General features: G+C 57.4%; 57 protein-coding genes and 1 riboswitch (2 of these 58 only partly in view). Of the genes, 29 read left to right on the top strand and 28 right to left on the bottom strand.

Annotated elements, in window-relative coordinates; genetic code table 11:
- Positions 1 to 794 carry the 3' portion of a heparinase II/III family protein gene (locus G6L28_RS12695; protein ID WP_425292673.1) on the top strand. 910 nt of this gene lie to the left of the window's left edge, so the window shows 794 of its 1,704 coding nt (coding positions 911-1,704); its start codon lies beyond the left edge, outside the window; the stop codon is at positions 792 to 794.
- A gap of 201 nt (positions 795 to 995) precedes the next feature.
- Positions 996 to 2,612 (top strand): bifunctional phosphoribosylaminoimidazolecarboxamide formyltransferase/IMP cyclohydrolase, encoded by a 1,617-nt coding sequence (gene purH, locus G6L28_RS12690; RefSeq protein ID WP_174064179.1) that lies wholly within the window; start codon positions 996 to 998, stop codon positions 2,610 to 2,612.
- 70 nt (positions 2,613 to 2,682) lie between these two features.
- On the opposite strand, the gene G6L28_RS12685 is transcribed toward purH, so the two are convergent.
- From G6L28_RS12685 to G6L28_RS12675, 3 genes are all read right to left on the bottom strand, one after another.
- Positions 2,683 to 3,888, bottom strand: coding sequence for an MFS transporter (locus tag G6L28_RS12685; protein ID WP_174064177.1), 1,206 nt, complete (start codon positions 3,886 to 3,888; stop codon positions 2,683 to 2,685).
- Positions 3,889 to 3,999: 111 nt separating this feature from the next.
- Positions 4,000 to 5,532 (bottom strand): UxaA family hydrolase, encoded by a 1,533-nt coding sequence (locus tag G6L28_RS12680; protein ID WP_174064176.1) that lies wholly within the window; start codon positions 5,530 to 5,532, stop codon positions 4,000 to 4,002.
- Positions 5,533 to 5,572: 40 nt separating this feature from the next.
- Positions 5,573 to 6,265 (bottom strand): FadR/GntR family transcriptional regulator, encoded by a 693-nt coding sequence (locus tag G6L28_RS12675; protein WP_174064174.1) that lies wholly within the window; start codon positions 6,263 to 6,265, stop codon positions 5,573 to 5,575.
- Positions 6,266 to 6,521: 256 nt separating this feature from the next.
- Between G6L28_RS12675 and G6L28_RS12670 the strand changes: the two genes are divergently transcribed.
- The 7 genes from G6L28_RS12670 to G6L28_RS12640 all read left to right on the top strand — a co-directional run bounded on the left by G6L28_RS12670 (position 6,522) and on the right by G6L28_RS12640 (position 14,437).
- Positions 6,522 to 8,087, top strand: a complete 1,566-nt coding sequence (locus tag G6L28_RS12670; RefSeq protein WP_234902552.1) for a sugar ABC transporter ATP-binding protein — start codon at positions 6,522 to 6,524, stop codon at positions 8,085 to 8,087.
- 8 nt (positions 8,088 to 8,095) lie between these two features.
- Positions 8,096 to 9,118, top strand: a complete 1,023-nt coding sequence (locus tag G6L28_RS12665; protein ID WP_174064173.1) for an ABC transporter permease — start codon at positions 8,096 to 8,098, stop codon at positions 9,116 to 9,118.
- A 97-nt stretch (positions 9,119 to 9,215) separates the two neighbouring features.
- Positions 9,216 to 10,157 carry an ABC transporter substrate-binding protein gene (locus G6L28_RS12660; protein ID WP_027673505.1) on the top strand — a complete coding sequence of 314 codons (942 nt, stop codon included), beginning with the start codon at positions 9,216 to 9,218 and terminating at the stop codon, positions 10,155 to 10,157.
- A 94-nt stretch (positions 10,158 to 10,251) separates the two neighbouring features.
- On the top strand, positions 10,252 to 11,265 hold the full coding sequence (locus G6L28_RS12655; RefSeq protein ID WP_174064172.1) for an aldo/keto reductase: 1,014 nt from the start codon (positions 10,252 to 10,254) through the stop codon (positions 11,263 to 11,265).
- 4 nt (positions 11,266 to 11,269) lie between these two features.
- Entirely contained in the window at positions 11,270 to 12,091 is an 822-nt protein-coding gene (locus G6L28_RS12650; RefSeq protein WP_174064171.1) for an amidohydrolase family protein, read from the top strand.
- Positions 12,092 to 12,094: 3 nt separating this feature from the next.
- A complete protein-coding gene (locus G6L28_RS12645; protein WP_174064170.1) occupies positions 12,095 to 13,105 on the top strand; it encodes a zinc-binding alcohol dehydrogenase family protein in 1,011 nt (336 codons plus the stop codon).
- A gap of 54 nt (positions 13,106 to 13,159) precedes the next feature.
- Positions 13,160 to 14,437, top strand: a complete 1,278-nt coding sequence (locus tag G6L28_RS12640) for an L-fuconate dehydratase (RefSeq protein ID WP_174064167.1) — start codon at positions 13,160 to 13,162, stop codon at positions 14,435 to 14,437.
- A gap of 57 nt (positions 14,438 to 14,494) precedes the next feature.
- Here the strand turns inward: G6L28_RS12640 and cobD are convergent, their stop codons facing one another.
- Complete coding sequence (cobD, locus tag G6L28_RS12635; RefSeq protein ID WP_174064165.1) at positions 14,495 to 15,523, bottom strand: threonine-phosphate decarboxylase CobD; 1,029 nt, start codon at positions 15,521 to 15,523, stop codon at positions 14,495 to 14,497.
- On the opposite strand from cobD, the gene cbiB reads away from it, so the two are divergent.
- Positions 15,522 to 16,487: an adenosylcobinamide-phosphate synthase CbiB gene (gene cbiB, locus G6L28_RS12630; RefSeq protein WP_174064164.1), complete on the top strand. Its 966-nt coding sequence runs from the start codon at positions 15,522 to 15,524 to the stop codon at positions 16,485 to 16,487. The two genes, cobD and cbiB, sit on opposite strands and share 2 nt — an antisense overlap.
- Here cbiB and G6L28_RS12625 read toward each other — a convergent pair.
- Both G6L28_RS12625 and cobO read right to left on the bottom strand, forming a co-directional pair.
- Positions 16,474 to 17,931 (bottom strand): cobyric acid synthase, encoded by a 1,458-nt coding sequence (locus G6L28_RS12625; protein ID WP_174064162.1) that lies wholly within the window; start codon positions 17,929 to 17,931, stop codon positions 16,474 to 16,476. The two genes, cbiB and G6L28_RS12625, sit on opposite strands and share 14 nt — an antisense overlap.
- A 3-nt stretch (positions 17,932 to 17,934) precedes the next feature.
- Positions 17,935 to 18,552: a cob(I)yrinic acid a,c-diamide adenosyltransferase gene (gene cobO, locus G6L28_RS12620; RefSeq protein ID WP_174064160.1), complete on the bottom strand. Its 618-nt coding sequence runs from the start codon at positions 18,550 to 18,552 to the stop codon at positions 17,935 to 17,937.
- 116 nt (positions 18,553 to 18,668) lie between these two features.
- A riboswitch (cobalamin riboswitch) is annotated at positions 18,669 to 18,879 on the top strand.
- A gap of 113 nt (positions 18,880 to 18,992) precedes the next feature.
- Between cobO and G6L28_RS12615 the strand changes: the two genes are divergently transcribed.
- The 7 genes from G6L28_RS12615 to G6L28_RS12585 are packed head-to-tail and all read left to right on the top strand — an operon-like array spanning position 18,993 to position 27,306.
- Entirely contained in the window at positions 18,993 to 19,418 is a 426-nt protein-coding gene (locus G6L28_RS12615; protein ID WP_202033597.1) for a DUF1636 family protein, read from the top strand.
- Positions 19,412 to 20,449 carry a cobalamin biosynthesis protein CobW gene (gene cobW / locus G6L28_RS12610; protein WP_174064246.1) on the top strand — a complete coding sequence of 346 codons (1,038 nt, stop codon included), beginning with the start codon at positions 19,412 to 19,414 and terminating at the stop codon, positions 20,447 to 20,449. Before G6L28_RS12615 ends, cobW begins: the two co-directional genes overlap by 7 nt.
- A gap of 6 nt (positions 20,450 to 20,455) precedes the next feature.
- Positions 20,456 to 23,800 (top strand): cobaltochelatase subunit CobN, encoded by a 3,345-nt coding sequence (gene cobN / locus G6L28_RS12605; protein ID WP_174064159.1) that lies wholly within the window; start codon positions 20,456 to 20,458, stop codon positions 23,798 to 23,800.
- Positions 23,797 to 25,143, top strand: a complete 1,347-nt coding sequence (cobG, locus tag G6L28_RS12600; protein WP_337795763.1) for a precorrin-3B synthase — start codon at positions 23,797 to 23,799, stop codon at positions 25,141 to 25,143. The genes cobN and cobG overlap by 4 nt, the downstream gene beginning before the upstream one ends.
- Complete coding sequence (locus G6L28_RS12595; protein WP_174064157.1) at positions 25,140 to 25,772, top strand: precorrin-8X methylmutase; 633 nt, start codon at positions 25,140 to 25,142, stop codon at positions 25,770 to 25,772. The genes cobG and G6L28_RS12595 overlap by 4 nt, the downstream gene beginning before the upstream one ends.
- On the top strand, positions 25,769 to 26,548 hold the full coding sequence (locus tag G6L28_RS12590; protein WP_174064155.1) for a precorrin-2 C(20)-methyltransferase: 780 nt from the start codon (positions 25,769 to 25,771) through the stop codon (positions 26,546 to 26,548). The genes G6L28_RS12595 and G6L28_RS12590 overlap by 4 nt, the downstream gene beginning before the upstream one ends.
- The gene (locus G6L28_RS12585; RefSeq protein ID WP_174064154.1) at positions 26,545 to 27,306 is read left to right on the top strand and encodes a precorrin-3B C(17)-methyltransferase; all 762 of its coding nucleotides are present in this window, start codon (positions 26,545 to 26,547) and stop codon (positions 27,304 to 27,306) included. Before G6L28_RS12590 ends, G6L28_RS12585 begins: the two co-directional genes overlap by 4 nt.
- On the opposite strand, the gene G6L28_RS12580 is transcribed toward G6L28_RS12585, so the two are convergent.
- Entirely contained in the window at positions 27,273 to 28,040 is a 768-nt protein-coding gene (locus tag G6L28_RS12580) for a cobalt-precorrin-6A reductase (RefSeq protein ID WP_174064153.1), read from the bottom strand. The genes G6L28_RS12585 and G6L28_RS12580 overlap by 34 nt on opposite strands.
- Here G6L28_RS12580 and cbiE point away from each other — a divergent pair.
- The 3 genes from cbiE to cobM are packed head-to-tail and all read left to right on the top strand — an operon-like array spanning position 28,039 to position 30,448.
- Positions 28,039 to 29,304 (top strand): precorrin-6y C5,15-methyltransferase (decarboxylating) subunit CbiE, encoded by a 1,266-nt coding sequence (gene cbiE / locus G6L28_RS12575; RefSeq protein ID WP_174064151.1) that lies wholly within the window; start codon positions 28,039 to 28,041, stop codon positions 29,302 to 29,304. The two genes, G6L28_RS12580 and cbiE, sit on opposite strands and share 2 nt — an antisense overlap.
- The gene (locus tag G6L28_RS12570; RefSeq protein ID WP_337795762.1) at positions 29,301 to 29,678 is read left to right on the top strand and encodes a cobalamin biosynthesis protein; all 378 of its coding nucleotides are present in this window, start codon (positions 29,301 to 29,303) and stop codon (positions 29,676 to 29,678) included. Before cbiE ends, G6L28_RS12570 begins: the two co-directional genes overlap by 4 nt.
- Positions 29,675 to 30,448: a precorrin-4 C(11)-methyltransferase gene (cobM, locus tag G6L28_RS12565; RefSeq protein ID WP_174064147.1), complete on the top strand. Its 774-nt coding sequence runs from the start codon at positions 29,675 to 29,677 to the stop codon at positions 30,446 to 30,448. Before G6L28_RS12570 ends, cobM begins: the two co-directional genes overlap by 4 nt.
- On the opposite strand, the gene G6L28_RS12560 is transcribed toward cobM, so the two are convergent.
- Positions 30,403 to 31,533: a cobalt-precorrin-5B (C(1))-methyltransferase gene (locus G6L28_RS12560; RefSeq protein ID WP_174064146.1), complete on the bottom strand. Its 1,131-nt coding sequence runs from the start codon at positions 31,531 to 31,533 to the stop codon at positions 30,403 to 30,405. The two genes, cobM and G6L28_RS12560, sit on opposite strands and share 46 nt — an antisense overlap.
- A 90-nt stretch (positions 31,534 to 31,623) precedes the next feature.
- On the opposite strand from G6L28_RS12560, the gene G6L28_RS12555 reads away from it, so the two are divergent.
- The 4 genes from G6L28_RS12555 (at position 31,624) to G6L28_RS12540 (ending at position 35,694) form a co-directional block, all read left to right on the top strand.
- Positions 31,624 to 32,937 (top strand): cobyrinate a,c-diamide synthase, encoded by a 1,314-nt coding sequence (locus G6L28_RS12555; protein WP_174064145.1) that lies wholly within the window; start codon positions 31,624 to 31,626, stop codon positions 32,935 to 32,937.
- Positions 32,938 to 33,048: 111 nt separating this feature from the next.
- Entirely contained in the window at positions 33,049 to 33,945 is an 897-nt protein-coding gene (gene yghU / locus G6L28_RS12550; RefSeq protein WP_174064144.1) for a glutathione-dependent disulfide-bond oxidoreductase, read from the top strand.
- An 11-nt stretch (positions 33,946 to 33,956) separates the two neighbouring features.
- The gene (locus tag G6L28_RS12545; protein WP_174064143.1) at positions 33,957 to 34,334 is read left to right on the top strand and encodes a hypothetical protein; all 378 of its coding nucleotides are present in this window, start codon (positions 33,957 to 33,959) and stop codon (positions 34,332 to 34,334) included.
- Positions 34,335 to 34,482: 148 nt separating this feature from the next.
- Complete coding sequence (locus tag G6L28_RS12540; RefSeq protein WP_234902558.1) at positions 34,483 to 35,694, top strand: cytochrome-c peroxidase; 1,212 nt, start codon at positions 34,483 to 34,485, stop codon at positions 35,692 to 35,694.
- A gap of 52 nt (positions 35,695 to 35,746) precedes the next feature.
- On the opposite strand, the gene G6L28_RS12535 is transcribed toward G6L28_RS12540, so the two are convergent.
- From G6L28_RS12535 to rplU, 14 genes are all read right to left on the bottom strand, one after another.
- Entirely contained in the window at positions 35,747 to 36,256 is a 510-nt protein-coding gene (locus tag G6L28_RS12535; protein WP_174064139.1) for an RNA pyrophosphohydrolase, read from the bottom strand.
- 34 nt (positions 36,257 to 36,290) lie between these two features.
- Entirely contained in the window at positions 36,291 to 37,493 is a 1,203-nt protein-coding gene (locus tag G6L28_RS12530) for a divergent polysaccharide deacetylase family protein (protein ID WP_174064137.1), read from the bottom strand.
- Between the two features lie 66 nt (positions 37,494 to 37,559).
- A complete protein-coding gene (locus G6L28_RS12525; RefSeq protein ID WP_174064135.1) occupies positions 37,560 to 38,888 on the bottom strand; it encodes a S41 family peptidase in 1,329 nt (442 codons plus the stop codon).
- Positions 38,878 to 40,287: a murein hydrolase activator EnvC family protein gene (locus G6L28_RS12520; RefSeq protein WP_174064133.1), complete on the bottom strand. Its 1,410-nt coding sequence runs from the start codon at positions 40,285 to 40,287 to the stop codon at positions 38,878 to 38,880. The genes G6L28_RS12525 and G6L28_RS12520 overlap by 11 nt, the downstream gene beginning before the upstream one ends.
- 123 nt (positions 40,288 to 40,410) lie before the next feature.
- Positions 40,411 to 40,893, bottom strand: coding sequence for a 23S rRNA (pseudouridine(1915)-N(3))-methyltransferase RlmH (gene rlmH / locus G6L28_RS12515; protein WP_174064131.1), 483 nt, complete (start codon positions 40,891 to 40,893; stop codon positions 40,411 to 40,413).
- A 101-nt stretch (positions 40,894 to 40,994) separates the two neighbouring features.
- Positions 40,995 to 41,429, bottom strand: a complete 435-nt coding sequence (rsfS, locus tag G6L28_RS12510; protein ID WP_174064129.1) for a ribosome silencing factor — start codon at positions 41,427 to 41,429, stop codon at positions 40,995 to 40,997.
- A 129-nt stretch (positions 41,430 to 41,558) separates the two neighbouring features.
- Positions 41,559 to 42,143, bottom strand: coding sequence for a nicotinate-nucleotide adenylyltransferase (locus tag G6L28_RS12505; protein ID WP_174064244.1), 585 nt, complete (start codon positions 42,141 to 42,143; stop codon positions 41,559 to 41,561).
- 42 nt (positions 42,144 to 42,185) lie between these two features.
- Positions 42,186 to 43,472 (bottom strand): glutamate-5-semialdehyde dehydrogenase, encoded by a 1,287-nt coding sequence (locus G6L28_RS12500; RefSeq protein ID WP_174064128.1) that lies wholly within the window; start codon positions 43,470 to 43,472, stop codon positions 42,186 to 42,188.
- Positions 43,465 to 44,646: a glutamate 5-kinase gene (proB, locus tag G6L28_RS12495; RefSeq protein WP_174064126.1), complete on the bottom strand. Its 1,182-nt coding sequence runs from the start codon at positions 44,644 to 44,646 to the stop codon at positions 43,465 to 43,467. The genes G6L28_RS12500 and proB overlap by 8 nt, the downstream gene beginning before the upstream one ends.
- A complete protein-coding gene (obgE, locus tag G6L28_RS12490) occupies positions 44,643 to 45,710 on the bottom strand; it encodes a GTPase ObgE (protein WP_174064125.1) in 1,068 nt (355 codons plus the stop codon). Before obgE ends, proB begins: the two co-directional genes overlap by 4 nt.
- Positions 45,711 to 45,879: 169 nt before the next feature.
- Complete coding sequence (locus G6L28_RS12485; RefSeq protein ID WP_174064243.1) at positions 45,880 to 46,482, bottom strand: GNAT family N-acetyltransferase; 603 nt, start codon at positions 46,480 to 46,482, stop codon at positions 45,880 to 45,882.
- Positions 46,479 to 47,111: a GNAT family N-acetyltransferase gene (locus tag G6L28_RS12480; RefSeq protein ID WP_174064124.1), complete on the bottom strand. Its 633-nt coding sequence runs from the start codon at positions 47,109 to 47,111 to the stop codon at positions 46,479 to 46,481. The genes G6L28_RS12485 and G6L28_RS12480 overlap by 4 nt, the downstream gene beginning before the upstream one ends.
- 130 nt (positions 47,112 to 47,241) lie before the next feature.
- A complete protein-coding gene (gene rpmA, locus G6L28_RS12475; protein ID WP_174064123.1) occupies positions 47,242 to 47,511 on the bottom strand; it encodes a 50S ribosomal protein L27 in 270 nt (89 codons plus the stop codon).
- 40 nt (positions 47,512 to 47,551) lie between these two features.
- Entirely contained in the window at positions 47,552 to 47,866 is a 315-nt protein-coding gene (gene rplU, locus G6L28_RS12470; RefSeq protein ID WP_174064121.1) for a 50S ribosomal protein L21, read from the bottom strand.
- A 327-nt stretch (positions 47,867 to 48,193) separates the two neighbouring features.
- On the opposite strand from rplU, the gene G6L28_RS12465 reads away from it, so the two are divergent.
- Positions 48,194 to 48,634 carry a metallopeptidase family protein gene (locus G6L28_RS12465; protein WP_174064119.1) on the top strand — a complete coding sequence of 147 codons (441 nt, stop codon included), beginning with the start codon at positions 48,194 to 48,196 and terminating at the stop codon, positions 48,632 to 48,634.
- A 41-nt stretch (positions 48,635 to 48,675) separates the two neighbouring features.
- Here G6L28_RS12465 and G6L28_RS12460 read toward each other — a convergent pair whose 3' ends face one another.
- Positions 48,676 to 48,882, bottom strand: coding sequence for a DUF1737 domain-containing protein (locus tag G6L28_RS12460; RefSeq protein ID WP_027673569.1), 207 nt, complete (start codon positions 48,880 to 48,882; stop codon positions 48,676 to 48,678).
- Positions 48,879 to 49,790 (bottom strand): HpcH/HpaI aldolase/citrate lyase family protein, encoded by a 912-nt coding sequence (locus tag G6L28_RS12455; RefSeq protein WP_174064118.1) that lies wholly within the window; start codon positions 49,788 to 49,790, stop codon positions 48,879 to 48,881. The genes G6L28_RS12460 and G6L28_RS12455 overlap by 4 nt, the downstream gene beginning before the upstream one ends.
- Positions 49,791 to 49,901: 111 nt before the next feature.
- Between G6L28_RS12455 and G6L28_RS12450 the strand changes: the two genes are divergently transcribed.
- From G6L28_RS12450 to leuB, 3 genes are all read left to right on the top strand, one after another.
- Complete coding sequence (locus G6L28_RS12450) at positions 49,902 to 50,138, top strand: hypothetical protein (protein WP_174064242.1); 237 nt, start codon at positions 49,902 to 49,904, stop codon at positions 50,136 to 50,138.
- Positions 50,139 to 50,273: 135 nt separating this feature from the next.
- Entirely contained in the window at positions 50,274 to 50,879 is a 606-nt protein-coding gene (leuD, locus tag G6L28_RS12445) for a 3-isopropylmalate dehydratase small subunit (RefSeq protein WP_174064116.1), read from the top strand.
- Between the two features lie 188 nt (positions 50,880 to 51,067).
- Positions 51,068 to 52,174: a 3-isopropylmalate dehydrogenase gene (gene leuB / locus G6L28_RS12440; RefSeq protein WP_174064114.1), complete on the top strand. Its 1,107-nt coding sequence runs from the start codon at positions 51,068 to 51,070 to the stop codon at positions 52,172 to 52,174.
- A gap of 181 nt (positions 52,175 to 52,355) precedes the next feature.
- Here leuB and bfr read toward each other — a convergent pair whose 3' ends face one another.
- From bfr to phbB, 3 genes are all read right to left on the bottom strand, one after another.
- Positions 52,356 to 52,847 (bottom strand): bacterioferritin, encoded by a 492-nt coding sequence (gene bfr / locus G6L28_RS12435; protein WP_174064112.1) that lies wholly within the window; start codon positions 52,845 to 52,847, stop codon positions 52,356 to 52,358.
- Complete coding sequence (locus G6L28_RS12430; RefSeq protein WP_174064110.1) at positions 52,813 to 53,124, bottom strand: (2Fe-2S)-binding protein; 312 nt, start codon at positions 53,122 to 53,124, stop codon at positions 52,813 to 52,815. The genes bfr and G6L28_RS12430 overlap by 35 nt, the downstream gene beginning before the upstream one ends.
- 261 nt (positions 53,125 to 53,385) lie before the next feature.
- The gene (gene phbB / locus G6L28_RS12425) at positions 53,386 to 54,111 is read right to left on the bottom strand and encodes an acetoacetyl-CoA reductase (RefSeq protein ID WP_174064108.1); all 726 of its coding nucleotides are present in this window, start codon (positions 54,109 to 54,111) and stop codon (positions 53,386 to 53,388) included.
- Positions 54,112 to 54,495: 384 nt separating this feature from the next.
- On the opposite strand from phbB, the gene phaR reads away from it, so the two are divergent.
- Positions 54,496 to 55,071 carry a polyhydroxyalkanoate synthesis repressor PhaR gene (gene phaR, locus G6L28_RS12420; RefSeq protein WP_174064107.1) on the top strand — a complete coding sequence of 192 codons (576 nt, stop codon included), beginning with the start codon at positions 54,496 to 54,498 and terminating at the stop codon, positions 55,069 to 55,071.
- Here the strand turns inward: phaR and G6L28_RS12415 are convergent, their stop codons facing one another.
- Positions 55,072 to 55,602: the 3' end of an MFS transporter gene (locus tag G6L28_RS12415; RefSeq protein WP_174064105.1), read on the bottom strand. It continues 840 nt past the right edge of the window; 531 of the gene's 1,371 nt are visible here — the last part of the coding sequence; the start codon falls outside the window, past its right edge — the gene reads right to left on this strand; its stop codon occupies positions 55,072 to 55,074.

The raw sequence follows: 55,602 nt of genomic DNA, 5'->3' as shown, positions 1-55,602 counted from the left end.
TTGCCAATGAATTGGCCTCTGTCCTGCGTTATGATGAGACGGCCGGAAGGCCATCCAGGGGACTGCCGGATATTGCCTATCATCGGCTTTCGGTGAACGACACCGTCATCATCATCGATACCGGTGCGCCTCAGTCGATAGAGCTGTCGCGGACAGCGCATTGCGGTTGCCTTTCCTTTGAACTCTCGTCGGGACGATATCGTTTCATCGTCAATTCCGGATTTCCTCAATATGCGACTGCCGATTTCAAGGCCGCAAGCCGATCGACCGCTGCGCATTCTACTGTGACGGTCGGTGACAGATCGTCCTCCCGCATTTCCAAGTCTCGGCTTATGGGGCCGATTTGCATCTCCGCTGCGCGTATAACTCAGGTCGAGCGGCATACGGATCAGAAAGGTGCAGATGTAATTTCCGCATGTCACGCTGGTTATCTGGACAGGTTCGGTTATCTGCATCACAGGGAATTGGAATTGAATGCCAGCGGTTCGAAAATCCGGGGGCGAGACTGGCTGACTGCAGGTGGGAAAAATACCACGCTGCGGCAGGTTGATGCAATATCGCGGTTTCATATCCACCCGCTGATCGAACTTTTTCAGGAGAACGAAGAAACAGTTATCCTGCGCGCGCCTGATGCTACCACTTGGGCATTCACCGTTCCCGGTCGTAAGGTTTCCATCGAGGAAGACGTGTTCATGGCCGATGCTTCCGGTATCAGGCCGTCTCGACAGATGGAAATCGCGTTCAGCCTGCCTGAGACATCAGAGATCCGCTGGCTGCTGGAACGAAGACTTTGATGAATTTGCACGTTTCGAAGGGCACAACCCGCTTCTGAAATGCGCCTTTGACGCAACATTGCTACTCAGTAAGGAAGCGATCTTGGTAGGGGAATGATCGGCGCTTCTGTTTATTATTCCGCAAAGCTGTGCTAACGCGGCGGCAACTGCCGGGCTGCTTCAGTTTCCGGCCCTTCCTCCACGTTTCACGGAGTAGTCCCCATGGCTGTCGTTTCCAAGAAAATCCCTGCCCCCGATAAAGTAAAAATCCGTACTGCGCTTCTATCCGTTTCCGACAAAAAGGATATTGTCGAGCTCGCTGGTGCCCTTGTGAAACTTGGCGTGAAACTGTTGTCGACTGGCGGTACCTCAAAGGCGATTTCGGATGCTGGCCTGCCGGTGACCGATGTTTCCGATGTAACCAAATTTCCGGAGATCATGGATGGCCGTGTGAAGACGCTGCATCCAAATGTTCATGGCGGCTTGCTGGCAATCCGGGACGATGCGGATCACGTCGAGGCGATGCGCGCCCATGGTATCGAAGGCATCGACCTCTCGATCATCAATCTCTATCCGTTCGAAGAGGTTCGCGCAAAGGGCGGAGATTACCCGACCACCGTCGAGAATATCGACATCGGCGGTCCTGCGATGATCCGCGCATCTGCCAAAAATCATGCCTATGTGACCGTTGTCACAGATCCGACCGATTACCCGGAACTGCTGGAAGCTTTACAGTCCGACGACGGGCAGACGACCTACGCGCTGCGCCAGAAGTTTGCTGCCAAAGCCTATGCCCGCACTGCCGCTTATGACGCCGTGATTTCCAACTGGTTTGCCGAAGCTCTTTCCATCGAAGCACCGCATTACCGTGCCATTGGTGGCGTTCTGAAGGAGAAGATGCGCTATGGAGAAAACCCGCATCAGAGCGCAGGTTTCTACCTGACCGGCGACAAGCGCCCGGGTGTGTCGACAGCGACCCTTGTTCAAGGCAAGCAGCTTTCCTACAACAACATCAACGATACGGATGCGGCTTACGAACTCGTTGCCGAGTTCCTGCCGGAAAACGCACCTGCCGTTGCCATCATCAAGCACGCTAACCCTTGCGGCGTTGCGACTGGAACGACTTTGCTGGAGGCTTACAAGCGCGCTCTGGCCTGCGATCCGGTTTCGGCATTTGGCGGCGTCATCGCGCTCAACCAGACGCTTGACGCGGAGACAGCCGAGGAAATCATCCAGCTGTTTATCGAAGTCATCATCGCGCCTGACGTGACCGATGAAGCCAAGGCGATCGTTGCGCGCAAGCCGAACTTGCGCCTGCTCTCCGCCGGCGGTCTTCCCGATCCCCGTGCAGCGGGCATTACCGCAAAGACCGTCTCAGGCGGCCTTCTGGTCCAGAGTCGTGACAATGGCATGGTTGAAGACCTCGATCTTAAGGTCGTCACCAAGCGCGCTCCGAGCCCGCAGGAGCTTGAAGACATGAAGTTTGCCTTCAAGATCGCCAAGCATGTGAAATCCAATGCGGTGATCTATGCCAAGGACGGTCAGACGGCGGGCATTGGTGCCGGTCAAATGAGCCGTGTCGATTCTGCCCGCATTGCAGCCCAAAAGGCGGAAGATGCAGCAAAGGCCATGGGTCTTGCTGAGCCGTTGACGAAGGGTTCTGCCGTTGCCTCGGAAGCCTTCTATCCCTTCGCAGATGGTCTTCTTGCTGCCATTGCCGCCGGTGCGACCGCTGTGATCCAGCCGGGCGGCTCCATGCGCGATCAGGAAGTGATCGATGCCGCCAATGAGCATGATGTGACTATGGTATTTACCGGAATGCGCCATTTCAGACACTGAAGTCGTGCTATCACCACACGCATGAGGTGGCCCGGAAGAGTGTTCTTCCGGGCCATTTTATTTCGGTAGTTTAACGAACTGCCTGAACCGGCGACGAATCTGCACGCATCGCCAATTCGGAAAGAAAGAGTGCGGCGATACCAGCTAAGCAGAAGCCGATGGCGAGAGCAAATGCGGTGCCGTCATAGAGGCTCCCTATGCTGACGGCAAAGAGCGTGGCGACGAAGCTTGACCCCGATGCGATGAACGAAGCGCCAAGGCCTGCGACTTCGCCTAGCGAGCGCATGGCCAGGGCATTGAGGTTTCCGAACAGGATGCCGATGGCGAAGAATGCGGTGAAGAGAAATATCATTAGCGCTGGCAGGGGCAGATGATTGTTCAACGTCAAATATGCCAAGAGCATCAGGCAGCCTGTCGAGGCAAGGGTGATGAACCCGGCGCGCGCCATGGTATTCATGCCGAAACGCTGGACCAATCGGGCGCTCGTGAAGGATGCAAGGCCAACTCCGGTTGCCAGCATTGCGAATAGCAGCGGGAAGGCTTCGTCTATTCCATAGGCGTCGAAGAAGAGATCAGCAGCAATGCTGAGGTAGACGAGTTGTGCGCCAAATACGATGCCTGTGGCGATGATGAGGAGCGTAACGTTTGCTTTCAAGAGGATCCGCCAGCTGTTGCGAATAAGGTGACGGGGGCGAAATGGAATGCGCGCAGTGATATCAAGCGTTTCAGGCTGACGCAGGATCATCCATAGACCGAGGCTGGTGGCAATCAACAGATAGGCAACGAATACGCTGCGCCATCCGGCGACAGCGATCAGCCCTTGCGCCAGTGCGGGTGCGATCATGGGAACGAGAATGAAAAGCGTGAACATAAGGGACATGACACGCGCCATCGCGTTGCCCTCAAATTGATCCCTAATCATCGCGCGGGTCGCGATCTTTGGGCCGGAAACGCCGACACCCTGCAGAAAGCGACCAAAGACGATCATTTCCAGCGAGTTTGCCAGCATCGCGATGATCGTCCCGAAAATATAAATGCCGAGGCCCAGCAGGAGTGCTTTCTTTCTGCCCATAGCATCGGAAATCGGCCCAATGATCAGTTCACCGAAGGCCATTCCGAAAATGAAGATGGAAATAATGTGCCGGGTAGACAGCAACGGCGATTGCGTCACCTCCTCGCCGATCTGCCGTAATCCCGGCAAGAGAGCATCGATGCTGAGCGACGTCAGGGAGGTGAGCAATGCGTAGAGAGCAATCCGCTCCCGGAAACTGATCATGGAAATTCGACCTGTGCAGCCTGTCTGAACGCACACCTATCGCAATTTCCATGCATTTGAAACGGGAGGCATTTCCGACCATGGATCAGAATGTTTCACGTGAGACAGAGATTACGTCACCGCGCCGACCTGCCACGGCACGAACTCATTGTCACCGTAATCATATATTTCGCTGACGGTCTTGTCGCCAGACGCAACCGCGATGATATGTTCAAAAATCCGTTTGCCGGATTCTTCGATTGTCTCGGCACCGGTAACGATCTCCCCGCAGTTGATATCCATATCCTCCTTCATGTGTTCGTACATTTCAGAGTTGGTGGCGATCTTGATGCAAGGTGCAGGCTTGAAGCCTGAGACGGAGCCGCGACCAGTGGTGAAACAGATGACATTGCAGCCTCCTGCAACCTGCCCCGTCACGGCAACGGGATCGTAGCCAGGAGTATCCATGAATACGAAGCCGGATTCGGTGACGGTATCCGCGAATTCATAGACAGCCTTTAACGGCATCGAGCCGCCCTTGGCGACTGCGCCCAGAGACTTCTCCAAAATGGTGGTGAGGCCCCCAAGCTTGTTGCCATGCGAGGGGTTATTGTTCAGCTCGTCACCGTTTCGCGCGGTATAATCGCGCCACCAGTCGATGCGTTGCAACAGCTTTTCAGCGACGGCTGGGGTAACGGCGCGCTTCGTCAGAAGATGCTCCGCACCATAGATTTCAGGCGTTTCCGAAAGAACGGACGTTCCGCCGTTACGGACGATGAGGTCCGAGGCATAGCCGAGCGCGGGGTTGGCGGAGATGCCCGAATAACCATCAGAGCCGCCGCATTCCAGCGCGATTTTCAGCTTCGATAGGGGCTGCTCGGTCCGCTCCGCTGCGTTGACGGCGGGCAGCATCTCCTTGATGTTGGCGATGGCCGCTTCGATGGTCTTGCGCGTGCCCCCATGCTGCTGGATCGTCATGGTGCGAAGGCGATCACCCTCTTCTAGTCTGTAATGTTCGAGGATGGGCGCGATCTGGTTCGTTTCGCAGCCAAGGCCGATCAGCAGAATGCCGCCGAAATTGGGATGCCGTGCATAGCCCTGAATGGTGCGGATCAGCAGTCGATAGCCTTCCGACTTGGTGTTCAAAGCGCAACCGCCGCCATGGGTCAGCGCCACGACGCCATCCACATTTTCGAAACCGTCCAGCCCGCCTTCCTTGTTGAAGTAATCGGCAATGTAGCGGGAGACGGTGGCGGAACAGTTTACCGAAGCGATGACACCGATATAGTTGCGCGTACCCACGCCCCCTGCTCCGCGATCAAAGCCCATAAAAGTTCGGCGTTCTGCTTCCGGCAGCATACCTCTTTCTTCGATGTCGGTGCTGAACTGATGCGCATGTTCCGACGGCACCATCGCGAGGTTGTGCAGGTGCACATGGCGGCCGGGCTCTATGTCCTGCGTGGCAATGCCGATGACCTGGCCATATTTCAGCACTTCTTCGCCTGACTTGATCGGCTTCAGCGCAACCTTGTGGCCACGGCCAATCAAGTCGAGCGCTTTGAGGTCTCCCCGCCCTGTCTCGCTACCGGCTTGTATCGAGCGGCGCGCAACGGCGACGTTGTCATTGGCATTCAGCAGAATGGTTGCTTCGGTATTCTTAGTCACAAATGTCCTCCTCCCGACATGCCTGCCGAAATATTTTCAATTATTTGTCTATCCAGCGTCGCCTAGAGCTTTCCAGATGAATGTGCATGGCAGCCTGCGCCAACAGCGGGTCTTTGGTTTCGAGTGCGGCCAGGATGGCTTCATGCTCCTGAAGGGCGAAGACCCATGTGTCCTTGTCCTCGAACTTCACGCGCAATTGCGCCGAGATGGGGCTGTGGCGCTCATCGAAGAGATTGGCCACAAGCCGGGCCAGCACGCTGTTGCCGGATTGTTCGGCGATGATGGTGTGAAACTTCCGGTCCTGATCCAGCGGCTTGCGACCGGCTTCGATATCGCCGCGCATCTCGTCCAGATTGGAGCGGAGCGCGGAAAGGGCCGCGGCATCGATGCGGCTTGCCGCAAGCAGTATAGTCGCGCCTTCTAGCGTCGAGCGCGCCTGCATCAGCTCCGATGGGCTTTCGCCGAGCGATTTGGTGCGCGTTGGTTGCCATGCCTGTTCCGGAAGAACATAGACGCCGGAACCCATGCGGATTTCGACGCTGCCATCGATTTCAAGCGCGATGAGCGCTTCACGCAACGACGGTCGTGAAACACCAAGTTTCTGCGCCAGTTCGCGCTCGGCGGGCAGTCGTGTCCCGGGCTGAAACTCACCGCCTTCTATAAGCTCGCGGATTTGATCGGCGACCTGCTGATAAAGTCTGCGGGGTTCGATGATTTTGGCCTGACCATTCATGGATTATGCACGACAGCCTGTTCGAGTTGCGGATTTGGCCTTACCGTATCGTCAAGCAGACACCTTGGCAAAGCAATATTATAGATCATTGAAAAAACTATATTAATTTCAATTTTTACCAAAGCTTTTTTAGCCCGTTATGGAAGATCCTACATCAAAAATCTTGAATTGGCTTGACCAAGATAGAAATGCGGCCTAACCATTTCGCCATTCGCAGCGCTCTGGGAGGAGACGGAGCGCGTTTTGGGAGGAGCGGATGGTGCAAGGCGCATCGACCAGTTCGAGCCATGATGGCGTCCGCCGGGAGCCGCGCGAGCAATCGCGGGTGCTTCTTAGGCTGGACAATATCAGCAAGGAATTTCCCGGCGTCAAAGCGCTGAGCGATGTGCATTTCGATCTGCGCGCCGGTGAAGTTCACGCCGTCTGCGGTGAAAACGGTGCCGGTAAGTCCACGCTGATGAAGATCGTCAGCGGCGTCTACCAGCCCACCAGCGGTACGATCCTCCACAAAGGTCAGCAGGTTCAATATGCCTCGCCGCTGGAATCGGAAGCGGCTGGCATCGCGATCATCCATCAGGAACTCAACCTCGTCCCGCATTTGAGCGTTGCCGAGAATATCTATCTGGCGCGCGAGCCGAGAAAAGGTTTTCTGGTCGACCGCAAGAAGCTGCGCGCCGATGCGAAGCGCTGTCTCGACCGTCTCGGCATCGATCTCGATCCCGACCGCATGGTGCGCGGGCTTTCGGTCGCGCAGTGCCAGATGGTGGAAATCGCCAAGGCGCTGTCTCTCGATGCCGAAGTTCTCATCATGGATGAGCCGACATCTTCGCTGACCGAGCAGGAGACGCGACTGCTGTTCAAGGTCATTCGCGATCTGAAGGCATCCGGCGTCGGCGTCGTCTATATCTCGCACCGCCTGGATGAGATGGCGGAAATTGTCGATCGCGTGACCGTGCTGCGCGACGGGCGCTATATTTCGACGGACGATTTCAGCGCAATTACGGTGGACGATATCGTAACCCGGATGGTCGGTCGGTCGCTGGAAGAAAAGTTTCCGGAGCGGACGTCCGTGCCGAGTGATGAGGTGATCTTCTCGGTAAAGGGACTGACGCGGACCGGCGTGTTCAATGACGTGAGCTTCGAGCTGCGCCGTGGCGAGATCCTGGGCTTTGCAGGCCTTATGGGCGCCGGGCGAACGGAAGTCGCCCGCGCTATTTTCGGCGCGGATGCCTTCGATGCAGGCACCATCACGTTCGAAGGCCGCGAGCTTTCGATCAAGTCGCCGCAGGATGCCATCGAACAGGGCATCGCCTATCTTTCCGAAGATAGAAAGAGCGACGGCCTTGCGATCAAGATGTCGGTGGCTGCGAATACATCGCTTGCCAATATGGACGAGGTTTCCAACCGTTTCGGCCTGATCGATTTTAAGAAGCACGACGATGTGGCCAAGCGCTATGTCGATCTTCTCAATATCCGCACGCCGTCGATCAAGCAGACGGTTCGGCTGCTTTCCGGTGGAAACCAGCAGAAAATCATTATCGGCAAATGGCTGTTCCGGCAGTCGCGCGTGCTGTTCTTCGATGAGCCGACGCGCGGCATCGATGTCGGTGCGAAATTCGCGATCTACAAGATCATGGACGAACTGGCCGCACGCGGCATCGGCGTCATTCTCATCAGTTCGGAACTGCCCGAAGTGCTGGGGCTGACGGATCGTATCGCCGTCTTCCACGAGGGAACGATTACCGGCGTGGTCGAGACGGCCAAGACCAATCAGGAAGAAATCATGCGCTATGCCTCCGGCTATAGCCGCAAGGCGCAATGAGGTGAGACATGGCGAATATCGCAGAAACGTCGAAAAGCTTTAAGTTCAACGACCGGCAGAAGGACATCATCCAGAAGTTTGCCGCGCTCGGCAGCCTTGTGGTGCTGACGATGGTGTTTTCCGCTACCAGCAGCGCCTTCTTCACGGTCAACAATGCCATGACGATTGCGCTTCAGGTGACCTCGATTGCTCTTCTCGGCATCGGTGCTACCTGCGTCATCATCACCGGCGGTATCGATCTTTCCGTGGGTTCCGTGCTGGCGCTGTCCGGTGTAGTGGCGGCGCTTGCCGTGAAAGAACTTGGAATGCCGGTGCCTGTCGGCATGCTGCTCGGCATTTTCACCGGCTCGCTCTGTGGTCTCATCAACGGCCTACTGGTCACCCGTTTCAAGCTGCCGCCCTTCATCGCCACGCTTGGAATGATGCTGATTGCACGCGGCGTTGCACTTCAGATCACCGGTGCGCGCGCAGTATCCGGGCTTGGAGAATCCTTTGGTGAGCTGGGTAACGGTGCGCTGTTCAAGGTCGTCACGATTGGCGATGACGGCTTTCCGAATGTTGCTTTTCCGGGCATCCCCTACCCTGTCATTCTGATGATCGTCATCGCGGTTGCCGTGTCCTTCATGCTGAACCGCTCGGTTCTGGGCCGCCATATCTATGCGGTGGGTTCCAATGCGGAAGCTGCGCGCCTTTCCGGCGTCAACGTCGCAGGCGTCACGAATTTCACCTACATTCTGTCTGGCACTCTAGCTGGCCTGACTGGCTGCGTGCTGATGTCTCGCCTTGTTACCGCCCAGCCGAATGAGGGCATGATGTATGAACTCGATGCCATTGCCAGTGCCGTCATCGGCGGAACGTCGCTGATCGGCGGTGTGGGTACGATCTCCGGCACATTCATCGGTGCCTTCGTGATCGGAATCTTACGCAATGGCCTCAACATGAACGGCGTCTCCGCCTTCACTCAGCAGATCATCATCGGCCTCGTCATTCTGGGCACGGTGTGGATCGACCAACTGCGTAACAGGCGCTGAGTGCTTTCAGTTTTAAAGTGAGGGTGCGGACCCTATCCGCGGGATAACCGGCACTGAGAAGAGGAGCTCTCGCAGTGGCGGTACATTGGAGGAAGACATGAAGAAACTTGCGACTGCCCTTTTGACCTCCGCCATTGCACTGTGGAGCGTTTCCACGGTTCAGGCTGGCGAAATCGCCGTCATCGTGAAAACCGTCAACTCGACCTTCTGGCAGAACGTCCAGAAGGGCGCGGATGCGGCGATGAAGAATTCGTCCGGCAATACCATGACCTTCCAGGGCCCGGCCTCTGAATCGGCCATCGCCGATCAGGTCAACATGGTGGAGAACGCGGTCAACCGTAAGGTCGCCGGTATTGTTCTTGCGCCGTCCGACCCGGATGCGCTTGTGCCTGCCGTGAAAAAGGCCTGGGAAGCCCGTATCCCGGTGGTGATCGTGGACTCGCAGCTCGCCAAGGGTGCCGAGCAATATTACCAGTCCTTCCTGGCTACCGACAACAAGAAGGCCGGTGAGCTTGCCGCTCAGGCGCTGATCGACAAGGTCGGTAAGGAAGGCAAGATCGCGGTCATGTCTTACGTGGCCGGTGCCGGTTCGGAAATCGGTCGCGTCGGCGGCTTTACCGATTACATCAAGGCGAATTCGAAGCTTCAGATCGTTGGCCCGTTCTATTCGCAGTCGCAGATGGCGACCGCGCTGAACCAGACCACCGACGTTCTGGCCGCCAATTCCGACCTAAAGGGCATCTTCGGCGCCAATGAGCCGACGGCTATCGGTGTTGGCCGTGCGCTTGCTCAATCCGGCAAGGCTGGCAAGGTCGTCGCCATCGGCTTCGATGGCAACCAGGATCTCCAGAACTTCGTCAAGGACGGCACGCTTGCCGGCATCGTCGTTCAGGGCTCCTACCAGATGGGTGAGAAGGGCGTCGAAACCGTCACCAAGCTCATCAAGAAGGAAAAGGTCGAGAAGTTCGTCGATACCGGCGTCGTGGTCGTGACCAAGGACAATATCGACAAGCCCGAAGCGAAGAACGTTCTGTACTGAGTTGTACCCATTGCCTCCGTCATCCTCGGGACAAGCCCGAGGATGACAGAGAGAACCGCAACCAACCCATCTGCAAATTCTGAAAGCGATTGCCATGAAAGTCTCCGAGAAACGCAAACTGCCACGCCGCGATGTCGAAGTGACTGTGATGGGTCTCGGCTGTGCCCAGATGGGCAATCTCTATCGTCTTACGCCTTATGAGGAATCCAGAGGTGCCTTCGATACGGCATGGGCCAACGGCATGCGCTATTTCGACACCGCGCCTTTCTACGGCTATACGCGCTCGGAGCGTCGGCTTGGTACGATGGTGACGGAGCATGATCGCGGCGAATATACGATCAGCACCAAAGTCGGGCGCGTCATGGTGCCGGATGAGACGGTTGGACCTGAGGAAGACGCCTACGTCGCGCCCCTACCCTTCCGCCCACACTACGATTATTCGCATGATGGCATCATGCGCTCTTTCGAGGCGAGCCAGCAGCGGCTTGGTATCCTCAACCCCGACATTCTCTATATCCACGATATCGGCCCCTTCACCCATGGCGAAAAGCACCAGCATTACTGGGAGCAGCTTACATCGGGCGGCGGCTTCAAGGCGCTGGACAGGCTGCGGTCCGAGGGTTCCACCAAAGCCGTGGGCCTTGGCGTCAACGAGTGGGAAGTCGTGCGCGACGCGATGGATGAATTCGATATCGATGTCGCCATGCTTGCAGGCCGTTACACGCTGCTGGAGCAGCAGAGCCTCGATTTCATGAATGCCTGCGCCGAAAAGGGTGTCGGCATCGTCGTGGCTGGCGCGTTCAATTCAGGCATCCTGGCGGGTAATCGAAAGTTCAATTATGCCGATGCCCCTGCCGAAATGCTGGCGCGGATCGATGCGCTGCACGATGTCTGTGAAGAGCTCGGCGTTTCCCTGCAAGCGGCGGCGTTGCAGTTTCCGCTTGCGCATCCGGCTTCGGTTACGGTCGTCTCCGGCGCGCGCAATGGAGAGCAGCTGTCCTCCAATATCGACTGGTTCGAGCAGCAGATTCCGGCTGAGTTCTGGAGCGAATTACAAAGGCGCGGACTGATTTCAGACGGCGCGCCAGTACCGGGCAATGAGGGCTGAGCCGATGCTGATCGATGCGCATCAGCATTTCTGGCTGCTGAAAGACCGACGGGGCCAATGGCCGCCGCCGTCGCTCGGGGCGATTTACCATGACTTTCTGCCCGCTGATCTCAGGCCTCTGATGCAGCAAGCGGGCATCTCCGGCACGGTGCTGGTGCAGACGATGGAAAGCGCTGCCGATACGGACTTCATGCTTGCGCTGGCCGATGACAACGCCTTCATCAAGGGCGTCGTCGGCTGGGTGGATATGAAGGCTGACAATGCCGCCTCGGAAATAGTGCGACGTGCGGCGCATCCTGCCTTCAAGGGCGTGCGGCCTATGTTGCAGGATATTGCAGATGTTAGCTGGATTCATGATGGGACTCTTGAGCCTGCCGTGAACGCGCTTATCGAGCATGGCCTTGTTTTTGATGCTCTCGTGCTGCCGCTGCATCTTCCCTATCTGCTGCGCTTTGCCACGGAGTATTCCGGCCTGCCCATCGTCATCGACCATGGCGCGAAGCCCTTGATAGCGACAGGCCGTTACGGCGCGTGGCGCAAGGACATGGCCGCCCTCGCCACCCTTCCCAATCTTCACTGCAAGCTTTCCGGCCTTTTGACCGAACGTGGTGAGCAGAAGCCGGAAGCCGTGCGCCCCTATGCGGAAACCATCCTCGAACTCTTCGGCGCGGAGCGCGTGATTTTTGGCAGCGACTGGCCAGTGCTGCGGCTCGCGGGAGACTATCAGGGCTGGCTCGATTTCTGCCGGGATATCGTACCGGAGGAGCATCACGCCGCTATCTTCGGTGGGAATGCCACTCGTTTTTATTCTCTTTCAGACAGGTGATCCATGCTGGCGATTTTTTGCGACAAACCCGGTCAACTCATCGCGAAGGAGTTGCCAAAGCCCGCTCGCAAGACGGACGAGGTTCTGGTGCGCATTCGTCGCATTGGCGTCTGCGGCACGGATTTGCACATCTTCACCGGCAATCAGCCCTACCTCTCCTATCCACGGGTCATGGGTCATGAACTTGCAGGCACGGTGGAGGAAGCGCCGGATGGAAGCACTCTTTCAGCCGGGGATATCGTCACCATCATTCCCTATATCTCCTGCGGCCATTGCAGCGCCTGCCTGAAGGGCAAGAGCAATTGCTGCCGCAATATCGGTGTGCTTGGCGTTCACCGCGATGGCGGCATGGTGGAATATTTGAGCGTTCCGCGACAATTCGTTCTGAAGGCGGAAGGCCTCAGCCTCGATCAGGCGGCAATGACCGAGTTTCTGGCAATCGGCGCTCATGCGGTGCGTCGCGGTGCCGTCGAAAAGGATCAGCATGTCCTGATCGTCGGCGCGGGTCCCATCGGCATGGCGGTTGCTGTCTTTGCTGTTTTGAATGGCGGCAGGGTCACGATGATCGACAGCCGTGAAGACCGGCTATCCTTCTGCCGGGATCAGCTTGGCGTCTCAAACATCGTTCTCCTCGGCGAAGGCGACAAGGACCAACTGAGCGAGATCACTGGTGGTGATTTCTTCGATGTCGTATTCGATGCAACTGGAAATCCGAAAGCCATGGAGCGCGGCTTTTCCTTCGTAGGACATGGCGGCTCCTATGTTCTCGTCTCCATCGTTGCGAGCGATATCGGCTTCAACGATCCGGAATTTCACAAGCGCGAGACAACCCTTCTCGGCAGCCGCAACGCCACGCCGGAGGATTTCGAGCGGGTGCTTGAGGCGCTGCGGGCAGGCAAGGTGCCGGAAGCGCTCATCACCCATCGCATGACGCTCTCGGACGTACCGTCTCGATTTGCCGATCTGACGAACCCCAAAGCGGGCGTCATCAAGGGAATGGTGGAAGTCGCCTGAGCACGACATTCACGATACATGAATTCAATGACCTCTGACCGCGAGTAAACGGCCATGACCAAGATCACTGACCTGCGCGTTTTCGACCTGCGCTTCCCGACCTCCCAGAGCCTCGACGGCTCCGATGCCATGAACCCCGACCCCGATTACTCGGCTGCCTATGTCATTCTCGATACCGATGAGCCAAGCCTGAAAGGACACGGCCTCACCTTCACCATCGGGCGCGGCAACGATATCTGCTGCATGGCAATCGAGGCAATGCGGCATCTGGTTGTGGGAACCGATCTCGCTAAGGTTCTCGAAAATCCCGGCCAATATTGGCGGCATCTTACGAGCGATAGCCAGCTTCGCTGGATCGGACCGGATAAGGGCGCCATGCATCTCGCCACCGGTGCCGTCGTCAACGCGGTATGGGATTTGCTGGCGAAGCAGGTGGGCAAGCCGGTCTGGCAGCTGGTTGCGGATATGAGTGCCGAAGAAATCGCCGATATCGTCGATTACCGCTATCTGACCGACGTGTTGACGCGCGATGAGGCCTTGGCAATCCTGAAAAAAGCAGAGGCTGGCAAAAACGAGCGCATCGATATCCTAAAGAGTGAGGGTTATGCCTGCTATACGACCTCCGCTGGCTGGCTTGGCTATGACGACGAAAAGCTGCGCCGTCTCTGCCAGGAAGCCATCGATGCCGGATTCAACCATGTGAAGATGAAGGTGGGTCGCGACCTCGAAGACGATATTCGCCGCCTCACCATTGCCCGCGAAGTCATCGGGCCTGACCGTTATCTCATGATCGACGCCAATCAGGTCTGGGAAGTGGATCAGGCTATCGACTGGGTCAAGCAGCTGGCTTTCTGCAAACCGTTCTTCATCGAGGAGCCGACAAGCCCGGATGACGTTGCCGGTCACAGAAAAATCCGCCAGGCTATCGGGCCGGTTAAAGTGGCGACCGGCGAAATGTGCCAAAACCGCATTATGTTCAAACAGTTCATCGCAGAGGGCGCAATCGATGTTGTGCAGATCGATAGCTGCCGTATGGGCGGGTTGAATGAAGTTCTGGCCGTGCTGCTGATTGCTGCAAAATACAATCTACCCGTCTGGCCACATGCGGGTGGCGTCGGGCTTTGCGAATATGTGCAGCATCTGTCGATGATCGACTATCTCGTCGTATCCGGTACCAAAGAAGGCCGCGTCATCGAATATGTGGACCATCTACACGAGCACTTCATCGAGCGCTGCGATATCCGCGATGCCGCTTACATGCCGCCAAAGATGCCGGGCTTTTCGATTGAAATGAAGCCGGAGTCGATTGAGACTTATACGTTTGAAGGGTGACAAAGCTCTGTATCTATCACATGCCCGGATGAAACCGAGCATGTGATGGAAACAACACTACAAAGCCGCCAAGGCAGCTTTCAACCGCTGCCACTCCAGCTCCGTTCCGGGAAGCCCAAAGCGCATGTCGTCCGGGCGCTCTTCGAAAACACGGATGATAATTCCCTGTTCGGCAAGGTGTTTGGCAACCGACGATGCGCGCACATCATGCACCAGCCGGAAAAGGCTTGTTCCGCCCGCAACATAAAGCCCCGCCTCATTGAGCATGACGTCGAGCCGTTCAGCCTCCCGCCTTAGCCGGATTCTCATTTCATCGCGCCAATCCTCATCCGCAAGCGCTTCCATCGCGACATGCAGGGCAGGCCCGGATACCGCCCACGGGCCCAGACGCGCCTCCAGCGTGGCGGCAATGGCGGGATGTGCGATTGCAAAGCCGAGGCGCAGGCCAGCCATGCCGTAGAACTTGCCGAAGGAACGCAGCACGACAAGCCCATCGATAGTGTTGGCGTCCGCCACGCTCTCGGCGTAGCCGGTTTCGATGAAGGCCTCGTCGACGACGAGCATGCCGCCCTTGGTGCTCATATGTGTGGCGAGGTCAAGGAGATTGGCATGGTAGATAACCCGGCCATCGGGGTTGTTGGGGTTGATGACGACGGCGTAATCGAATGCGTATAAATCGGAAAAATTCGCAACTTCCGTCACGGTCAAGCCAGCCATGCGGGCGGTCCTTGCATGTTCTGCATAGGCCGGTGTCAATACAGCCGCCGTCTTTGCGCCATGCGTCAACGCGATTTGAGCAAGAAGCGGCATCATCATCTGCGTTCCCGGCGCTGCGGTCACATGTGCAGCTGATGGAGCGCCGAAGGCTTTCGCCGCTGTTTCCTTCAACCTCGCCAAGGCGGATGGTTCCGGCAGGCGCGCGAATGCGCTGGCGGGGATGGGCGAATGCGGATAGGAATGCGGATTGATACCCGTCGAAAGGTCGATCCAGGGTTCTGGCGCATGCGGATAAAGCGCGCGCGCCCGGCCAAGATCGCCACCGTGGCGGATCGGTTCCTGCGCCTTATCCGGTAAGATCTCGCTCATGTTCTTCGCTTTCGCTTTCCTGTCGCTCCTGATCGAACGTCTCGTCGGCTATCCGGACTGGCTGTTCCGCCTTATCGGCCATCCGGTTACGTGGATCGGTTCGCTTATCGCGCTGTTGGACAGAAAATGGAACCGGGAAGATGAGGCCTTTTCAAAGCGGAAAAAGAAGGGTGCACTGGCGCTGCTGGTTTTTCTCGGCCTGACGGTGCTGCTTTCCATTCTTATGCAGGGCGCACTTCTGCTTCTGCCGATAGGCTTGTTCTTCGTTGCTGTCATTGGTGCGTCGCTTCCGGCACAAAAAAGCCTTGAGCAGCATGTTGCAGCGGTTGCAACGGCTTTGGAGACCGAAGGGCTTCAGGGTGGGCGCAAGGCGGTTTCCATGATCGTCGGTCGGGACCCGGATCAGCTTGATGAAGCGGCGGTTTGCAGAGCGGCTATCGAGAGTCTGGCTGAAAATTTCTCGGACGGCATCGTTGCGCCGTCACTCTGGCTCGGCCTTCTGGGTCTACCGGGTGGTGCCGGTTACAAGGCCATCAATACCGCAGACAGCATGATCGGACACCGCACGGCGCGGCATGAAGCCTTCGGCTGGGCTTCTGCCCGGCTGGACGATCTGGTGAACCTGCCCGCTTCTCGATTGAGTGGCCTGCTATTCGTTTCAGCGGCTTTCTTCGTAGAAGGCGCCTCTCCAGAAAATGCCATACGAGCGATTTCTCAAGACGCGGGTCACCACCGTTCACCCAACGCCGGTTGGCCAGAAGCGGCATTGGCCGGTGCGCTGGGTTTTGCGCTTGCCGGGCCCCGCTCCTATGGCGGGCAGATGATCGAGGCGCGTTTCATGGGGGAGGGTGGAAGGCGGAATCTAACTGCTACCGATATTCGACAGGCGCTGAAGCTGGCGCGAGTTGCCAATGGTCTGCTAATTGGCCTGTTCGGCGCACTCGCGTTGATTATCTTGCTATAGCAAGAAGCGCGTCGAGATCCAGATGGCGCTCCATGTGTTCGGCCAACCGATCCAGAACCACGTCGACCTGTGCTTCGTAGTTCAGCGTCGAGGCTTGTGCGCCGAGTCTTTTGAGCCAGGCGCTGCGTTGAAGGTCATCGGAAAACAGGCCATGGACATAGGTGCCGAGAACGCGCCCATCCTGTGAGACGGCACCATCGACATGATTGCCGATGGTCGCAAAGGGATGTTGGCAGTCTGTGCCTTGTGTCACGCCGACATGCATCTCATAGCCGGAGAAGACGTGCCCATCGAAGCTGCGGCCCGTTACCGATACGAGCCTTTTGTCTCCAGTCAGAATGGTATCGATATCGAGAAGGCCGAGACCGTCTACGCTGGTCGGTGCACCCTCTATGCCTTGCGGGTCCGAGATTGTTTTCCCAAGCATCTGATACCCGCCACATAGGCCAAGAACATAGCCACCACGCCGCATATGCGCCTTTATATCGATGTCGAAACCAGCCTGTCTGAGGACCGCCAAATCCGCAATCGTTGCTTTGGACCCGCAAAGCAGCACCAGCGCACAATTACCGGGAATGGCTTGGCCCGGACGCACACGGATGAGCTCGATATCCGGCTCCATATCCAGTGGGTCGAGGTCATCGAAATTGGAGATGTGCGGCAGGATCGGCACCGCTACGCGGATTTTCGCATCCGGTTTTGCCTGATTTGATGACGCCAGTCCCAGAGCGTCTTCTGCGGGCAGCTGCGATGCCTCGGCAAAATGCGGCAGCAGACCGATGGACTGCCAGCCGGTATGGTCAGCAATGATTTTCATGCCTTGATCGAACAAGGCCGGATCGCCACGAAAGCGGTTGACGATGAAGCCCTGGATCATCTCAGCATCGGCGGCATCGACAACTGTTTTCGTGCCGACGAGACTGGCGATCACCCCTCCCCGGTCGATGTCGCCAATCAGGATGACGGGCGCGTTCGCAGCGCGGGCAAAGCCCATATTGGCGATGTCGTTGGCGCGCAGATTGACCTCGGACGCACTGCCCGCGCCCTCAATCAGAACGAGGTCGGCATTGGCTTTGAGATGCTCGAAACTTTCCAGTACGCGGGGCATCAGCCCGGCCTTCATATGCTGGTAATCAACCGCCTTGGCGTTACCGAGCACCTTGCCCTGCACCACCACCTGCGCGCCTGTCTCGCTTTGCGGCTTCAGCAGCACTGGGTTCATGTGCACGGAAAGCGGAACGCCAGCTGCGCGCGCCTGCAATGCCTGCGCCCGGCCAATTTCTCCGCCATCGGAGGTAACGGCAGCATTGTTGGACATGTTCTGCGGCTTGAAGGGCAACACCGAAAGCCCACGCTTGGTAAAGGCACGCGCCAGACCCGCCACCATCAGTGACTTGCCGACATCCGAGCCGGTTCCCTGAAACATGATGGATTTGGCGACCATGGATCAGAACTCGATGCCGGATTGCGCTTTGACGCCCGCCTTGAAATGGTGCTTTACCAGCGTCATTTCCGTCACCATATCCGCAGCATCGATCAAGGGCTGCTTGGCGTTGCGCCCGGTGACGATGACGTGGAGATCGGGGCGACGGGCGGAGAGCGTTACGATAACATCATCCAGGGAAAGATAATCGTAGCGCAGGGCGATGTTCAGTTCGTCCAGAACGAGAAGGCCGATGCTTTCATCCGCCATCAAAGTCTTCGCCTCCTCCCAGGCTTTGCCCGCAGCGGCGACATCGCGCTTGAGGTCCTGAGTGTCCCACGTGAAACCTTCGCCCATGGTGCGCCATTCCACTTTGTCGCCGAAGAGCGTCAGCGCCTGCTGCTCGCCAGTGGACCACGCGCCCTTGATGAACTGCACGATGCCAACCCGTCTGCCGGTGCCGAGCATGCGCAGCGCAAGGCCGAAAGCCGCCGTAGACTTGCCCTTGCCGGGACCGGTGTTGATCATCAGCAGACCTTTTTCGATGGTCTTTTCAGCGACTTCCGCATCCTGCACCGTTTTGCGGTTCACCATTTTTTCGCGGTGGCGGGCGGCTTCGCTGTCGCTTATGTCGCGTGTCATGATGTCGCTTCCTCTCGGGCCAGATGCTTTTCGAAGCGGCGACTATAGTCAAATCGCCCCTCTCGGCAATGCTGCACGACGCTCGACTTGGCATTGACCCAAAAGCCGCTTCGCCGTAAGGGTAAGGCACTGACGGTCTTTTTCCGGCAACGGGAAAAGCTAATAGGGAACACGGTTCCGCCCATCGGGGTCAATCCGTGGCTGCCCCCGCAACTGTAAGCGGCGAGCCCACACTGTTAAGCCACTGGATGATGATCCGGGAAGGCGGTGCCAGGGCGCTCATTTCAAGCCGCGAGCCAGGAGACCTGCCGTTTCAGGAAAAACGACTGCCGGGCGGGGTGCTCCGGTAAGCCGGTTCGGCCGAATGTCGGTTTGCGTTGTTGCGCGCACCGTTTTCGGCATCCGCACCCCTGTTTGGTTTTTAAGGCGCGGACTTAGGTTTGGATATTACAGCGACATCTTCTCAAAAGACTGAACCAGCAGACGCAGGCACCGCTTCCGGCGTGGTCGTTTACGTGTGCCGCAGTTGCCGTGATGAGGCCAATCCGAATGCCGAACCGCGTCCGGGTGCGCTGCTGGCCGAAGCGGCAGTTCATCTCGGTGCACAAAGCCATGTTGAAGTCCGCAGCGTCAATTGCCTTGCCAATTGCAAGCGAGGTGGCAGTGCCGCAATGCGCAGCGCCGATGGCTGGTCTTACGTGTTCGGCGGGTTGGCGCCCGACAATGCCGAAGATCTGATTTCCGGTGCAAAGCTGCTCGCAGGTTCCGCCGACGGCCTCATGCCATGGCGTGGCCGTCCAGATAGTTTGAAGCGCGGCATGGTCGCGCGCATACCCCCATTGAATTTTACCGAGGAGAGATCATGACGACGCTAGACCGCGTTCCCTGCACCATCGTTACCGGCTTTTTAGGCGCGGGAAAGACCACCCTGCTGCGCGGCCTTCTTGAGAAGCTTGACGGCAAGCGCCTGGCGATCATCGTCAACGAGTTTGGCGATGTCGGCATCGATGGTGAAATCCTCAAAGGCTGCGGCATCGAAAGCTGCCCGGAAGAAAACATCGTGGAACTGGCCAATGGCTGCATTTGCTGCACCGTTGCAGATGATTTCCAGCCTGCCATCGAACAGATCCTGAGCCGCCAGCCGAAGGTCGAGCACATCCTGATCGAGACGTCCGGTCTCGCTTTGCCGAAGCCTCTGGTGCAGGCCTTTCAATGGCCCGCAATCAAGAGCCGCGTCACAGTGGATGCCGTGGTCGCCGTAGCGGATGGTGCCGCCCTTGCCGAGGGAATGGTGTCCCATGATCTGGAGGCGCTTGCCGCCCAGCGTGCGAATGATGAGGCGCTCGATCATGACGATCCGGTCGAGGAAGTCTTCGAAGACCAGATCGCCTGCGCCGATCTCATCGTGCTCACCAAGGGCGATCTTCTGGATGCCGATGGTCTTGAACGCGCCAAGGCGCATATTGGCGAGCATCTTCCGAAGGCGGCGAAGATCGTCGTTGCCTCCAATGGTGCCATCGACCCGGCTGTCCTGATCGGGCTAGGCCTCGCTGTCGAAAACGACATCGAGAACCGCCACACGCATCACGATGACGAAGAAGATCACGATCACGACGAGTTCGACAGCTTCGTCGTCGAGCTCGGTGCCGTGTCCGATCCGGAAGCGCTGGCCGCACGCATCGCGGAAACGGCTGCTGCTGAAAATGTTCTGCGCATCAAGGGCTTCGTTGAAGTTTCGGCAAAGCCGATGCGCTTGCAGGTTCAGGCCGTCGGTTCCCGCGTCAACCATTACTTCGACCGCCCTTGGGCTGTGGGTGAGGTTCGCCGTTCGGCTCTGGTCGTCATCGGCGAGAAGGGTATCAACCGCGAAAAAATCGAAAAGATGCTGGCTGCCTGATAGATCATGCACATTCTTGCCACCACATCCTCGTCTCTGGACGACCTGATCGAGCCGGTTGATCTTAACCAGCCGAAGGCAGATGTGGTGTTGCTGTCCTTTTCCTCCAGCGACCTTGCGGGTATGCAGAGAGCTTGGCCAGCGGAGGGGGCGGTATCGCTGAGTTCGGCAAACCTTTCTGAACTTCGCCACCCAATGTCCGTCGATCTCTGGATCGAGAAGACGGCGGAACATGCAAAGCTGATCCTTATCCGGATTCTCGGTGGTGCCGAGCGCTGGCGCTACGGTGTCGATCAGCTTGAGCGGATGGCGCGCAGGCGAGGCATCAAGCTGGTGCTTTTGCCTGGCGAGTGCAGTGAGAGGGACGAGAAGCTTGAGATAGCCTCCACCGTCGATCATCGAACGTTGATGGCTATCCTCTCATTCTTCCGTGAAGGCGGTTCGCACAACATGCGGCTTCTTTCGGAAGGTCTCGCGGCTTTCGTCAAAAATGGCGTCTGGCCGAACCTCTCGCCCGAACCGCTGCCAAAATCCGGCATTTACCTTCCCGGTCAAGGTGTTGTGGATATGAAGGACGCGCTTCAAGCGCATGCGCCGAACGCCGCTATATTACCGATCCTCTTCTATCGCTCCACGTTGCTGGCTGCGGATGTTGCGCCGATCGACGCCCTTTTTGAGGAACTACGGTCACGCGGCTTCGCACCGTTGCCAATTTTCGTAAGCGGTCTGAAAGATGGTGATGCTATCCACTTTCTGGAGGGCACGCTCTCACCGTTGAAGCCGGACGCGATCATCACCGCCACGGCCTTTGCCAGCCAGACGGATGACGACGGCCACACCCTGTTCGACCGGCTGGGTGTTCCTGTTTTCCAAATCATCATGGCAACGACACGTCGCGATGGCTGGGCGGAAAACAGCAGAGGGCTCAACCCCTCCGATCTGGCCATGCACGTGGTTCTGCCGGAACTGGACGGTCGAATTCTGGCCGGGGCAATTTCCTTCAAGCAAGCCAATCTCGATGGACGGCAGGGGCTCATCAATGCGCCCGAGCCAGATCGTGTCTCGCAGGTCGCGAGCCGCATTGCCGCATTCCTGCGTCTCAAAAGCGCGACCGCGGCTGAAAGGCGTATCGTCGTCCTGATGCCGGATTATCCGGGCGCTGCTCCGGGTCGCACGGGCTATGCCGTCGGTCTGGACGTGCCACAAAGTGTATTGGAAATGCTGCGCGATCTTCAGGATGCGGGCTATGCGGTAGAGGATATTCCGGCAAGTTCCCGGGAGTTGCTTGATCGGATCGAGGGCGAAACCGCAACGCTTGAAGTGCAGCGCTACCGCGATTTTTTCAATAGGTTGCCAACCGAATCACGTGCCGCACTGGATGGCACGTGGGGCGACGCAGGCGAAGATGAAGCGATTTTCGGCGAAGAATTTCACTTCCGCGCTGCCCGATTCGGTTCCGTCGCCGTAGCACTCGCGCCGGATCGCGGGCGCCAATTGGATCGGCGCGTGGATTACCATGACCCCGCCTTGCCACCGAGGCATGCGCTCGTAGCCTTCGGCGCATGGATGCGAGAAGATTTCGATGCTCATGCCGTTATCCATGTCGGCGCGCATGGAACGCTGGAGTGGCTGCCCGGAAAAACCGTGGCTTTGTCGGAGAACTGTTTCCCTGAGATCGTTACCGGATCGTTGCCAGTCATCTACCCTTTCATCGTCTCCAATCCCGGTGAAGCCGCCGTTGCCAAGCGCCGCATTTCTGCGGTGACGATCGGGCATGTTCCGCCAGTGTTGGTCGAGGCGGGTCTTTCGCCGGACCAGGCCACTTTGGAACAGTTGGTCGATGAGTATGCTCAAGCCGATGGCCTCGACCGCCGCCGCCGGGATCGGCTTGCAAAGTTGATCGTCGAGAAAGCGTTCGAGACGGGTCTTGCCGCGGATGCTGGGATCGGAACGCAGGACGATGCGGACTCCGCCTTGACGCGCATCGATGCATTTCTTTGCGATCTCAAGGATTTCGCCATCAAGGATGGGCAGCATGTCTTCGGTCGGTGCGCGCCGGAAGAGGCCGATCCTCTCCGCAGGGAAAGCGCTACGCAGGAAAAGGCATCACTCCTTGCCGCGCTCAACGGAATACATATTCCGTCCGGACCCTCCGGCGCGCCAGCGCGCGGTCGGCTGGATGTGCTGCCGACGGGACGTAATCTTTATGCTGCCGATCCACGGACCATGCCCACACCAACGGCATTCGAGCTGGGCCGCATGGCGGGAGAAGAGGTGTTACGCCATTACCTCCAGAGCCATGGCGACTGGCCGAGGCATATGGTCTTCGATCTCTGGGGTTCTGCATCGCTCCGCAATGGCGGAGAAGATGTGGGGCAGGCGCTTCATCTCATGGGCGCAAGACCCATCTACGATCAGGCGACCGGCCGCGTAAATGGTATCGAAGTTCTGCCGCCCGCTGCACTCGGACGTCCGCGTGTGGATGTTACTTTCCGCATTTCCGGCCTGTTTCGCGACATGTTCCCTGCGCTGATTGCGCTCCTTGATGCAGCAGCGAAAACCATTGCCGCGCGCGAGGAAGCACCCGGAGATAATCCTTTAGCAGAAGAAACCGCCTCTCTTGGCCGGATTCCGGCCCGAATTTTCGGCTCCGCTCCAGGCACGTACGGCGCAGGCATCGAGGAGAAGCTGGCGAGCGGGGAATGGGACGAACGGGAGGAATTGGGACAGACCTATCTGGACACGGCAAGCCACGCCTTTGGCGGTGCCGATGGCCTAGGTATCTTCTTCGACCCGGGCTTCGTCACGCAGGTCGAGAAGGCTGAACTTCTCGTCCATTCCGGTGACGATCCGGGTCGAGATCTGCTGGATGGTTCATCGGACGTTGCCTTTATAGGCGGATTCGCAGCCGCCAAGGCGAGGCTTGGGCAGTCGGCAGATGTCGTGGCGTTGGACACCACCGATCCGGCACGTCCGCGTGCGCGTTCCATTGCGCAAGCCATTACCCGTGTGGTGCGGGCCCGTGCGGTCAATCCGCGCTTTATCGCCGGACAGATGCGGCATGGCCCACGCGGTGCTGCCGAATTTGCTGAAACCGTTGACCGGCTGATTGGTTTTGCCGAAACGACGCATGCCGTTTCCTCCTCTTTGATCGAGGCGCTTTACGATGCCTATTTCGGCAATGAAGAGGTGCGCGATTTTATTCTGAGGGAGAACCCCAAAGCGGCGGAAGTCATGGCGCGACGCTTCCTTTCCGCCCGCCGCCGCAATCTCTGGCACAGCCGCCGCAACGCAGTGGATGCGGAACTGGAAATGCTGATTGCATCGAAAACCGAAAGGGTCTCAGTGTGAGCGCCCTCCCTGGTATCCAGCCCTTCTCTCGCAGAGGCACCTGCCCCGCTCTTTCCGCGCCAATGCAGACGGGCGACGGGCTTTTGTCGCGCGTCGCTTTTACCGCCGATCTTTCTCCAAATGACTTGGCAAGGCTTTGCGATCTTGCCGTTCATCACGGTAACGGGCTGGTGGATATCACTACGCGGGGCAGCTTTCAGTTTCGTGGTCTGACGGCGGAAAGTGCCATTGCACTTGAGCATGATGTTATGGCGCTTGGCTTTCCGCTGAGACAGGGGCTGGCGGTGGAGACGTCGCCCCTTGCTAGCGTGGATGGCAGTGAGATCGCCGATCCAAGCCTTATCGTTCATAGCATATCTCACAGAGCCATGGTGATGGGTCTTGATGAGAAGCTGGCGGCCAAGATGTCGGTCATCGTTGATGGTGGCGGGCTGGCTCCGATGCGAGACCTGCTTGCAGATATCCGGTTGAAGGCCATCAAGCTTGAGGGCGGTGTCGTTTGGCAATTGATGCTGGGTGGGAATGAAGCGAATGCTCTGTTTGCGGGTGTCGTGCAAACGGAAAATGCTGCTGATTGCGTCGTCGAACTTCTGTCTCACCTTGCTGAGTTGGGGTCAACTGCGCGTGGGCGCGAGCTAGATATTGAGACGGTACGGCGGCTTTGTGGAAGATGGTTTCTGGATATAGGACAGAGGGGGGCAGACCAACCCCACCAAGCTCGAATTCAATCCCTGAAATCCGATCTCTCCGCCGCCGTCATCACGCCCGCATTCGGGCAACTTCCAGCCCAGGCGCTGTCCGCGCTATGCCAGAGAGCGTCAGAACTGAACGTTAAGTCGGTTCGACCCGGACCCATGCACGCTCTCTATTTCGTTGGAATGAAAGAGGCTTGCGCCACCCTACTCGACTATGCCGAAGAAGCCGGTTTCATCTTCAAAGATAATGATCCGCGTTCTGCCATTGCCGTCTGCCCCGGCTCGCCCGCCTGCGCATCCGCATTCGCGCCCGTCCGTGAGCTGGCGGAGTTTGCGGCAACCGAATGTGCGCAAATACTGGACGGATCGTTCACACTGCATCTTTCCGGTTGTGGCAAAGGTTGCGCCCATCCTTCGGCGGCGCTCCTGTCCTTTTCCGGCACTGCGGATGGACTGGCGTTTGGATATTCCACCAAGGTTTCTGCCGCAGCGGATAGCGTTTTGCCCTTCTCAGAACAAAAGGCCGCGCTTTCGCGGCTTGCCCGCCTTTACGAAAAAGAACATAAGCCCGGAGAAAATGCCCGCGCTCTGCTTTCCCGCTTGGGTAAAGCACGGGTTGTCGAGGCGCTCCGACAGGATGAGAGATGACGACTTACGACTATATCCGTAATGGCGATGCGATTTACGAGCGCTCCTTTGCCATCATTCGTGAGGAGGCAGATCTAAGTGCCTTCACGCCTGAACAGGCGGATATTGCCATTCGCATGATCCATGCCTGCGGACAGGTGGAGGCGGCGCAGCATTTTCGGTTCTCTCCTGACTTCGTTTCCGCCGCGCGCGGCGCTCTGGCTGAGGGTAAGCCAATTCTTTGCGATGCCAATATGGTGGCACATGGCGTAACGCATGCACGTCTGCCGGCCAAAAACGAAGTGATCTGCACCTTGCGCGATCCGCGCACGCCGGATTTGGCGAAAGCCGTTGGCAACACGCGCTCTGCTGCCGCCCTTGATCTCTGGGCCGATCAGCTAGACGGCGCGCTTGTCGCTATCGGGAACGCACCGACTGCGCTGTTCTATCTGCTTGAAATGCTCGAAAGAGGCGCTCCCCGCCCCGCCGCTATCATCGGCATGCCGGTCGGTTTCGTGGGCGCCATGGAATCCAAGGATGCGCTGGAGGAAAGCACGCTCGGCATTCCCTATGCCATCGTCAAAGGCCGCATGGGCGGCTCCGCCATGACGGCCGCAGCAATCAATGCCATCGCGAGGGCTGGCCTATGAGTGCCGCACTTTTCGATCCGACGCCAGAGAAGGCTCTAAAGGGCAGGGTTATCGGCGTGGGTACCGGCCCCGGTGATCCCGATCTTCTGACCCTGAAAGCCGTTCGCGCCATCGAGAATGCAGATGTCATCGCCTTTTTCTGCAAGAGAGGTAGTAAAGGTAACGGGCGAGGCATTGTCGAAAGCTTTATCCGCCCGGGTACGCTGGAGATGCCGCTGGTCTATCCTGTCACGGTCGAGAGCGACAAGAATGGCGATGATTATCGCGGCGCTATTGCTGCGTTTTTCGACCAGTCTGCGCGCGAAATTGCCGTTCATCTGGATGCTGGTCGTACCGTCGCTGTGCTATCGGAGGGAGACCCGCTGTTTTACGGCTCCTACATGCATCTGCATCTTCGATTGGCGCCGAATTATCCGGCGGAGGTCGTTGCAGGCATCACGGCGATGTCCGGTTGCTGGTCCATGACGGGACTGCCGCTGGTGCAGGGTGATGACATATTGAGCGTTCTGCCGGGTACACTGGATGAAGACACGCTGTTTCATCGGCTTTCCGGCACGGATGGCGCGGTTATCATGAAGGTGGGCCGCAACCTGCCAAAGATCCGTCGTGCGCTGGAAAAAGCAGGCAAGCTGGAAGGCGCGCTTTATGTGGAGCGCGGTACGATGGCAAACGGCCATGCGATACGGCTTGTCGAGCGTGACTCTTCGCCAGCGCCCTATTTCTCGCTGGTTCTCGTGCCCGGCTGGAAAGATCGCCCGGCTGGAGATGTATCTTGAGCGGTCGTCTCACTGTTGTTGGTTTGGGCCCCGGGAATATCGCTCAGATCACGCCCGAAGCTTTGGCTGCAGTGGAGGAAGCAGAAGATTTCTTCGGCTATATTCCCTATCTCGACAGGCTTTCGCTCCGTGCCGACCAACGCCGCCACGCATCGGATAATCGCGAGGAGATTTCCCGAGCCGAGGCAGCATTGACGATAGCCGCCGCTGGCGGCAAGGTCTGCATGGTCTCGGGCGGTGATCCCGGTGTGTTCGCCATGGCGGCAGCGGTGTGTGAGGCGATTGAAAGCGGTCCGGCAGAGTGGCGCGATATCGATTTCTCGGTCGTTCCCGGTGTAACGGCAATGCTGGCGGTGGCGGCAAAAGCCGGCGCGCCGCTTGGGCATGATTTCTGCGCCATTTCGCTGTCCGATAATCTGAAGCCTTGGTCGCTTATCGAAAAACGGTTGGCGGCGGCGGCAGATGCCGGTTTCGTCATGGCCTTTTATAATCCGGTCAGTAAAGCCCGCCCACATCAGTTGACGACGGCTTTCGATGTGCTGCGTGCCCACCTGCCTGGCTCGGTGCCCGTCATTTTCGGTCGCGCAGCGGGCCGGGTCGATGAACGCATTCGCGTCGTTCCGCTTTCGCAGGCATCGAGCGATATGGCGGATATGTCGACCTGCATCATCGTCGGGTCCACCGAGACCCGCATCATCGAGCGGCAGAACAAAGAGCCTATTGTTTACTCACCGCGATTTTCCAAAAGGGAAAGCTGATGGCGGATGGCGGTCAGCGCAGTCTCGATATCCGGAACCGAGTCTCCCTCTCCACAAGGTGGCCGGTCGATCATGATGACCGGAATCCGAAGCGCACGCGCAGCCTCGATTTTTCCGTAAGCCGCCATTCCGCCCGAGTTTTTCGAAACGATCATCTTGATGCCGTGGTCCTTCAGCATGGCGATTTCGTCTCTCAGTGCGAAAGGTCCGCGTGCGGTGATGTATTGCGCATATGGCAGCGAAAGCGGCGGTTCGACGGGGTCGACACTACGAATAAGGTAGCTGTGCTGGGGTGCCGTTTCGAAGGGCAGAAGTTCCTTCCGCCCAAGGGCGAGGAAAGCCGTTTTGGCGTCGCTTCCGAGAGCGACAACGGCCTGTCCGACGTCTGGCACATTCACCCAGCGATCGCCCTCCATAGGCATCCAGGCCGCGCGGGCCAGCGTTACCAGTGGCACATTCGCAAATTTTGCCGCCTGAACCGCGTTGGCGGAAATGCGGGCGGCATAGGGATGGGTGGCATCCACCAACAGATCAAAACCTTCCGAGCGGATAAAGGACGCAAGTCCTTCCGCACCGCCGAAGCCGCCAATGCGGACAGGTACGGGCTGCTTTACCGGATCTCTAGTACGACCAGCCATGGAAAGCAAAAGCCTGTAGTCCGCTTCATCACTGAGTTTTCCAGCAAGAAGGCGGGCATCCGCCGTGCCACCGAGAATGAGTATGGAGCGTGTCATGGCTTCTGAATATGCCGGAACAACAGGCTCCGCCACTGAAAAGCGTTCGCGATGGTTGTCTGTTATTGGGATCGGAGAAGATGGCCTCGGCGGGTTGGGAGACGATGCGCGTCGGGCAATCGAGAAAGCAGACGTTGTCTTCGGTGGAGAGCGTCATATTAAGCTAGCCTCAGCGGCGATCAGGGGCGAGGCGCGTGTCTGGCCGGTGCCGTTCGATTCCAGCATGACGGATGTGGTTGCACTTTCGGGAAAAAAGGTCTGCGTCCTCGCGTCCGGCGATCCGTTCTTTTACGGCGTGGGCGTCACGCTGCTGAGGCAAATCGATGCCGCCGAGGTCGTGACATATCCGGCCCCCTCCGCGTTTTCTCTGGCGGCGTCGCGCCTTGGCTGGGCGTTACAGACGACGGCATGCGTCTCATTGCACGGTCGCTCGATTGATCTCATTCGTCCGCATCTTCATCCGGGTGCGAGGATCATCGCCCTGACTTCGGATGCGAATGCGCCTGCTCTTATTGCTAGACTGCTCAAGGAAACGGGGTTTGGACGCTCGACTTTTTTTCTGCTTGAAGCCCTGGGGGGCGAACGTGAGAAGGTGCGGCAGGTCAAAGCCTCGGACTTTTCGTTGTCCGCTGTCGATCCGCTCAATGTCATCGCGATTGACGTTGTGGCTGATGAAAGGGCGCGGATATTGCCGTTTGCCAGCGGGTTGGAGGATGGCCTCTTCGAACACGACGGGCAGATGACCAAGCGGGAAATCCGGGCGGTAACCTTGTCCTCGCTCTCGCCGCGGCATGGTGAGTTGCTGTGGGATATCGGGGCGGGCTCCGGTTCCATTGGTATCGAATGGATGCTGGCTCATCCTTCGCTGCGAACCATTGCCATCGAGCAAAACATCGAGCGAGCGGAACGCGCCACGCGCAATGCCGAAATGTTCGGCGTGCCTGGGCTGGAAGTCGTCATCGGAGCGGCGCCTAATGCTTTCGAAGGGCTGCCCTTGCCGGATGCAATCTTCATCGGTGGCGGTGGAAGCGAAGATGGGGTCCTGGATGGGGCGATAAGCGCCTTGAAGCCGGGAGGACGGCTCGTCGCCAATGCCGTGACGCTGGAAATGGAAGCGGTGCTGCTATCTGCGCAAGCGCGTCTAGGTGGTTCGCTGATCAGGCTTGAGGTCTCGCGGGCGTCGCCAGTCGGGCAGATGCAGGGCTGGCGTCCCGCCATGCCGCTAACGCAATGGGCCTGGGCAAAGCCGAAGGATATGCCGTGATCGTTGCCGGGATTGGTTGTCGCCGGGGTGTCGGCGCGGAGGCTGTCATTGCTGCGTTGAAACAGGCGTCCGAGACGCATGGGTTAAGCTTCGAATTCATAGCAACGGCTCCAATCAAGGCGGATGAGTCGGGTTTGCTGGAAGCGGCGACAAAGCTCAACATGGCCTTTGTCGTCGTTGCGCAGGCGGATTTCGATGCGGCGGGTAGGCGCACATCGACCTGCTCAACGGTGAGTTTGGCACATGCTGCTTCACCAAGCGTCAGCGAGGCTTCCGCGCTCGCAGCCTTGGGTGAAGGCTCGAAGCTCATCGCTCCGCGTATGGTGATTGGCGATATTACAGTGGCCTTTGCCACTTCTGGAGATACGAAATGACGGTTCACTTCATTGGCGCTGGCCCCGGTGCCGCAGATCTTATTACGGTTCGCGGGCGCGATCTCATCGCTGCCTGCCCGGTCTGCCTTTATGCGGGTTCTCTGGTGCCGAAGGCGCTTCTCGATTACTGCCCGCCAGGCGCACGCATTGTCGACACGGCTGCCTTGTCACTGGATGAGATCGAAGCGGAATTCGCTGCGGCTGCCCGCGATGGCAAAGATGTTGCTCGCCTTCATTCTGGAGATCTTTCGGTCTGGAGCGCAATGGGCGAGCAGATCCGCCGTCTGGAGCGTCTCGGCCTCGATTATACTGTCACCCCCGGCGTCCCCTCCTTCGCCGCCGCTGCTTCGACGTTAAAGCGTGAGCTCACCGTGCCGGAAGTGGCGCAGAGCCTCGTACTCACACGTGTTTCCGGGCGTGCGTCCAAAATGCCTGAAAGCGAAAATCTGAAAGCATTCGGCGCAACAGGTGCAACGCTTGCGATCCATCTCGCTATTCATGCGATTGGGCAGGTCGTGGAAGACCTAACGCCGCTGTATGGTGCCGACTGTCCTGTTGCGATTGTCGTGCACGCTTCTTGGCCGGAAGAACGGGTCATTCGCGGAACACTTGCAGATATCGAAACGAAGCTGGCGGAAGAGCCGGTCGAGCGGACAGCGATGATTTTTGTTGGCCGAGGACTGGGCTCTACGGATTTCCGCGAAAGCGCACTCTACAGCACGGATTATGTCAGACGATTTCGCTCACCGAAGGCAAGCGCGGAAGGATAATCCGACGGTGTTGAGCCGGTGCGGCCCTTCAGTTGGCCGTCCCGGTCGAAGACGAGAATATCGAGCGATATTTCCGAAGTTTTCAGCGCAGACGCTGCCGTGACCCAGGCCTTTTGCGCAACGATGGCACCCAGATCGATACCCGCTTCCTCTGTTATAGCGAAGGCGTGCGCAACCATGTTGGCCTGACGTATATCAGCCGCCAGCGCCTCATTCGCGCCAGCCTCGATTGCCAGTGCGGCCAAGGCGTCGAGATCGGCCAAGCCACGCTTGGAGTGAACATCCAGCATGCCCTGAGCGAGCTTGGTCATTTTCGCGACGCCACCGGCTACCGTTACCTTCTCCACGGGATGGCTGCGTAGATATTTCAGCATCCCGCCAATAAAATCGCCCATGTCGATCAGGGCGGTTTCCGGCAGACCGTATAACGCCTGCCCCGCCTTTTCCGAGGCGTTGCCGGTTGCGCCAAGAAGATGAGTCAGCCCTTCGGCGCGCGCAACGTCGATCCCGCGCCAGATCGAGTGGATCCATGCGGAGCAGGAAAACGGAATGACCACGCCGGTCGTGCCGAGAATGGATATTCCACCAAGAATCCCGAGCCTGCCATTCAGGGTTTTCTCGGCCAGCTTTTCGCCGTCACGAACGGAAATTTCGACTTCGAAATCTGCATCCTTTCCAACGACCTCTTGGATCGCTGCCGCAATCATCTTTCGTGGAACGGGGTTGATAGCTGGTTCTCCCACCGACAACGGCAGACCGGGCCGCGTGACCGTCCCCACACCTCTGCCAGCCTTGAAGCTGATGCCATTTCCTTTGACAGCCTTACGAACCGTGCTTTCGATCAACGCACCATGGGTCACGTCGGGATCGTCACCGGCGTCCTTGATGATCCCTGCGCGAGCGAAATCAACGCCTCTCGCCTCCGTTGCCAAAGCAAAGGCAGTTCTGGCGCCGCTTGGAAGTTCGATCTCGACAAGATGAGGAAACTCCCCGGAAACAAGCGCTTGGCACGCGGCTTTCGTCGCAGCGGCAGCGCAGGTGCCCGTGGTCCAGCCACGGCGGAGGTTTTTTCCATCACTTTCCATGATTATCCTATAGACCTTGCGGGTCTGGCCGTCATCGGTAAACAACAGACGCAAGCAAAGTCGAAAATGCCTTGAAGCGAGAATTCTGCAATGACTGCGAAAGCCATCATCATAGGCGCGCCGCGCTCCGGCTCCGGCAAGACCAGCGTCACCATCGGTCTTCTGCGCGCTTTTGCCCGTCGTGGCGTGAAGGTGCGTGGCATCAAGACGGGACCGGACTATATCGATCCGGGCTTTCACGCTTTCGCCACTGGCACGCCCGGCCTCAATCTGGACAGCTGGGCCATGCAGCCGGATTTGCTGCACCATCTCCTCGCCCAGCAGGCCGATGGTGCCGAACTGCTGTTGATCGAAAGCGCAATGGGCCTGTTCGATGGTATTTCCGTTGCAGACAATCGCACCGGCTCGGCCGCCGATCTTTCCCGCCTTTTCGGTATTCCCGTTCTGCTGGTGCTGGATGTCTCCGGCCAATCCCAAACCGCTGCCGCCATGGCCCATGGCTTTGCCCATTACGACCCCGCCGTGAAGATGGCCGCCGTCGTCCTTAACCGTGCTGGCAGCGAGCGCCATCGCACGCTCTGCACCGAGGCCATCGAAAAGATCGGCCTTCCCGTTGCAGGTTGTGTGATGCGCAATCCATTGTTGGTTCTGCCGGAGCGGCATCTCGGTCTAGTGCAAGCCAGCGAGCATCCCGAACTCGACGCGCATATCGAGCGGCTTGCCGATACGATGGAGCAGGCGATCGATCTCGAGGCTCTGCTTTCCTTAGCAAAGCCCATCACTATCTCCGAGACGTCGCCCGATGCAGGCATCTCGCCACCCGGTCAGCGCATTGCGCTTGCAGACGATGCGGCCTTTACCTTCCTCTATCCGCATCTCAAGCGCCAGTGGCGCGAGGCTGGTGCTGAGATCGTGTCCTTCTCGCCACTGGCTGATGAAGGCCCTGATCCGTCCTGCGACATTTGCTGGCTGCCGGGTGGGTATCCCGAGCTATATGCAGGTCAGTTGGCCTCAGCCGTACGCTTCAAGGCTGAACTGTCCCGCTTTGGCCTGAGTAAACCGGTTCACGGCGAATGCGGTGGATACATGGTGCTGGGCACAGCGCTGGAAGATGCCGAAGGTGTGACGCACCCCATGACAGGGCTGCTTTCGCACGCAACCAGCTTTGCCAAGCGCAAGATGAATCTTGGTTATCGTCAGGCGAAAATTGCTGCCGATGGCCCGCTGGGCAAAGCCGGTGATGTTCTTCGCGGCCATGAGTTCCATTATGCTCGCGTTATCGAACCCGGCGATGATTTACCCTTTGCCGAAATTGCCGATGGCCAAGGCCGGCCGCTAGGTCCATCGGGCGGACGCCGAGATCACGTTTCCGGTACATTTTTCCACGCAATCGCAAAGGGTTAGTTGCTTCGTTGCCAAGTTGTCGTGTTTCTGGTTCCGTAGGAGTGGAGGAAACGGTTCGACCTTCCTATATTGCCGGGACACCGAACCCACCTGAAACAAGGACGGATTTTCATGGCCGACAAGTCTCCCGAAAACAACTTCCCCGCTGGCTACCAGCCGCCTGAGGTCTGGCAGTGGGACAAGGGCAATGGCGGTGCCTTCGCCAATATCAACCGTCCCATTGCAGGTTCCACCCATGAGAAGGAACTGCCGGTTGGCAAGCATCCGCTTCAGCTTTATTCGTTGGCGACACCAAACGGTCAGAAGGTAGGCATTCTCTTGGAAGAGCTTCTGGCTGCGGGTCATTCCGGCGCAGAATATGATGCATGGCTGATCAAGATCGGTGATGGTGACCAGTTTGGCTCTGGCTTCGTCGAGGCAAATCCGAACTCGAAGATACCCGCATTGTTCGACCACTCTACACCGGAGCCGACCCGCGTCTTCGAAAGTGGCGCAATCCTGCTCTATCTTGCAGAGAAGTTTGGCGCTTTCCTGCCAAAGGATCATAAGGGCCGGACGGAAGCCCTGAACTGGCTGTTCTGGCAGATGGGGTCCGCCCCCTTCCTCGGCGGCGGTTTTGGTCATTTTTATGCCTATGCGCCGATCCACATCAAATACGCCATCGACCGTTTTGCCATGGAATCAAAGCGTCAGCTCGACGTGCTGGATCGCCATCTGGCGAATAATCGCTATATGGCTGGTGATGAATATTCCATCGCTGATATCGCCATCTGGCCTTGGTACGGAAACCTTGCGCGCGGCCAGTCCTATCCGAATGCGGAAGTGTTCCTGGATGCTGCCAGCTACAAAAATGTGAAGCGTTGGGCCGATGAAATTGCCGAACGTCCTGCCGTCAAGCGTGGACGTATGGTCAACAAGGCTTCCGGTGATCCTTCGGAACAGCTACATGAACGTCATGACGCGTCCGACTTCGAGACGAAGACGCAGGACAAAATCGGCAAGAGCTGAAGGATAGACGAATGGCAAACCTGCCCGACATGACGAAACACCGTGGCTTTCCATCTGGCATGCCGGGCACGGGTATTCAATTCACCATCCGCCGCGCCAACCCGCGCGGCGTCACCCCGATAAAGCAACTGCCCCGCAAAGCCCGCCCTGGCACGCCAGAGCATAAGGTAGACGCTGCCTTCCTGCACGCACTCTGGCATCATTTCGGCGCGGAGCCTTTTGAGCGAGGCAATCTGGATGCCGCTCGCCTCAATCTGTTGTTCGGGCGCGAGGTATTGGCTGCTGAGAAGAATTTCGATCCGCTTTCATATGAAGCGATGCTGATCATCGATGAGCGCATAGCGCGCCAAAGCTTCCCGGAATCCTTCGAAAATTACTTCGAGATTTGAGGCGAAACAAACGCCTTGCCGCAAAGTGGAGCGCGGCAAGAAAGTTTCTGTGCTTTGCTGCAGGAAGATGTTATAGAGCGTGCCGGTTCCACTTTCCGGCGTCTCTGACATGGTCAGGTATTTTCTTCTCACTTTTGCTGCGTTCTCTATGCTTCTGCTTCTGTCCGCCTTTCGCGGCGGTAGTGTTGCCCATAGCGGTGCGAATTACCTGACACTCGAAAAGCTAGGGGAGGCATTGTTCCACGATACCAATTTCTCGATGAACAGAACGATGGCCTGCTCCACATGTCACACACAGGCAAATGGTTTCACCGATATCCGCGAGTCGGAAAAGATCGGTCACGCCGTCTCTCTAGGCGATGACGGAACCTCGCTTGGGGACCGCAACGCCCCGACGACCGCATACGCCAAATTTTCCCCTCCCTTCGGGAAGAATGAACTGGGAGAATATGTCGGCGGTCAGTTTTGGGACGGTCGTGCTTCGACACTTGAAGATCAGGCTGGAGGGCCGCCGCTTAACCCCGCTGAAATGGGGATGTCGGACAAGGCAAGCGTGGTGAAGCGGCTGAAGGAAAATCCGGATTATGCGAGCGCTTTCGGTACGCAATTCGGTGCAGATGTCTTTCAGAACGACGAGACCGCGTTTGCTGCCATGGGCAAGGCGCTGGCGGCTTTCGAGCGTTCAGACGCGCTTTCGACCTTTGATTCGAAATATGATCGCTTCCTGCGCGGCGAGGAAAAGCTTACGGATCAGGAAGAGCTTGGGCGCGTGCTGATGTCTTCCTCCCAGTTCACCAACTGCAACACCTGCCACACCATTCAAGGAACGCACGGCCTGTCCGATGGCGTTTTCACCAACCATAAATATTTCAATATAGGCGTCCCGGCCAATCGGGATGTACGAACCGTCAATGGCTCGAAACCGGATGCCGTCGATCTCGGCTTGGCGCAAAATCCTGCGGTGAGTGGCGATCCGGCTCAACGGGGGAAATTCAAGGTACCATCGTTGCGCAACATTGCCGTCACCGGGCCGTATATGCATAACGGTGTATTCAAGGATCTGCGGACGGTCGTGCTTTTCTATGTGAAGTACAAAAGCAAGAAACCGAGCCGTCAAATCAACCCGGAAACAGGGAAGGCGTGGGATGCACCGGAAGTCCCTGAGAATATCGCCATGACGGAATTGACGTCGGCTCCGGCACTGGATGACAAGCGCGTAGATGCCATCGTCGCTTTTCTGAAGACGTTGACGGACCGGAGGTACGAGCCGCTCTTGTCGAAGGACGAAAATATCGGTGAAGGAACGGAGCAGTTAACAGTCCATTCTATTTCGGTAGCACCTGAGAATGCTGGCAAGTGAGTTTGAAGACCAGCATTCTCGTCCGCACCTCTAAATTCCGAAAATCCGTGTCCTATTTTACGAGATGCCGAAATTCCGCGACGACCTGCTCATAGACAGCCCGCTTGAACGGGACGATCAGCTCAGGCAGGCTTTCCATTGACTTCCAGCCCCATGCGTCAAATTCGGGCTCGTGGCTGCCCGGTTGCGGATTGATCTGGATTTCGCTCTCATCACCATCGAAGCGGAAGGCGAACCAGCGCTGGGCCTGCCCGCGATATTTGCCGCGAAGCCCGATGCCGATCAGTTGCGGCGGTAGGTCGTAATGAATCCAGTCGCTCGCTTCCGCAAGAAGCGTCACCGTCTTCATACCGGTTTCTTCGTAAAGCTCGCGGATGGCGGCAGTGAGAGGCTTTTCGCCCTCATCGATACCGCCTTGCGGCATTTGCCACAGCTGCGGAGAACCGTCGAATTCGGAATTGCCTTGAGAAATGCGCCTCCCAGCCCAGACGAGCCCCTGTGCATTCAGCACCATGATGCCTGCACACGGGCGGTAAGGCAGGTCTTCTGCTTTGATCGTCATCGTCAAAATCCGAATGTTGAGGTTGCAGAGAGGTTTACTGCCCGTCCGCCTGTGAAACAAGCGCCGAAACGCCGACGATCTCTATTCCCCGCGCCGCCGCTTCTACCGTCCATTTGGAAATTGCCGCAACACTCTCATCGAAAGCAGAAGCGACGCCTATTGCAGAGCCGTTGCGACGCGCAATCCGCTCCAGATCGTCCAGTTTTCGCAAGATCGCGGTCTCATTGACCTGATCGTCCAGTTGCAGGTCTGCAAAGCCAGTCGGGGCGGAAACGGCTTTGGCGACTGTTGCGGTTCTCGACTGGGATGACGACCCGTCGTCGAGAAACAGCAGGCCACGCTGGCCGATATCGCGCATCACCGGCTCCAGAGCCTTGTCATCCGCCATGAAACGCGCGCCCAGATAGTTCATGACGCCGGTATAGTTGGTGATTTTTGCCATGGAACGATGCAGGCGCTCAAGATTGAGCTTGGCAGGATCGGAGACCAGCAGCGTATCAGGCCCAGGGTTTGTGCCAGGATAGCCAAACGGTTCGAGAGGAATTTGAAGCAGGATTTCGTGCCCCTCGCGTCTTCCCTCCTGCATCCAGCGTTGCAAGCTATTGCCACTGGCGGCAAAGCCAAGCGTCACTTCAGGAGGAAGATCACGGAGTGCCTTCTGCGTGCCTGTCTGGCTGAGACCTAGACCGCCAACAATGATAGCAATGCGGGTGCCACGCGCGCCGGACCAAGGCCGGGCATATTGCTCCATTGGACGCAGGCCATCGGCGCTGGCAACCGGAAGCTTGCCAAAAGCGCTGTCTTCCAGAAGTTCATCGTTAGGCCGCATGGCGACACGCGGATCCTGCCCATAAGTCTGGCCTGACATCAATACGGGACCATCGGCGGCGCGATCCTTCGGCGAAAACACCGAAACCACGTTTCCGTCTGACATGATGTTTCTCTGAACATTCCCGCCAGAGCGCCCGCTTTGCAGAGCGAGAGGATCGTTTTTACCGGCATTTTCGGGAGTTGAAGTGCCCTGTTCTCCAGATCCGGGTAATCCACTTAATGCCACGTCAGGCGCGGTCGAGTTTCTCTCCAGATTACCGGGTGAGAGTGCCGTATAAACGGAAAGACCGCCGATGCCCGCCGCACCGACGACTGCGAGAACCGAAAGCGCAGAAAAGCGCCGGAACAATCCGGCGCTCTGTTTACGTTTCCGACCCATGAGCGGTTTACGCAGGTCTGACGACAATGTTCTATCCGTGATATGACAGCGGCCAGATGAAATAAAGCACCGGCTGACCGGTGCTTTCCATTCTTACTGCTTGTTGACGACTGCCTTTTCAGGATTCGGCGGGAAAGACGCATCGGTTTTGGTACCGTGCAGGAGATCCAGCGCGTAGTTCAGCTGGATATCGTCCTTCGCTTCCGGAGGAACGTAAGCTGCAGAGCCCGAACCTTCTTCCGTCTCGCTCTGGCCCTGAATGTGACCACGAAGGCTGGATTCACCTTCCGAACGGACGCGGCCCTGAAGTTCTTCCGGAAGTGGCTGTTCGACCTTGATATCTGGCGTGATGCCCGTACCCTGGATCGACTTGCCGGATGGCGTGTAATAGAGCGCGGTGGTCAGACGCAGCGCACCGGTCTCACCGAGCGGAATGATCGTCTGGACGGAGCCCTTGCCGAAGGAGCGCGTGCCGACAACGGTAGCACGACGCAAATCCTGCAACGCGCCCGCGACGATTTCAGACGCGGAAGCAGAACCGCCGTTAACGAGCACGATAACCGGCTTGCCATCTGTCAGATCGCCAGCCGTTGCGTTGAAGCGGCGGGTTTCATCCGGGTTACGGCCACGAGTGGAAACGACTTCGCCCCGCTCAAGGAAAGCGTCAGATACGTTGATGGCCTGATCGAGCAAGCCGCCCGGATTGAGGCGAAGGTCGAGGACATAGCCCTTCAGCTTGTCGGCAGGGACATCTTCCTTGATCTTCTTGATCGCCTTTTCGAGATCGTCATATGTCTTTTCGGTAAAGGATATGACGCGCAGATAACCGACGTCACCGCCTTCGACGCGCGACTTTACCGCACGGACAGCGATGATTTCGCGCATGACGCTGATTTCAAGCGGCTTGTCGGCCCCTTCGCGAATGATGGTCAGCTTAATCGGCGTTTTAACTGCGCCGCGCATCTTCTCGACGGCTTCTTCCAGTTTCAGGCCGCGAACCGGCTGGCCATCGATCTCGGAAATGAAGTCGCCTGCCAGAATACCGGCCTTTGCAGCCGGTGTATCGTCCATGGGCGAAATGACTTTCACCAGTTCGTTTTCCATGGTCACTTCGATGCCGAGACCGCCGAATTCGCCCTTGGTTTGAGAGCGCATGTCGTTGGCATCCTGGGCATTCAGGAAGCTGGAATGCGGGTCGAGCGAGCTCAGCATGCCATTGATGGCGTTTTCGACAAGCTTCTTGTCATCCGGCGGCGTCACGTACTGCGCGCGAACACGTTCGAAGACGTCACCAAAAACCGACAGTTCCTTGTAGGTCGAAGGACCGGCGGCCTGCGCCGGGATAACAGCCGAGTAGACAACGCTCATCGCTGTGGCGCCCATGAGTCCGCCGATGAGAAGAAGTGAAGCCTTACGAATCATTGCGCGCCCTTCCGGTATTTTTTGCGGTCCACCACGGTTGGGAATCAACCGGCACTCCGTCTTTTCTAAATTCAATGTAGAGTGTTGGCCTGTCAGTTTCCAGCGCCAAAGCAGCTGCACTCGCCACTCTTTTTGCGCCCATGGAGGCAATGGGTTCTCCCGAGAAAACAAACATACCCTGTCTCGTTCTCACATTGTCCATTCCTGTCAGTACGAGATGATATCCGTCACCCGCATTGAGAATAATCATACGGCCATAACTGCGAAACTCTCCTGCAAAAACGACAAAACCGTCGGCAGGCGCAGTCACCAGCGCTTCTGGTCCGCTTGCAACCACGATACCTCTGGAGGTATGCCCGGTTCCATCGGGATCGCCATAGCGTCGCAGCACTTCTCCAGAGACCGGCATGGCTAATTTGCCCTTCAGACTCGAAAATGGATATGCGGGCGCAATGCGGTTTTTATCGGGCATTCCTGCCTCGGTCTGGGCCTGCAACTTGTCCCTTTCGGCATCGGGAAGACGGGCAATCCGCTCCTCTTCAAGACGTGCTTTTTCCTTGGCGTCACGCACCGAGGAAATCTCGTTTTCAAGCGAGGATACGAGGCCTTCCAAGCTTGTCGCCTGGCTCGCAAGCTCTTCAGATCGCTTGCGTTCTGCCTCCAGCTCCGCCGTCGTCTGATTGCTTTTCTTTTCGTTTTCCGCCCGCAGCAGATCGAGCCGCTTTTCCTCTTCGAGGCTTGCCGTCATCATGCCGGTCAACTGTTCACGCTCACCAGCAATGGCTTGACGCAAATCGGTCAATTCTTTGAGAGCAGCGACCAGCTTGTCCGTCTCGGCACGAATGCCGGGAACGACGGCACCGAGCAGAATGGCGCTTCGCACGGAAGCAAGCGCATCTTCCGGTGATACCAGCAGGGCTGGCGGCGGATTACGGCCCATACGCTGCAAGGCGGCCAACACTTCTGCCAATACGCCCCGTCGTTCGCGCAGCGACGCCTTGACCTCATCATCACGGACGCTGAGCTTGGCAAGACGATCCTCACCGTCACTGATCTTTGCCTCCAGATCCTTGCGGCGCTGGGCAGAAGCGATCAGCTCGTCCTTGATGCGCGCCGTATCCTGACTGAGAGCGGCGACGCTCTCTTCCATCTGGCGTGCCTTGTCCTCAGAAAGACCGATGCTGTCGACGAGCTCCTGCAAATCCTGCCGGTTTTGGTCGCGGCGCTTTTCGAGTTCCTGCAACTCATCGGGTGCCGAAGGCTGTTCCACACCCGCAGAGGCAGGCGGCGGCGCGTCCTCCTGCGCCATGGCCAGTTGGAAGGAGACCGCGCCAAAACACACGACGAGGGCCACGCCCGCAAGGAGCGCATGCCGTAATGTGCCGCACGCTTGTTTCATGAGATGTTCTTCAAACCTGAAAAGATTGGCGACCATACGCTGCTTCGCCGCTTCGCGCCAATAGAGACTCGATGTCGAGCAACACAAGACTGTGTTTGCGACAAAAACGGGGCGGGCGCTCGACTAAACCCGGTGATATGGATGGCCGGAGAGAATGGTCACAGCGCGATATAGCTGCTCGGCGATCAGGATACGCACGAGTTGGTGCGGCCACGTCAGTTTGCCAAGGCAGAGGGTGGCGGTCGCTTTTTCATAAAGCGCGGGATCAAGACCATCCGCGCCGCCGATTGCGATTACCACGTCGCGCTTGCCATTATCCCGCATGTTGCCGAAGAGGTCAGCGAAGGCAGGGCTATCGAGCGCCTTGCCGCGCTCATCGAGAAGAATCAGTGTAGCACCATCTGCCAGATGCTTCTCCAGCATGGCAGCCTCTTCGCGCTTGCGGGTATCGGCGTTGGACGCACGACTTTCCTGTATCTCGATCATCTTGGCGAATTCCAGCCCGATGGCCGGACCGGCCTTTGCAAAACGATCGAGATAGCGAGACGCAAGCTCTTTCTCAGGGCCGGATTTAAGTCGTCCCACCGCAAAAATCGAAATCCGCATTCACAAATCCGCCTGTCCGCAACCTTATCCGGTTGCGCTCATAACAGAGCCGGAGACGGATTCCTATGCGGCCGGATTTTTCACCCGGCCTGAACCCCGCATCAATGCAGCGTTTCTTCCTCAACGTCAGGAGCCCACATCTTTTCGATGTTGTAGAACTCGCGGATTTCTGGACGAAACACGTGGATAATGACATCGCCTGCGTCGATGAGCACCCAGTCTCCAGCCTCAAGGCCTTCAACACGAGGACCGCCGAAACCCTCATCCTTCATATCGGTAATGAGATGTTCGCAGATCGCCGTGACATGCCTGCTCGATCGCCCGGACACGACTACCATGTAGTCTGCCAGCGCCGACTTCCCGGCTATGTTCAAGGAAACGATATCTTCTGCCTTAGAGTCCTCGACACTCGCGAGAACGGTTTCAAGAGCACGGCGGGCGGCATCGACGCCGCTCTCCTGGCCCTTCGGGACAGCGCTGAAAGCTCTTCCCTTGGTGTGTACTGTTGTCAGAGGTTTTCCTTTCCGAAATGACAAAACAGATACTGGGTGTCGATTCGTCAACGACACACAATAAAGGTGGCATCAATGTCTTAAATTTTCAAGATGTGGGCGGATGACTATACGCACCATACAAGGGTTCGTTTCTTGACCGTTCGGCACCAACTACTTGCCACCATTGCGAAGGGCAGTCGAGCTAAGGGTTGAGCGCGGCCCGTGAATGAAGACCCAGGCGGGCGCGTTCTTCTTCCAAAGCACACCGGCGTCGTCCTCATCCACACGGGCATGGCTGAAGGCATGCGCCATGGTGGATGAGAGGTAGGCGAGTGTCGCGCCCGGCCGGTCGATCACCGCGATCGGGAAAGTCTGCGCAATCTCGCGCCACTTCTGCCAGTGGTGGAAGGTTCGCAAATTATCCGCGCCCATAACCCAGATGAAGCGCACATGCGGGTTCAACGCCTTGACCTTTGCCAGTGTATCGGCGGTGTAGCTCATGCCGAGCTTCTGCTCGAAGGCGGTGATCTTGATGCGTGGGTCCGTCACAAAATGTTCGCAGGCCGCAATCCGTTCTGCAAGAGGTGCAAGTTCCGCCTTGCTCTTCAAGGGATTACCCGGCGTGACCATCCACCAGAGCTGATCGAGGCCAAGACGCCGCAGCGCGATCTCCGCTACCAGCGCATGGCCTGCATGCGGCGGGTTGAACGAGCCGCCGAAAAGGCCAACAACCATGCCGCGCTCTGTGTGCGGCATGGTAAGGTAGCGCTGGTCTGGAGCTATTTCAGCGGCCAAATATCAGGTCCGCGTCTGGCCGGTGCCATGCACCCGGTACTTGAAGGATGTCAGCTGCTCGACGCCGACAGGTCCGCGTGCATGCATCTTGCCGGTAGCGATGCCGATTTCTCCACCCATGCCGAACTCGCCGCCATCGGCAAATTGTGTCGAGGCGTTGTGCAGAAGGATGGCGGAATCGATCTCGTTGAAGAAGCGCGCAACGACTTCCGGCTCCTCGGCCACCACCGCTTCGGTGTGGTTTGAGGAGTAGGTGCCGATATGTTCGATTGCGCCGGAGATACCGTCCACGAGGGTGACAGAAATGATCGCGTCGAGGTATTCGGTACGCCAGTCTTCCTCGGTCGCGGCTTTAACGCCTGCGATTGCTCTCTGGACCTGTGCGGAGCCGCGCACTTCGCATCCTGCTTCAAGCAAGGTCTTCACCAGTGGCTCAAGATGCGTTGAGGCCACAGCTGTATCAACCAGCAGCGTTTCGGCAGATCCGCAAATGCCGGTGCGGCGCATCTTGGCGTTCAGCACGATTTTCTTCGCCATCTCCAGATCGGCGGATTTATCGATATAGATGTGGCAGATACCTTCCAGATGCGCGAAAACCGGCACGCGGGCTTCGGACTGCACACGTGCGACGAGGCTCTTGCCGCCACGGGGAACGATCACATCCACCGTCCCGCCAAGGCCGCCGAGCAAGGCACCGACGGCAGCACGGTCTGTCACCGGAACGAGTTGGATCGCATGCTCTGGAAGACCGGCAATCTTCAGACCTTCTAACAAACATGTATGGATAGCGCGCGATGAATATTGCGAATCCGAGCCGCCACGCAAAATGACGGCGTTGCCAGCCTTAAGGCAAAGAGCGCCTGCGTCAGCCGTCACATTCGGGCGGCTTTCATAGATCACGCCAATCACGCCAAGCGGCGTGCGGACGCGTTCGATCTTCAGGCCATTGGGGCGATCCCAGGCGGACATGACTTCGCCGACAGGATCGGCAAGCGCTGCGATGGCGCGAATGCCAGCAGACATAGCAGCAATCCGTGAGGGGTCGAGTTTGAGGCGGTCTATAAAGGAGCCGGTAATCCCTGCCTTTTCCGCAGCGTCGACATCCTTGACGTTTGCCTCCAATATCTTATCGACCGAAGCATCAATAGCGGAAGCCATTGCGAGCAGAGCTCGGTTCTTCTGGTCGGCAGAAGCGATTGACAACGGTCGCGAAGCAGCTTTCGCCTGAGCGCCGATGTCCATCATCAGCGCATCAATATTCTGGCTCTGCTTTACGGCCTGTTCAGGCATCGACTTCGTCCTTCTTCTCATTTTTCACTTTGACGGATGTGCCCGTCATCACCAGGTCGTCGCGATGGATCATCGCGGCACGGCCGACATAGCCAAGGATCGCCTCTATCTCATTGGACTTGTGGCCATTGATCTGGCGCGCCTCGTCGGCATCGTAACCGGCAAGCCCACGCGCAATCTCACGGCCTTCAGAGCCTATGATGGCGACCGCATCGCCACGACCGAAATTGCCCTTCACCAGCCGAACACCGGCTGGCAGCAAGCTCTTGCCCTGATAAAGCGCCTTTTCTGCACCCGCATCCACATGCAGCTCGCCTGCAGGCTGAAGCTGCCCGGCAATCCATGTCTTGCGCGCCGTGACAGGCGTTCCCGAAGGCGCGAACCAAGAGGAACGTGCACCGTTTTCGATGGCCTTCAACGGGTTCAGCGTCTTGCCGGATGCGATGATCATGCCGCAACCCGCAGCCGTAGCAATCTTGCCCGCATCGATCTTGGTGCGCATGCCGCCGCGCGACAGTTCCGATGCCGCCCCGCCCGCCATAGCTTCGATGTCAGGCGTGATTTCGGCAATCGTCTCCAGAAATTTTGCTCCCGGATCGAGATGCGGAGGGGCAGTGTAGAGACCGTCAATATCCGACAGCAGGATCAAGAGATCAGCACCCGTCATCGTCGCGACACGCGCCGCCAGACGATCGTTGTCGCCGTAGCGAATTTCCGTGGTGGCGACAGTATCGTTCTCATTGATGATTGGCGTCGCGCCTATCTTCAGCAATTGGTTGATCGTCGCACGGGCATTGAGGTAGCGGCGGCGTTCTTCCGTGTCCGAAAGCGTCAGTAGGATCTGACCTGCGACAATGTCGTGCTTGGACAGGCTTTCCGACCAGGCGCGCGCAAGCGCAATCTGGCCAACGGCCGCCGCCGCCTGGCTCTCTTCAAGCTTCAAGGCGCCGGAGGGCAGATCGAGGACCGTGCGGCCAAGCGCGATGGCGCCAGAGGAGACGACCTGGACGTCCGCGCCATTCTTCTTCAGTTCTGCAATGTCATCGCAGATGGCATCGAGCCAATCTTTCTTCAGCCCGGTCTTTCGATCAACCAGAAGCGAAGAACCGATCTTGATGACGATGCGATGGTGACTGCCTAGCGGCTTTCGCGCCGATGCGGAGGTTTCGCTCATAGACGGTCATCTCCGTCCTCAAGCTCCTCCTCAACAGGCATGGAACGATCTGGCATGGCTGTATCGCCGCCTCTGCTTGCAGAAACGATGATATCGCGAAGCTCACGAAGCGTCTCAAGCATGCCTATATGCGCTGCCGCAGACAGAAGAAGAGGAGGACGACCGCAGGCTTTTTCCAGCTCCTTGGCCTTCTTCTTCAGCTCCTTCTCATCCAGAACATCGATCTGCGAGAGAGCCACGATTTCCGGCTTGTCCGTCAGCCCACCGCCATAGGCATCAAGCTCTTTCTTGACGGTCTTGTAGGCCTTGCCGACATTTTCTTCCTGTGCCGAGACAAGGTGCAGCAGAACACGGGTGCGCTCGACGTGACCGAGGAAACGGTCGCCGATGCCGACGCCTTCATGTGCGCCTTCGATCAGGCCGGGGATGTCGGCCAGAATGAATTCGCGCCCGTCGATGGTGGCGACACCAAGGTTCGGGTGAAGCGTGGTGAAGGGATAGTTGGCGATCTTCGGGCGCGCGCGCGTTACCGTCGCAAGGAATGTAGACTTTCCTGCATTTGGCAGACCGACGAGGCCGGCATCGGCAATCAGCTTCAGCCGAAGCCAGATCGTTTTTTCTTCTCCTGCCAGGCCGGGGTTGGCGTGCGTAGGAGCCTGGTTCGTCGAGGACTTGAAATAGGCATTGCCGAAGCCGCCATTGCCCCCGGTGGCAATGCGGAAACGCTGGCCTTCCTTGGTCAGGTCGACGATCAGCGTCTCATTGTCTTCTTCGAAAATCTGCGTGCCGACAGGCACCCTCAACACCACATCCGAGCCTTTCGCACCCGTGCGGGTCTTGCCCATGCCGTGCTGGCCGATAGAGGCCTTGAAATGCTGCTGGAAGCGGAAGTCGATCAGCGTGTTGAGGCCGTTGACGACCTCGACCCACACGTCACCGCCGCGTCCACCATCGCCGCCATCCGGGCCACCGAACTCGATGAATTTTTCGCGCCGGAACGATACGGCGCCTGCGCCACCATCGCCGGACTTGATATAGACTTTTGCTTCATCGAGAAATTTCATCGGATTGCCGTTCTGTCAGCTCATTCGCAGTTGTGGCAAAGCCACGTTGCATCAAAAAAGGTTCTGCCGCTTGGAATATAGGCGCTTGTCCCGCACGTCAAAGATTATCATGGGCAAGCGACCTTGCAACAAGACCGGTTCGCGACAAAACCGGTCTTGTTTTCTCTGGTTACGGTCGCGGGATAGCGAAGTCTTCCGCCTTCAGCTCCGTATCGATATGGGCGACCATGCTCGAGCGGGCAACCGCATAGGTCTCACGGCATCCGGTGATGTGGAAGCCAAGCTTCTGCTGAACCCGAAGCGATGCCGGATTGTCCGCAAAGACGCCGGAATGCAGGGTTTCCCCCGGCATACGCCGGAAGAAGCGCTCGACCACCGCCGCGACAGCCTCGGTCATATAGCCCTTGCCCCAGTAGAAGCGGTTCAGCCAGTAACCGAGATGCCATTCGCCATGGCGGCGCTCTACCGAGACGACACCGATCAGGGTGTCATCGCCGGTGGTGATGGCGAAATCCCAATCGGGCAGCGTGCCTGAAGTGCGCAAGATCAGCCATTCCAGCGCATCCTGCCTGTAATAGGGTGCGGGAACGCGTGCCAGCATACGGGTCACCTGGAAATCGCTGAGCGATTCCGCGATGCTGCCCGCATCCGCCAAACGCTGGGGCCGCAGCACCAGACGGCTGGTTTCAATCGTCGGGCAGGGGCCGGGAACCGGGCCGGGGGGTGGGCTGGTTTCGACGCTGCGCGAGCGTATCAACTGCGCCGTACTCATCGCATATCCCCCCAGCTTCTCAATGATACCCATGTCTTGCGATCCAGCCTGTACCATTCGACCGGAACCATGCCGCCAAGCGCCAGCGATCCGACCATGCCGGAACCCTGAAGCTGGAAACCGCACTTTTGTATGACGCGCCGCGAGGCGATGTTGGTGACACGGCATCTGGCATCGATGTGGTCGATCTCGCGGGTGCGGAAGGCCATGTCGATCAGGGCGTGCGCTGCTTCGGTGGTGTACCCCTTGTTCCAATGGGGTTCGCCCAGCCAATAGCCCATTTCGAGCGTCTTTTCGTCCTCCTGCGGCTCCAGTCCGCAGCAACCCATAAACTCGCCATTGTCCATGCGGGTAATCGCATAGACGCACTTGCCGATCTCGCCTGCTTTTGCACGTCGCACGAAATCCGCGGCGTCTTTCGCCGTGTAAGGGTGCGGCATGCGCGACACCATGGTCGCGACATTGGCGTTGTTGGCAAGATGGGCAAGGGCGTCGATGTCTTCGTCGTGGGGTCTGCGCAAAACCAATCTTTGCGACAAAAGGACGGGGCAATCGCTCCTTGACCGTTCAGGTCTTATCCGTTCTTCGGGTGACCGTGATTGGTCAACCCTCAATAATTCAGCTTGCATGGTTCAGTCCTCCATGGAGTTAAAGAAAAAGGGGAGTTGGGTGGTGCCCCAACTCCCCTTTTTTATGACTGAACCTGTTACGTCTCAGCCGGGTCATTGGGACACCGGCTGCATATGACGCTTACCGGCTTTATTCTGCGGCTTCCGCTTTCGGTGCTACGGACACGTATACGCGGCCATTAGCCTTCGTACGGAAATTCACGTTGCCTGCCGTCAGTGCAAAAAGCGTATGGTCTTTGCCCATGCCGACATTGGCGTCGGGATGCCACTGCGTGCCGCGCTGACGAAGAATAATGTTGCCTGGAATGACGGCTTCGCCGCCGAACTTCTTCACGCCAAGGCGCTTGGAGTTGGAATCGCGACCGTTACGCGAAGAACCGCCAGCTTTTTTGTGTGCCATTGGATTGCTCCTTTAAACCTAGTTTCCCGTGTCGCGCCGATTAGGCAGCAACGATGTCCGTGATGCGGACGACAGTGTGATGCTGACGATGGCCGCGCGTACGCTTGGAGTTCTGACGACGACGCTTCTTGAAGGCGATGACCTTCTTGCCGCGATTGTGTTCAACAACTTCAGCCTTGACCGTTGCGCCTGCAACGAAAGGCGCGCCGAACGTTGCGTCAGCGCCAACGCCGATCACGAGAACTTCGGTGAATTCTACAGTTGCGCCTGCGTCTGCTTCCAGCTTTTCGATGGTCAGAACGTCGTTGGCCGCAACGCGGTACTGCTTACCGCCGGTCTTGATGACTGCGAACATTTTTTATCCTTTCATGTTCGTTCCGGCTCTGCCCGCAAATGCGGTCTGGCCGTCTTTTTATCAGTCGGAGTAGCAGAAATTTCTTGAGGTCTATGCCTCTTGAAAACTCTGCCGGTGAACCGCTTTATGAAAAGCGGAGTAAACGGAAGGCGCAATACGCCATCAATTTGGGTGCGGGATACGCGAGGAGAGGTTTTCTGTCAAGCGCAGGAAGGCGGTAAAAGTAACCGTAAAACAAGGAATCGCATTGATTTTCATCGTTGTGGCAAACAGGTCTCGAATTTTTTGTCACAAGGGTTTATATCAGCCCCACAACAAGGAGCAGAAATGGCCCGCATAGACAAGACCGACGATTGGCGGGATCGCCACGCGCCGACAATTTCAGCGTTTGAATCGCTTGCCATCGAGGCATATGGCCACCTGCCGGAAGAATTTCGCGCCCTGACCAAAGACCTTATCATCGAGATCGCAGATTTCCCGACCGATGACGTCTTCGAAGACATGGCGCTGGAAACGCCATTCGACTTGCTGGGCATCTTCGAAGGCCGCGGCATTTCGGAACGTTTCACGATGGAAACCGGCGAGATGGTGAACCGCATCACCCTCTACCGCCGCCCTATCCTGGATTACTGGGCCGAGAACGAAGAGACGCTTGGCGATATCATCACCCATGTCCTCATCCACGAAATCGGTCATCACTTCGGGCTATCGGATGATGATATGGAGCGGATCGAGGAAAGTGCGGACGAGGCTGCGGCAGATCGGTAATCATCCTCGGGTCAGGCCCGAGGATGATTACCGAGCAGATGTTACTGCTCGCCCAACTTCATCTCAGGATCGTATTCCTTACCTTCGACCGTCTTCGTGACCGCCTGGCCGCAGTGCATGATGCCGGCTGCGGCGTTGAAGGCGTAGCTCGGGGAACCTGCGAGTTCCCAGCCCTTGTTCAAGGCTTCGGTAACGCGGTGACAAAACTTGGCGTCGTCGGGGCCGGTAATGAAACGGTAGACTTTCATAATTTCTTTGCCTTTCTCGCGGCGATGATATCGGCCATTGCGACAAGCCGTTCGGCTTGCGCGACATGCAGCCGCTCGATCATCCGCCCATTGGAGTTGATGACGTTCAATCCCACAGATTCCGGTTTTGCGAAAGCTGCGATTGTTTCGCGTGCTTCTGCGAGCGCCACCTCATCCGGCGCAAAGGCGGTATTTGCGGCTTCGATCTGGGCTGGATGGATCAGCATCTTTCCGTCGAAGCCCATATCGCGGCCCTGTTCGCATTCCTCAGCGAAGGCATCCAGATCCCGGAAATCATTCGAAACGCTGTCGATAACGTCGAGGTTATAGGCGCGCGCAGCTAGCACGACCTGCATCAGCCAGGGGACGAGGTAGGTTCGCCCACGTCTTGCGGGAACGCGCGTTTCCTTGCGCAAATCATTGAGGCCGACCACGAAGCCGCCCAGCCGCCCACCTTTTGTATGCGCGGCTTCCGCGATTGCCGCGACATTCAGGATGCCGCGTGGCGTTTCGATCATCGCCCAGATTTTCGTGGTCTCCGGCGCGTCAGCCTCGGCGAGAAGATCGGCGACATCGTGAATGTCCGAAGGCTGTTCCACCTTGGGCAGCAGCACGGCATCCGGTTTGCAGGTAAGCGCCGCTTCAATATCTTTACGACCCGCAGGCGTGGACAGGGGGTTGATGCGGATGATACATTCGCGCTCCGTGACTGGAGTATCTTGAAAGAAGGAGACGAGATTGGCGCGGGCCTCGTCCTTCTTGTCCGGCGCAACCGAATCCTCCAGATCGAAAATAGCGCCGTCACACTCCAGCGAGTGTAGTTTCGCGAGCGCCCGCAGGTTTACTGCCGGTACGGACAAGAGCGAACGGCGCGGGCGTACAGTCTCTTTCAAATAAAATTCGGCCATGCCGCACTTGTGTCAACCTTTTGTGACATTCGCAAGCCGATAGGCGATGTGAAACCTCTTGCAAGCCGCATGAAGAAGGCCCACATTCGTCTGGACAGAAAGGTTTGGAACATGCAGGGCATTCGTACATTCTTCATCGCCGCCTCCAGCATCGCAGTTCTGGCTCTGGCCGCGCTTTTCACCGCATCTCTGACGATTGCATTCGTCGGAACGCTTGCGGTTCTCAGCATCGCCAAGATGTTTTCTGCCCGCCTCAAACCGGCTCCCATCCGCGTAAAGACCGACACGCGTCGCGACCAGAATATGCGCGTGTGGAACGACGGTCGCGGCACGATCATCGATCTTTAAAAATTCGACGCTTTAACGCGATATCATCCGCGGCGTACCGCAATGGCGTGCTTTGCTCTTCAAAAGCGCGCCTTTTTGCATTATTGGCCTGAAAAACAGGGCCAAAAGGCGTTCTACAAAACATCGGAGTGAGAGATGGATAAGTTCACCAAGCTGACGGGTGTCGCCGCCCCCATGCCGGTCGTCAATATCGATACGGACATGATCATTCCCAAGGATTACCTTAAGACGATCAAGCGCACCGGCCTTGGCAAAGGTCTCTTTGCCGAGTCGCGTTACCTTGAAGACGGCTCGCCGAACCCGGATTTCGTGCTGAACAAGCCAGCCTATCAGAACGCTCAGATACTCGTTGCCGGTGACAATTTCGGCTGCGGTTCCTCCCGTGAGCATGCGCCGTGGGCTCTTCTGGATTTCGGTATTCGCTGCGTGATTTCCACCAGCTTTGCGGACATTTTTTACAATAACTGTTTCAAGAACGGCATTCTGCCGATCGTCGTTAGCCCGGAAAATTTGGAAAAGCTGCTGGACGATGCCTCGCGCGGTTCCAACGCAGTCGTGACGGTCGATCTGGAAAATCAGGAAATCAGCGGCCCGGACGGCGGACGGATCAATTTCGAGATCGATGCCTTCAAGCGTCATTGTCTGCTGAACGGCCTCGATGACATCGGGCTTACGCTTGAGCATGCAGGCGCTATCGACAACTTCGAAAAGACCAACGCCTCCGCCCGTCCCTGGGCTTGATATAATTTGAAAACGTGAGAGGTCGGTTTGGTGCGTGACCCGTACCAAATCGGCTTTTGCTTTGCTTGAAATGCACTAGTTCCAGCGTTAAGAAGCCAACATCTCGCAGCGCTATGTTGCGACACACGGATTTTTGACGTGCGCGTCCTGAACGGCTCCAGTCCTTCAGCGCGCCAAGGAGGATTTTCATGACGGTGCGTTCGCTCTTCCTGCTGCCCGGAGATGGCATTGGCCCGGAGGCCATGGCCGAAGTCCGCAAGCTGATCGATTACATGAACAGCGATAAGAACGCAGGCTTTACCGTCGAGGAAGGTCTCGTCGGCGGTTGCGCCTACGATGCGCACGGCGTTGCAATTTCCGATGCGGACATGGAAAAGGCTCTTGCTGCCGATGCCATCCTGTTTGGCGCCGTAGGTGGACCGAAGTGGGATGGCGTTCCTTATGAAGTACGCCCGGAAGCGGGCCTGCTGCGTCTGCGCAAGGATCTGGAACTGTTCGCCAATCTGCGTCCCGCCATCTGCTATCCGGCCCTTGCTTCTGCTTCGTCGCTGAAGCACGAGCTTGTCGAAGGACTTGATATCCTCATCGTTCGCGAGCTGACGGGTGGCGTTTATTTCGGTGAGCCGAAGCAGATCATCGACCTCGGCAACGGCCAGAAGCGCGGCATCGATACACAAATCTATGACACATTTGAGATCGAGCGCATTGCGAGCGTCGCCTTCGAACTTGCCCGCACGCGCGACAACCGCGTCTGCTCCATGGAAAAGCGCAACGTCATGAAATCCGGTGTGCTCTGGAACCAGGTTGTGACCGAAACACAAGCGGCGAAATACAAGGATGTGCAGCTGGAGCATATGCTGGCCGATGCCGGTGGCATGCAACTGGTACGCAAGCCCAAGCGGTTCGACGTTATCGTCACCGATAACTTGTTTGGCGACATGCTGTCCGACGTAGCGGCGATGCTGACCGGCTCACTCGGCATGTTGCCATCCGCGTCTCTCGGCGCACCCGATGCCAAGACCGGCAAGCGCAAGGCAATGTATGAGCCTGTTCATGGCTCCGCACCCGATATCGCAGGCAAGGGGATTGCCAACCCCATCGCGATGATCGCCTCCTTTGCCATGTGCCTGCGCTATTCCTTCAACATGGTCGAAGATGCGACGAAGCTTGAGGCGGCAATCGCTAATGTCCTCGAAAAGGGCATCCGCACTGCCGACATCATGGCGGAAGGCTCGCGTCAGGTCAGCACATCTGAAATGGGTGACGCAGTTCTAGCGGAATTCAAGGCCCTGTAAACAGCCATTATCCGGCCATCGTCAGATGGCTGGCGACGCTCAGGCGCAACTTTCCGAGCTGGCTCTCCCTGTGCGCACGGTGCAGGCGGATACAGCTTTGCCTTTGACGTCAGTCGCTGGGAGAGGTCTTAAACTAAAAAAGGCGGCAATTTGCCGCCTTTTTTAATGATGTCTCAGCCTATCACTCGGATTCGGCAGCGTCTGCGGAATCAGCGTTGAGCTGGCCGTACTTGGCTTCACCGATCTTGTTAAGCAGGTCGAGCTGCGTCTCGAGGAAGTCGATATGGCCTTCCTCATCGATGAGCAGCGTTTCAAACAGCTTCATTGAAACATAATCACCCGCATCATGACAGATATCGCGGGACTTCTTGTAAGCGGTACGAGCGTCGTACTCACCCGCCAGATCCGCTTCCAGCACTTCCTTCACGTTCTGGCCGATGCGCAGAGGTGCGACGGTCTGAAGGTTAGGGTGGCCCTCAAGAAAGATAATGCGGTCGATGATCTTGTCGGCGTGCTGCATTTCCTCGATGGATTCAGCGCGCTCTTTCTTGGCGAGTTTCGTATAGCCCCAGTCGTTCAAAAGCCGGTAATGAAGCCAGTACTGGTTGACCGCACCGAGTTCGAGGAACAATGCCTCGTTAAGCTGCTCGATGACTTTTTTGTCGCCTTTCAATGTCCGCTCTCCTGTTGTCTTCATGCAATTGTCTCAGGCGGGACATAAAATCAAAAACATCGGCCTGCGTCGAGTGGCGACGGGCATGATATTCTTCGGTGGTCTTAATAATCAGGTCAACGACGGTTGGAAAACAGCCACAGCAGCGGCCTCGTTTTTCCATGGCGTGATACACCTTGGCAGGCACGATGAGCTGCCAACAGTCTTCATCGAGAAGCTCATTGATGACATCTTTGATGTCGTTATCAGTGATGTAATTGCAGCTGCAAACGAGCATGGTTCATTGCCTGTATCACGCAACACTTTGTTTTCGTTCTTAAACCAAAATAGGACATTCTTTGTCAAGAAAAACCTCTAATATTGAGCATTCTTATATATTAGACTCGTTCTAAACTAAACGAATTTACTCGTATTTTCATTATGTTAGGAGCTAGGTTGACCATGACAATCAGGATCAAGTTTTTGTGCTCGTGGCAAAACCGCTACACGTCGATCACAAAAAGTTTACGGGAAGAAGACTGGCGACATATCTCGTCGCCTATGCAAAATACTGGCCGCCGTTTGCGGTGAGTGTCGAACCGGTAATGAAGCCGGCATCGTCAGACGCCAGAAACAGCGCGCAACGGGCGATTTCCTGCGGCTCTCCCAAACGGCCAACAGGGATTTGCGGCAGGATGCGTTCGTCGAGAACGCTCTGGGGAATTGCCCGCACCATCTCTGTTCCAATGTAGCCAGGGCAGATGGCGTTGACAGTGATGTTGCGGGAGGCTCCTTCCTGCGCCAGCGCCTTGGTGAAGCCGATATCTCCCGCTTTTGCAGCAGAGTAATTGACTTGTCCCGCCTGTCCTTTCTGGCCGTTTATCGAAGATATGGTAATGATGCGTCCGAAGCCGCGCTCCCGCATGCCGGGCCAAACTGGATGCGTCATGTTGAAGACTCCTGTGAGATTGGTGTCTACCACGTCGCGCCACTGCTGCGGGGTCATCTTGTGGAACATGGCATCACGCGTAATGCCCGCATTGTTCACGAGAATGTCTACAGGGCCGAGCATTTCTTCAATTTCTGCGACACCCGCTACGCAGGCGTCGTAGTCACGGACATCCCATTGCAGCGCCGGTATGCCGGTCTTATCGCGAAACGCCGTCGCGCGGTCCTCCTTGAAAGCATAGTTGACGGCGACCTTATAGCCTGCGGCGTGAAACGCCTTTGCAATTGCTGCGCCAATGCCGCTTGTCCCACCCGTTACCAATGCTACTCGGCTCATCCAACGATCCTCAATGCGATGTTCATTTCGTAACCCGATGCTTTAGCGCATGTCACAACATTGCGTAGCGATTTTGCGGTGACGGGTTGCGAAAACAAGAATTTCAAGATGGCTTTTCGATGATGCGGCTTCATAGGGCGCTTCAACGCACACGTCATGCCTGAGATGTAGTGCGTGCGCTATCGATCTTAGCCGAACCGCACCTTGAGGCTTTTATGCCGAAGGGATGATCTGGTGCCTGATCGTTATAAATGCTGCGCAATAAATTGACTATCGCATTGCACAAAACATTTGTCAGGTCGCTTCATTCGAGCATATTCTCAAAAGTGGGAAGAGCAAAAACTGATAAGAAAAAGAAAATACCATCATCGCGAGGAGGCGAGCATGGCAAAGCATAGCGGCGAGACCATCATCAAGAAATACGCCAACCGGCGGCTCTATAATACTGGAACGAGTACCTATGTGACGCTGGAAGATCTGGCGAAAATGGTCAAACGTGGCGAAGATTTCAAGGTTCAGGATGCCAAGACCTCCGAAGATATCACTCACGCGGTCCTGACGCAGATCATCGTGGAGCAGGAGGCGAAAACCGGCAACACTCTGCTGCCGACCGCGTTTCTGCGACAGCTCATTTCCTATTACGGCGATCAGATGCAGATGGTCGTTCCAACCTTCCTCGAACATTCGATGAAGACGTTTTCCGAACAGCAGGCGCAGATGCAGGAACATATGTCAAAGGCATTCGGTGACGCGTCGCTGGCGAAGAATTTTTCTGCGCCGTTCCAGGTGATGGAGGAGCAGGTAAAGCGGAATACGGAGCTTTTCCGGCAGGCGATGCAGATGTTCACGCCGTTTCCCGTGCCGCAATCGCCCAAGGAGCAGCGCAAGCCCGATGCTTCGGAAATCGATGAGTTGAAAGCGCAGCTACGCACGCTCCAAACCAAACTCGACCAGCTTTAATCACGCCCTCTCGGGAACGCGGATTAGCAAAATGAATCCTGCGCCTAAAAACAGGATCAGCATAGCCATGCCGACATGGGCGGAGCCTGTAGCATATGTTGCCGCCGAAAACGACATCGTGGCCAGAAAGCTCGTGGCGCGGCCGGATAGCGCATAGATGCCGAAGTAACGACCAGCTTCTTCTACGGTGATATTTCGCGCCAGATAGGATCGGGACGAGGCCTGTACTGGACCAAAGGCGAGACCGATCAGAATGCCGTATATGAGATAGGCTTTCTCCGCCCCAGTGGAGAACAGCCCCTCGGTCGTGTCGATCGGCAGCTGGATTAACCCGAAAAGGGTCGAATCCACCTGTGTGGACACGATGCCGAGCGTCGCGACCAGCAATAGCGAAAGGCTGATCAGTACGGTTGTCCGAGATCCCAACCTTTGGTCGACAGCACCGGCCACAAGGCAGCCGCCAATCGCGACGATGTTGAGGATGATGCCGTAAATGCCGATTTCCATCGTGGCCCAACCGAACATACCCGC

Origin of the sequence: Agrobacterium larrymoorei (assembly GCF_013322225.1) — a bacterium.
GTDB classification, from domain to species: Bacteria; Pseudomonadota; Alphaproteobacteria; order Rhizobiales; family Rhizobiaceae; genus Agrobacterium; species Agrobacterium larrymoorei_A.
This window is presented reverse-complemented; position numbering and strand designations above follow the sequence as displayed.

What these genes read in the sequence shown, in the direction of transcription:
- G6L28_RS12595 (WP_174064157.1), top strand. Translation starts at nt 25,140, where the DNA reads ATGACGACTTACGACTATATCCGTAATGGCGATGCGATTTACGAGCGC.
- leuB (WP_174064114.1), top strand. Translation starts at nt 51,068, where the DNA reads ATGACGGTGCGTTCGCTCTTCCTGCTGCCCGGAGATGGCATTGGCCCG.
- rlmH (WP_174064131.1), bottom strand. Translation starts at nt 40,893, where the DNA reads ATGCGGATTTCGATTTTTGCGGTGGGACGACTTAAATCCGGCCCTGAG.
- G6L28_RS12485 (WP_174064243.1), bottom strand. Translation starts at nt 46,482, where the DNA reads ATGAGTACGGCGCAGTTGATACGCTCGCGCAGCGTCGAAACCAGCCCA.
- cobD (WP_174064165.1), bottom strand. Translation starts at nt 15,523, where the DNA reads ATGAGCGAGATCTTACCGGATAAGGCGCAGGAACCGATCCGCCACGGT.
- G6L28_RS12560 (WP_174064146.1), bottom strand. Translation starts at nt 31,533, where the DNA reads ATGGAAAGTGATGGAAAAAACCTCCGCCGTGGCTGGACCACGGGCACC.
- G6L28_RS12545 (WP_174064143.1), top strand. Translation starts at nt 33,957, where the DNA reads ATGGCAAACCTGCCCGACATGACGAAACACCGTGGCTTTCCATCTGGC.
- G6L28_RS12625 (WP_174064162.1), bottom strand. Translation starts at nt 17,931, where the DNA reads ATGGTCGCCAAATCCATCATGTTTCAGGGAACCGGCTCGGATGTCGGC.
- cobM (WP_174064147.1), top strand. Translation starts at nt 29,675, where the DNA reads ATGACGGTTCACTTCATTGGCGCTGGCCCCGGTGCCGCAGATCTTATT.
- proB (WP_174064126.1), bottom strand. Translation starts at nt 44,646, where the DNA reads ATGAGCGAAACCTCCGCATCGGCGCGAAAGCCGCTAGGCAGTCACCAT.
- G6L28_RS12430 (WP_174064110.1), bottom strand. Translation starts at nt 53,124, where the DNA reads ATGCTCGTTTGCAGCTGCAATTACATCACTGATAACGACATCAAAGAT.
- G6L28_RS12500 (WP_174064128.1), bottom strand. Translation starts at nt 43,472, where the DNA reads ATGCCTGAACAGGCCGTAAAGCAGAGCCAGAATATTGATGCGCTGATG.
- cobN (WP_174064159.1), top strand. Translation starts at nt 20,456, where the DNA reads ATGCACATTCTTGCCACCACATCCTCGTCTCTGGACGACCTGATCGAG.
- cbiE (WP_174064151.1), top strand. Translation starts at nt 28,039, where the DNA reads ATGGCTTCTGAATATGCCGGAACAACAGGCTCCGCCACTGAAAAGCGT.
- cbiB (WP_174064164.1), top strand. Translation starts at nt 15,522, where the DNA reads ATGTTCTTCGCTTTCGCTTTCCTGTCGCTCCTGATCGAACGTCTCGTC.
- rplU (WP_174064121.1), bottom strand. Translation starts at nt 47,866, where the DNA reads ATGTTCGCAGTCATCAAGACCGGCGGTAAGCAGTACCGCGTTGCGGCC.
- G6L28_RS12670 (WP_234902552.1), top strand. Translation starts at nt 6,522, where the DNA reads ATGGTGCAAGGCGCATCGACCAGTTCGAGCCATGATGGCGTCCGCCGG.
- G6L28_RS12650 (WP_174064171.1), top strand. Translation starts at nt 11,270, where the DNA reads ATGCTGATCGATGCGCATCAGCATTTCTGGCTGCTGAAAGACCGACGG.
- G6L28_RS12685 (WP_174064177.1), bottom strand. Translation starts at nt 3,888, where the DNA reads ATGATCAGTTTCCGGGAGCGGATTGCTCTCTACGCATTGCTCACCTCC.
- yghU (WP_174064144.1), top strand. Translation starts at nt 33,049, where the DNA reads ATGGCCGACAAGTCTCCCGAAAACAACTTCCCCGCTGGCTACCAGCCG.
- cobO (WP_174064160.1), bottom strand. Translation starts at nt 18,552, where the DNA reads ATGACACGCGACATAAGCGACAGCGAAGCCGCCCGCCACCGCGAAAAA.
- G6L28_RS12660 (WP_027673505.1), top strand. Translation starts at nt 9,216, where the DNA reads ATGAAGAAACTTGCGACTGCCCTTTTGACCTCCGCCATTGCACTGTGG.
- G6L28_RS12640 (WP_174064167.1), top strand. Translation starts at nt 13,160, where the DNA reads ATGACCAAGATCACTGACCTGCGCGTTTTCGACCTGCGCTTCCCGACC.
- obgE (WP_174064125.1), bottom strand. Translation starts at nt 45,710, where the DNA reads ATGAAATTTCTCGATGAAGCAAAAGTCTATATCAAGTCCGGCGATGGT.
- G6L28_RS12455 (WP_174064118.1), bottom strand. Translation starts at nt 49,790, where the DNA reads ATGGCCGAATTTTATTTGAAAGAGACTGTACGCCCGCGCCGTTCGCTC.
- phbB (WP_174064108.1), bottom strand. Translation starts at nt 54,111, where the DNA reads ATGAGCCGAGTAGCATTGGTAACGGGTGGGACAAGCGGCATTGGCGCA.
- phaR (WP_174064107.1), top strand. Translation starts at nt 54,496, where the DNA reads ATGGCAAAGCATAGCGGCGAGACCATCATCAAGAAATACGCCAACCGG.
- purH (WP_174064179.1), top strand. Translation starts at nt 996, where the DNA reads ATGGCTGTCGTTTCCAAGAAAATCCCTGCCCCCGATAAAGTAAAAATC.
- G6L28_RS12555 (WP_174064145.1), top strand. Translation starts at nt 31,624, where the DNA reads ATGACTGCGAAAGCCATCATCATAGGCGCGCCGCGCTCCGGCTCCGGC.
- G6L28_RS12655 (WP_174064172.1), top strand. Translation starts at nt 10,252, where the DNA reads ATGAAAGTCTCCGAGAAACGCAAACTGCCACGCCGCGATGTCGAAGTG.
- G6L28_RS12580 (WP_174064153.1), bottom strand. Translation starts at nt 28,040, where the DNA reads ATGACACGCTCCATACTCATTCTCGGTGGCACGGCGGATGCCCGCCTT.
- G6L28_RS12675 (WP_174064174.1), bottom strand. Translation starts at nt 6,265, where the DNA reads ATGAATGGTCAGGCCAAAATCATCGAACCCCGCAGACTTTATCAGCAG.
- G6L28_RS12460 (WP_027673569.1), bottom strand. Translation starts at nt 48,882, where the DNA reads ATGAAAGTCTACCGTTTCATTACCGGCCCCGACGACGCCAAGTTTTGT.
- G6L28_RS12525 (WP_174064135.1), bottom strand. Translation starts at nt 38,888, where the DNA reads ATGATTCGTAAGGCTTCACTTCTTCTCATCGGCGGACTCATGGGCGCC.
- G6L28_RS12450 (WP_174064242.1), top strand. Translation starts at nt 49,902, where the DNA reads ATGCAGGGCATTCGTACATTCTTCATCGCCGCCTCCAGCATCGCAGTT.
- G6L28_RS12465 (WP_174064119.1), top strand. Translation starts at nt 48,194, where the DNA reads ATGGCCCGCATAGACAAGACCGACGATTGGCGGGATCGCCACGCGCCG.
- leuD (WP_174064116.1), top strand. Translation starts at nt 50,274, where the DNA reads ATGGATAAGTTCACCAAGCTGACGGGTGTCGCCGCCCCCATGCCGGTC.
- G6L28_RS12665 (WP_174064173.1), top strand. Translation starts at nt 8,096, where the DNA reads ATGGCGAATATCGCAGAAACGTCGAAAAGCTTTAAGTTCAACGACCGG.
- G6L28_RS12540 (WP_234902558.1), top strand. Translation starts at nt 34,483, where the DNA reads ATGCTTCTGCTTCTGTCCGCCTTTCGCGGCGGTAGTGTTGCCCATAGC.
- G6L28_RS12645 (WP_174064170.1), top strand. Translation starts at nt 12,095, where the DNA reads ATGCTGGCGATTTTTTGCGACAAACCCGGTCAACTCATCGCGAAGGAG.
- rpmA (WP_174064123.1), bottom strand. Translation starts at nt 47,511, where the DNA reads ATGGCACACAAAAAAGCTGGCGGTTCTTCGCGTAACGGTCGCGATTCC.
- G6L28_RS12535 (WP_174064139.1), bottom strand. Translation starts at nt 36,256, where the DNA reads ATGACGATCAAAGCAGAAGACCTGCCTTACCGCCCGTGTGCAGGCATC.
- G6L28_RS12505 (WP_174064244.1), bottom strand. Translation starts at nt 42,143, where the DNA reads ATGCCGCACACAGAGCGCGGCATGGTTGTTGGCCTTTTCGGCGGCTCG.
- G6L28_RS12520 (WP_174064133.1), bottom strand. Translation starts at nt 40,287, where the DNA reads ATGAAACAAGCGTGCGGCACATTACGGCATGCGCTCCTTGCGGGCGTG.
- G6L28_RS12590 (WP_174064155.1), top strand. Translation starts at nt 25,769, where the DNA reads ATGAGTGCCGCACTTTTCGATCCGACGCCAGAGAAGGCTCTAAAGGGC.
- G6L28_RS12480 (WP_174064124.1), bottom strand. Translation starts at nt 47,111, where the DNA reads ATGCAAGCTGAATTATTGAGGGTTGACCAATCACGGTCACCCGAAGAA.